Origin of the sequence: Pseudoxanthomonas composti, assembly GCF_004122095.1 — a bacterium.
Lineage (GTDB): Bacteria > Pseudomonadota > Gammaproteobacteria > Xanthomonadales > Xanthomonadaceae > Pseudoxanthomonas_A > Pseudoxanthomonas_A composti.
Genome location: NZ_SAWZ01000001.1, coordinates 345,783 through 401,928 on the forward strand (window position 1 = coordinate 345,783; position 56,146 = coordinate 401,928).

The window sequence follows — 56,146 nt, forward strand, 5'->3', positions numbered from 1 at the left end:
AAGCTGCCAAGGCCGGGGACCTCCAGCGTGTCCACCACCTTGCCGGTCGGAAACATCGCCGCGCCGCCGTCGCCTTCATCGGCCGGGTCCAGGAACTCCAGCGGCACTTCCGCTGCCGGAAAGGTCACCCCATCCAGCTCGAACGCGCCGGTTTCCTGCACCATGCCCTCGGCGATCGGCACGTGCGCGACGATGGTCTTGCCGATATTGGCCTGCCAGATGCGCACCACGCAGATCCCGTCGCGTGGCACGTCTGCCGGATCGATCAGACCCGAGGCGATGGCGAAGGGCCCCACCGCCGCCGACAGGTTGCCGCAGTTGCCCGACCAGTCGACGAAGGCGCTGTCGATCGCTACCTGGCCGAACAGGTAGTCCACGTCGTGGTCGGCACGCGTGCTCCTGGACAGGATCACCGCCTTGCTGGTGCTGGAGGTCGCCCCGCCCATGCCGTCGATCTGCTTGCCGTACGGGTCGGGGCTGCCGATCACCCGCAGCAGCAGCGCATCGCGCGCCGGGCCGGGCGCCTGCGCGCGCTCGGGCAGATCCTGCAGGCGAAAGAACACGCCCTTGGAGGTGCCACCGCGCATGTAAGTGGCAGGGATCCTGATCTGGGGGACGAAGGACATCTCAGGCCGCCTTGGACGATGCAAGGAAATCCTGCGCGAAGCGCTGCAGCACGCCACCGGCCTCGTAGATGGACACCTCCTCGTCCGAATCCAGGCGGCAGATCACCGGCGCCTGGTCGGTCTGGCCATCCTTGCGGTGGATCAGCAGCGTGAGCATGGCGCGCGGGCTGCGCGTGCCGACCACGTCGTAGGTCTCGGTGCCGTCCAGCAGCAGCGTGCGGCGGTCGGTGCCAGGCACGAACTCCAGCGGCAGCACGCCCATGCCGATCAGGTTGGTGCGGTGGATGCGCTCGAAGCCCTCGGCCACGATCGCCTCTACGCCGGCCAGGCGCACGCCCTTGGCTGCCCAGTCGCGCGAACTGCCCTGCCCGTAGTCCGCGCCGGCGATGATGATCAGCGGCTGACGACGCGCCATGTAGGTCTCGATCGCCTCCCACATGCGCACCACCTGCCCGTCCGGCTCGATGCGGGCCAGCGAACCCTGCTTGCTGGCACCATCGACGATGGCCATCTCGTTGAGCAGCTTGGGGTTGGCGAAGGTGGCGCGCTGGGCAGTGAGATGGTCGCCGCGGTGCGTGGCGTAGGAGTTGAAGTCCTCTTCCGGCACGCCCATGCGCGTCAGGTACTCGCCGGCGGCACTGTCGGCCAGGATCGCGTTGGAGGGCGAAAGATGGTCGGTGGTGATGTTGTCGCCCAGCAGCGCCAGCGGCCGCATGCCGCGCAGGGTGCGCTCGCCGGCCAGCGCGCCCTCCCAGTACGGCGGGCGACGGATGTAGGTGCTCTGCGGGCGCCAGTCGTACAGCGGGCTGATCTTCTCGCCATGCTCGACCCGCACGTCGAACATCGGCCCGTACACCTTGCGGAACTGCTCGGGCCTGACGCTGGCCTTGACCACGGCATCGACTTCCGCATCGCTGGGCCACAGGTCTTTCAGCGTGACCGGTCGCCCCTGCGGGTCGATGCCCAGCACGTCCTTCTCGATATCGAAGCGCACCGTGCCGGCGATGGCGTAGGCGATCACCAGCGCCGGTGAGGCCAGGAAGGCCTGCTTGGCATAGGGATGGATGCGACCGTCGAAGTTGCGGTTACCGCTGAGCACCGCGGTGGCATACAGGTCGCGGTCGATGATCTCCTGCTGGATCTTCGGGTCCAGCGCGCCGCTCATGCCGTTGCAGGTGGTGCACGCAAAGGCCACGATGCCGAAGCCCAGCTGCTCCAGCTCCGGCAGCAGGCCGGATTCGGCCAGGTACAGCTGCACGGCCTTGGAACCGGGCGCCAGCGAAGTCTTCACCCACGGCTTGCGGGTCAGACCACGCGCGTTGGCATTGCGCGCCAGCAGCGCGGCGGCGATGACGTTGCGCGGGTTGGAGGTGTTGGTGCAGCTGGTGATGGCCGCGATCACCACCGCGCCGTCTGGCATCAGGCCCTGCGCCTCCTCGGCCCGCGCCGTGTCCAGGTCCACCGCGATGCCGCGCTCGGCCAGCGCACGGGTGGGCAGGCGCCGATGCGGATTGGACGGCCCGGCCAGGGTGCGCTCGACCGTGGACAGGTCGAAATGCAGCACGCGCTCGTACTGCGCAGTGGCCAGGTCGTCGGCCCAGAAGCCGGCGGCCTTGGCATAGGTCTCCACCAGCTGCACCTGCGCCTCCTCGCGTCCCGTCAGGCGCAGGTAGTCCAGGGTTTGCTGGTCGATATGGAACAGCGCCGCGGTCGCGCCGTACTCGGGGCACATGTTGGAGATGGTCGCGCGGTCGCCGATGCTCAGGATGGCAGCGCCCGGGCCGTAGAACTCGAGATAGGCGCCTACCACCTTCTCCTTGCGCAGGAATTCGGTCAGCGCCAGCACGATATCGGTGCAGGTGATGCCCTCGCCCGGCTTGCCCGAAAGCTCGACGCCGACAATGTCCGGCAGGCGCATCCACGAGGCACGGCCGAGCATCACGTTCTCCGCTTCCAGCCCGCCCACACCCACTGCAATCACGCCCAGCGCGTCCACGTGCGGGGTGTGGCTGTCGGTGCCCACGCAGGTATCCGGAAAGGCCACGCCGTCGCGCGTGTAGACCACCGGAGACATCTTCTCCAGATTGATCTGATGCATGATCCCGTTGCCCGGCGGGATCACCTCGATGTTGCGAAAGGCCTTGGCCGTCCAGTCGATGAAGTCGAACCGGTCGGCGTTGCGTCGGTCCTCGATCGCGCGGTTCTTGGCGAAGGCATCCGGGTCGGTGCCGCCGCATTCCACCGCCAGCGAGTGATCCACGATCAGCTGCACCGGCACCACCGGATTGACCTGTGCCGGGTCGCCCCCCTGCTCGGCGATCGCATCGCGCAGGCCGGCCAGGTCCACCAGCGCGGTCTGGCCCAGGATGTCGTGGCAGACCACCCGCACCGGAAACCAGGGGAAATCCAGGTCGCGCCTCCGTTCGATCAGCTGCTCCAGGTAACTGGGCAGGCGCGCGCTTTCCGCGCAGCGCACCAGATTCTCCGCATGCACCCGGGCCGTGTAGGGCAGCCCGGCCCAGGCGCCGGGCTTGAGCGCCTCCACCGGGGCACGGGCGTCGAAATACTCCAGCGCGGTGCCGGGGAGCTTGATGCGGTAAGCGGAATTCATGGCGGGATCCTGCAATCAGGCCTGGCTGTGGACGGAGGCTGCAGGCGACCGACCCTGTGCCGGCCCGCCCGCGAACGGCTGCAATCTGGCACCGCGCAATGCATTGATCAATCTTGATTCGCAGAATCAACCCATCCATGCCCCGGGGCGCCGCCTGGACAGTCGCCGGCAGGCGTCTACGGCTTAAGGAGAAGACGAATTCAAACGACTGTTCGTCGGGCTTGGTTATGATGGCGCCCCTTTTGCCATGCCCGACGCGGAGCAAAGCCATGACCCCGGACGCGCTGCTCGCCCAATACGGTCCCCGCGAATCGATGGAGTACGACGTGGTGGTCGTCGGCGCCGGCCCGGGCGGACTGGCCACCGCCATCCGACTGATGCAACTTGCGGCCGAAGCCGGCCGCGAGGTCTCGGTCTGCGTGCTGGAAAAGGGCTCCGAGCCCGGCGCCCACATCCTCTCCGGCGCGATCATGGACCCGCGCGCGCTGACCGAACTGATCCCGGACTGGCAGGAGAAGGGGGCCCCGCTCAAGCAGGCGGTGACCCGCGACGAGTTCCTGTTCCTGGACCCGACCGGGGCCAAGGCGACCCCGGACTTCCTGCTGCCTGACTGCTTCAAGAACCACGGCAACTACATCATCCGCCTGGGCGCCTTCGTGCGCTGGCTGGCCCAGCAGGCCGAAGCCCTGGGCGTGGAGATCTTCCCGGGGTTCGCCGCTGCCGAGATCCTCTACACCGAAGCCGGCGCGGTGCGCGGCGTGGCCACGGGCAACATGGGCCTGGGCAAGGACGGGCAGCCGACGGCCGAGTTCCAGCTGGGTATGGAGCTGCACGCCAAGTACACGATCTTCGCCGAAGGCTCGCGTGGACAGCTTGGCCGCCAGCTGCTGAGCAGGTTCTCGCTGGAGGCCGGCAAGGATCCCCAGGCCTATGGTTTGGGGATCAAGGAACTGTGGCAGGTCGATCCGGCCAAGCATGAGCCGGGCCTGGTCGTGCACACCGCTGGCTGGCCGCTGAGCGATGACACCTACGGCGGCTCGTTCCTGTACCACGCTGAGGATGGCAAGGTGGCCATCGGGCTGGTGGTCGGACTGGACTACAAGAACCCTTGGCTGAGCCCGTTCGAGGAGTTCCAGCGTTTCAAGACCCACCCGGCCATCCGCAAATATCTGGAAGGCGGAAAGCGCATCGGCTACGGCGCCCGCTCCATCACCGCCGGTGGCCTGCTGTCGCTGCCCAAGCTGGTGTTCCCGGGTGGCGCGCTGGTTGGCTGCGAAGCCGGCACGCTCAACGCCAGCCGCATCAAGGGCAGCCATGCGGCCATCAAGACCGGCATGCTGGCCGCCGAAGCGGCCTTCGCCGCCCTGGGCCAGGGCCGCAGCGCCGATGAACTCAGCGACTACCCGGCCGCCTTCGAGGCGAGCTGGCTGCACGCCGAACTGCTGCAGTCCAAGAACTTCAAGCAGTGGTTCAAGAAGGGCCGTACCACGGCAACGCTGATGACGGGCGTGGAGCAGTGGCTGCTGCCCAAGCTGGGCGTGCGCAATCCGCCGTGGACGATCCACCGAACCGCGCCGGACCATGCCTGCCTGGAGCCTGCCGACCAGCACCAGAAGATCGCCTACCCCAAGCCCGACGGGCAGCTGACCTTCGACCGCCTGTCCTCGGTGTTCCTCTCCAGCACCAACCACGATGAGGACCAGCCGGCCCATCTGACCTTGAAGGACGCCTCGGTGCCGGTGAACATCAATCTGGCCACCTATGCCGGGCCGGAGGCGCGCTATTGCCCGGCCGGCGTCTATGAGTTCGTCGGCGAAGGTGAGCAGGTGCGCCTGCAGATCAATGCGCAGAACTGCGTGCACTGCAAGACCTGCGACATCAAGGATCCGACCCAGAACATCGTCTGGGTCGCCCCCCAGGGCGGCGGCGGGCCCAACTACGCGGGAATGTGAACACGGACAGCCTGATAGTCGGACAGCACAGCCTTTCCGACTTCCCCCCGACATTGAACGCCGGATAATGCGCGCATGCCCTTGCCTTCCCTGTCCGTGGTCGTGCCCGTCTTCAACGAGCGCGACAACATCGCGCCGCTCGTCCATGAAACCACCGCGGCGCTGCGCGGGCTGACCGCCTTCGAGATCGTCTATGTCGATGATCACTCGCGCGATGACAGCCTGGCCGTGCTGCAGGCCCTGAAGCTCCAGGTGCCGGAACTGCGCGTGTTGCAGCATGTGCAGCAGAGCGGCCAGAGCACCGCCATCCGCAATGGCGTCAAGGCCGCCCGTGGGGAGTGGATCGCCACCCTGGATGGAGACGGGCAGAACGATCCGGCCGATATCCCCAAACTCCTGAAGGCGCGTGCGAGCGCCGATTTGCGGGTGAAGCTCTTCGCGGGCTGGCGTGTCAATCGCCAGGACAGCGGCAGCAAGCGCTGGGCCTCCAAATGGGCCAACGCCATCCGCTCGAGCATGCTCAAGGACGCCACGCCCGATACCGGCTGCGGCATCAAGCTGTTCGAGCGAGAGGCCTTCCTCGACCTGCCGTACTTCGACCATATGCATCGCTACCTGCCCGCGCTGATGCAGCGCGCAGGCTGGCAGACCGTCAGCGTGCCGGTGAATCACCGCCACCGCACGGCGGGCGTCTCCAAGTACAACAACCTCAACCGCGCCCTGGTGGGCATCCGCGACCTGCGCGGCGTCGCCTGGCTGATCGCGCGCAGCAAGCGCAGCGCGATCCGGGAACTCTGATCGCATGGAAGTGCACTGGCTCAACCAACCGATCGAATGGCTGTACTGGACCGGCATCCACATCACCGGCTGGAAACTCATCGGCTACATCGGTGCCTTAATGTTCGGCGGGCGCTGGCTGGTGCAGTTCGTGGCCTCAAAGCGCGCCGGTAAGCCCGTCATCCCGCGCTTGTTCTGGTACATGAGCGTCGTCGGCAGCCTGATGACCCTGAGCTACTTCATGTTCTCGGCCAAGCAGGACTCCGTGGGCGTCCTGCAGAACCTGTTCCCTGCTTTCACCGCGGTCTACAGCCTGTGGCTGGACATCCGGCATCGCGGGTGGAAACGCGACAGGTCAGATCACTGACGCGCCCAACAAACCAACCTTCCCCAGAAGCGCCCAGGCGAGCGGCGATCAACCGCTGCCGTAATCGGGGACGCCATGCGAATGCGGGCAGATCATTTCGTAGGTTGGGATGTAGTGATAGTTCACGTACTGCGAGATCGGCATCCAGGTCCCCGCCGCCGGCGAGACCGCAATCCAGCCATGCGAGGGCATGCCAAGACTGCAGAACTTGAATGGATCGCCGCCGTAGGGGATATCACCAGGGTAGTAATACGCGCTATCGGCCTGAGCGGTCGCAGCTAGCGCCAACGCGGCTAGCATGCAGAGCATCGATCTCTTGATTTTCATTCAATGCCTCCTCCAATAATCGGCTAAAGACCGCTGCTTACTTGTAAGGGTGAAAGATTGGTTTGTTGCAAGCCGCCCAAATGACCTTGCATGAGCCGTCAGGGGCAGCGCACCGGGAGAGCGCGTGCTTACCCGCCTTGGCCGAATTTTTTCCGACACCTGTCCCTGTCATACCGCCTCGGCCGCCCACTGGCCAAGCAAGCGCCATGCATTGATTCGCTGACCAAGCCAACACGCTGCAGTTGCTTCCACCCTTCGAGTGGCAGCCAGCAATCGCGGCATCCTCCGCGTCAATCCTGCTGACTCGATTATCGCTTGCACCAATAACAGTCGCGTTTACGTCAACAGCTAGTGCACTGTAGCGCGACTCCCATTCACCAGATGGAACTGGCGGTGGTAAGGGTGCAGTCGAGCCGGCGTCTGGCATGGGGCCACAGGTGACCGCCCCAGGGGTTGCGCCGTACGGGCATGCGGTCTGCGCTTCAGCAGGAATCGAGGCGCTAAGAAGTGCCATGCAAAATAAAAATATTATCTTTAGCATCAGGTTTCCCCAGCCTACCTTGCTTGACCCAGGTCAGAGCCAACCTTGATCGAATTATCGTTCCCGCTTCCCATATTCCCAATTGGGGGGATGCCCGCCACTGAGCCAGGTTGCACCTGTGCGCGCTGACCGATATCGACAGGCTGACTCACTTGAGGTTGATAAGTCCTTTGCTGCTGATGCTGCGGGGGTGGCGAGTTAAGTTGCGCCCCCATCTGCGAATAAGCGCTGAAGCTGCCCAGCGTACCTTGGAAGAACATTGCCGCCATGGGTGGGGCGCCGATGATCAACGTCGTCAGGATCAAGCCGATGCCGCCCTGCTGCATGGCCATGCTACTGACGCCATCCACAGCGGAATCCGAACTATTCATGATAAGCAAGTTCTGTGTTGCAAAAGCTGCGGCGGACGCACCGACGATCTTGGTAGCGACGGACACCATGAAGCAAAGTACGGAAAACGAAAACATGGTGCCTATGCCGTAAAGCAGCCACTTACTGAACAGCGCCTTCGTTTGATCGAATATCAGGCACAAGACAAACAGCGGCCCAAGACCGATAAATAGCGCGAGGGCAATTTTGTAAAGCAACATCATCGAGCTAGCAACGACCGAGGGGCCGGCCACTCCCACCGTGGTCATCCACTTTGCCCTGTCGGCATTCTCCTTAATGGCCGACACGCCTCCGTTATCCAGCGCGTCCAAAGCAAGGAGGCTGGCCGACATAAAGCCTAGGTTCTTATCGATGTCATCTTGGGGCGGCTCGTCCTTGCCGGTGACGAGCTCGTTAACCTCGCGCGGCAGAGAATTACTGAACATGTCGTAGAGAGGCACTGCGCCCCAAGCCATGGTAGTGGCGACTGAAACAATCAAAGCTGCACGAAGCGACTGGATAGCCAAGCCCATCATGGACTCGCGTGACCTTCCACTCACCACGAGGAAGCCCTGCACAAGAATCCAAAGCGTGACAACCACCAGCGCGATCACCGTCGCCCATTCGAGGAACCCGCCCATTAGGTTGTAACGAAAGATTTCGATTTCCTCGTCGAGAAAATCAAAAATCAATTTAAAGAACGCCCAACGGCTGAATTCGGATACTGCCAGCATGATCTCGATCCTAGTGGTCACGCCCTGAACATCGATGCGTGGATATTGCGTGCGTGAATGGGCGCGTCAGCCCTTGCATCGATCAGATATTAATCACTTCTTCCATGGCGTCTTTTCGGTATGAAGCGTCTCAAGACTTCCAGCCAGTACACCTAGCGCTGCCACCTGACCCAGCGCACCGGTCATACTGAAGCTGCCAGGATTGCCATCGATTGCTTGCTTGCTAAGATGCTGGATCGACTTATTGATATAGGCAACTCTTGCCGCATAGGCTTGCTGGTAGCTATCGCTTTGCTGCTTGTCGATCTCCATCAACGTCATCAGAGCGACCAACTTGTTGGTGTTGTCAGCCAACTTGCCGGCATCGTTGCTGCCGATGTTTTCACGTTCCTTCTGGATCTTCTCAAACGCTTTGTAACGCTCTTGAGTGTTCTTGTAGACCTTCATTGCGTACGTGTATTGCGCGCGCTCGGTCTTCGCAAGTTCCTGGCACAGATTGTACTGCTGCGTCTGCACGCCTGTACCTGAAGCCGGTGCCTTGCAGAAATTGGCCACCGTCAAGTCCTGACTCTGGCTGGGAGCCTCGTCAGGAATTTTCTCATCGCCCTCGGGCTCTTTCAGCTTATCTCCGGCCTTCGAGTAATTACCGAGCTTCCGCATGGAGTCCAGGCGGTCGTTCATATCCTGCTTGATCTGGTCGCGCTGGCTGTTTTCCTTGTCCCACTGACTCGCGCTTCTGTTGATCAGCACTCGGTCATTGACTGCCCAGTCCGCTTTGGCTTGGCCGGTTGCGCCAAGCCCGAGGATCAATACCGTCATGGCGAGTGCCAGCGCGCCAGGACGGGCCGGCTGCGTCGAGAGACTCGGAGCACTGCGGAAAGTGAGCATATTCATGGTCGGTTCCTCGTGTTTGTCGCATTTGTCGCAAATTGAATCGTGACGCTGTAATAGGGTATCAACCAACCGCAGCGCGTTCGCGCCCGGCACGCGAGGGCTTGGCTGACTTGCCCGAGCCCTTGCGGTTGTCGTAAAAATCCTGGAGCCACTGCTCGGGGGTGAGCTGGTCGACCTTGATCTCCAGCTCGGCCGCGCGACGCGCCAAGACGTTGTGCATGATCTCAATATTGTCCGTCGACGCTGAGATCACCGCCAGCTCGTCGTCCATGCCGCGCAGATTGAGCTGGCAGACCGTCGAGGCATGGCCCTGTTTGACTAGGAAGCAACGCGAACGCTCGTCTAGGGCCACCACGACCTGATACTCGGCCTCGGTCAGCTTCAAGCCGTCCATGTAGTCCTCCTTGCTGGCATTGGGGTTGGGCAGCAGGATCATGGTGGCGGTCTGCTCGACGAGGGCGGCAGAGATATCACTCGCCAGGGCGTCCTCCGGGCTCTGGGTCGCGAAGATGCCCAGGCCGTTTTGCTTACGGATGGTCTTCTGCTTGTTCTTGGCGAATTCCTTCAGGCCACCCTCGCCGTCCAGGATTTTCCAGAACTCATCCATTACATAGATCAGCGGCCGGCCGTCGATCAGCGCTTCAAGCCGGTGCAGCAGGTAGTTGATCACCGGCACTCGCACTTCCGGGTTGTCGATGATGTCGGTGTAGTCGAACCCGATGATGTTGGCCTTCTCCAGATCGATCGTATCGACCGGATTGTCGAAGACCCAGCCCAGCGAGTTGCCCGCGGTCCAGCGGCGCATGCGGGCGTAAAGCCCGTCATCGCCCATGTTCGGCAGGCTTTTCTGGAAATTGGTCATGCTGCGCAGGTGCGGCGGCGTGTCCAGCAGGTTTTCGACTGCCCGGAAGATGTCCTCTTCCTCGCGCGCGGTATAGGCGCTCTTGCCGGCCAGCACCTTCACCAGGTCGGCCAGGAACTGCACGTTCGCTTCGGTGCGTTCACACTGGAAGGGGTTGAAACCCGTTGGCTGGCCGTTTTCCAGCGCCAGGTAGTTGCCGCCACAGGCACGCACGAAGATCTCGGCGCCTCGATCCTTGTCGAAGAAGAAGATCGTCGGCGAGGGTTTTAGTTTCTGCACCTGGCTGAGCAGGAAGTTGATCAACGCGGTCTTGCCGGTACCGGACTTGCCGATGACCATGGTGTTGGCGATCGCCTTTTCGCCCAGCGAGTTCTCGCCCGGGTTGGTGGCATGGAAATTGAAGTAATAGGGCTGGCCATTCGTGGTCTGCAGCGTGGTGACGCACTCGCCCCAGGGGTTGTTCTCTTTTTTGCCTCCGGCGAAGTTATGCAGCGGGGACATGCCCAGGAAGTTCAGCGAGCTGAGATTGGCCAGGCGGCTCCGATACTTCCAGTTGCCAGGCAGCTGCGAGTAGAAAGAGGCCACCACCGCGATGTCCTCCTTGGCCGACACGAAACCGGCGTTGGACAGCTCGGCGCGGGTCGTCGCGATCTGCTGGCCCAGTTTCTCCTGGCTATCGGCGTAGACGGCGATGAGGAAGTGATACTCGCCCAGTACGAAGTTGCCGGAGGCCACCTGGTCCATCGCCATGTCCAGCTCGGCGATCTGACTGACCGCCTTGTCGCCCGAGGACACCATCATGCCCTTGGTGCGGTCCAGCACCTTGAGCGCGTCCTGTCGGCCCATGGGGCTGAAAGAATGCGTCATCACGTACTCGAAGTCGAGATACTTCAATCCATTGAGAATGCCCGGATAGGTCCCGTCGGCGTACTCCTTGATGTTGAGGATGGCGCCATAGTGATTGACGCCATGCGGCGTGGTCACCGCGAAATCGCCTGTCTTGCTGGAGAACGTGTGCTTGCTCACCGGCAGGTAGTCGTAGACCGGGGCGTTGAGCACCGGCACCGGCTCTTCGATGCGATTGAGCAGGTAGCCGAAGAACTCCAGCGTCTCGGAGAACACCATCCCGTTGCTGGCCTCGTACATGCCCAACCGGTAGGGCGAATACTCCTTGAGCACGGCTTCGACATTGCCGGCCAGCTCCAGGACCTTGGAGACAGCCTGGTCCTGTGCGGCCTGCAGCCGTTCGAGGTCGGAGGTCTTCTCGACGAAGCGCTTGCCCTGCACGACCGGACGATAGATCAAGGTCAAGTACAAGTCGTTGTGCATCAGTTTCTGCGTCGACAACGACTGGTAGTAGGTGTCCGAGAGCTTCTGGTTGAATGCTTCACGAAAACGACTGCGCATATCGATGCGCTTGCGACGGCGCACGTCGTGCGCCCAGAAGGCCACATTGGTGAAATCAGGCGCGCGCAAGGTCTGCAGCAGGCGATTGAAGGTGTTGTGACGGTGTTCGAGATCCCATTCCTCGCGGCCCACGAACGGCAGGCCTTCCAAGTGCCACGTCAGCAGAAAATCTCCACCGGTGGTCTTCACCACCGAAGGTGCGACGTGACTGGACAGCGTGATGAACTCGCTGATCTCGGTGTCCGGATGGAACTGGGCCTTGGCCATGTTGCGTTCTTGCCGTGTTCTGAAGGAGGAATGCGCTTTGGAATGGAGGGAAGTGCCGGCCAACCTGACCGGCACCGTGATCACACCGGCGGAGGCTTCTGCCGGTACTTGTTCGGCGTCAGAACCCACATCCCGCCGTTGTCGCGCACGTTGCGCATGCGCAGGCGGACCTGCAAGTTGAGCCCGAGCAGACGGAAGATCATCTCGTCGCGGCGGGCGAGTTGCCGTAGAACGAAGATGACAACCGGGATCAGGAACAGGAAGAACAGATTCGTGTAAAGCGCCAGCAGCAGCGTCCCGCCCGCCCCAATGAAGAACGGGATGTAAGGCACACCCATGAACATGGGCGGGCGGGTGCAGCCGCGGAAGACGACGTTCTTAAGCAACGTATTGGACCATTGCACTGACCATGGCGGTGCACGAGTCACTATTTTCGTCGCCACCAATGATCATCGCAGCGATCTGGCCGGCGGCGCCGATCAAAAGGCCACCGATCAGGATCGGGGCCACATCACCGATGCGCTTGTGGGCAAAGGCGATCTGGTAGCCGGCAAAGATGACAGCAATGGTCACTACGAGGATGGATGCCATGCCCAGCAGCCCATTGAATTTCTCGAGGAAGCCACAGACCTTACCGTCAGTGCCGGCATAGTCATCGGGGCCTGCGAACGCGGGCAGGGCAACAAGCGCTGTAAGAAGCAGGGCCTTGAGCAAGGCCTTGCTGACATTGGCGGCGGACTGCGCCATTTCATTACGGGTCTTCTGGTCCATTGTGAATCTCCTGACTTTGGAAGGGGTGGAGCGGTTGCTGGGTGGAGGCGACGCCTCCGGAGGCTGACGCCGGTCGGGGGAGACCGGCGTCAAAACACGAAAGCGCGGTCGGGCCCAGGGGCTGGGGGCGCGGCCGATGCCTGCTGAGGCGCGGGCTGTGCTACGGGTGCGGACACTGGATGGCCGTGAACGCTGACGGTGGGAACCGCCGGCAGGGCATCTGCAGCAGGCATGCCCTCGGCAGCCATAGCCGGGGCGCTTGACATGGCCGATGGCATGCTGGCAGCCATCGCGCCACCTGTCGGCGCCGCGACCGCAGGCTGCGACGCCGTCGCAGGCTGCATCTGCGGACCAGTCGGTGATTCAGAACGCGACGGACCCGTCACCACCAATGCGCCATCCGACGCCTGGCTGCGCTGCGCGGCCGCTGACGAATCCACGATCCGATGCCCGACCACATCTTGGTCGCGCGCGCTACGCTCGCGCTGGACCGGCTTACGGCCCTCCTCGGCCACCACATCGATCGCGGCGGTTCGGCGATCGGCCGCTTCCACCGCACGGCTGATCGAGGCGTACACCTTCTGCACGTAGCCGTGCCGGAACCCAGTGGTGAAGTTGCCCGAGTAGTAGCAGCTAAAGGACTTGCCCCAGTCTCCGCTAGCCCGGCCGTAGCACTCGGCGAGGATCTTGGACGCCGCGCGCAGGTTGGCGCAGCTCCCGAAGGCCTTCTCGTAGGAGTCCAGCCCGTAGCGCGCCAGGTTGTAGCGGTTCACCTGCGCCAGCCCGACGGAGAAGTTATAGCCCTTGTCCTCGAGCATGCGGACAGTGGCCAATGCTTCGTCGAGATTGCGTGGCTGGCGAACCAGGCGGCCGCCCACCACCCCGATGGCGAAGGGATTGAACGACGATTCGACGTGCACCACGTGCCGCATCACGTCCATCGGCACGGCCATGTCGGTGCAGGCCAGCATTTCCAGACCGGGCAGCATCAGCGCAGACCTCCCGTCGCCAAGACTCCAAGTTGCATGCGGGACAAGTTCATTCGACGTAGCCCCTCTCAGGATTGAAGTCGATGCCGGTGATGTAACGGCGGCCAGCATGGGCCTTGATATGGACCAGGATGTCGATGGTCATCATCAGCAGGCGCTTGATCGTCGCAAACTCCAGGCCCGCGCCCTCGGTGGAGGCCTTGACCATCAGCGCCAACTGGTCCCAGGTCTGCGCCGTGCTGCCTGCATGGCAGCTGGTGATCGAGCCGGGATGACCGGAGGCGCAGTTGCGAATGAAGTAGAAGGATTCGTCGCCACGCAGCTCGGCCAGGATGATCCGGTCAGGCTTCATGCGCAGGCATGCTTCCATGCAGCTCTTGGCGGTGACGTTACTCGTGCTCTGCCCGCCCTTGGAATACAGCAGATGCACGGCATTGGGCTGCTGGATGAACAGCTCGCGCGCATCCTCGATGGTAACCAGGCGCTCATCGTGCGGAATGTGGTCCACCAGCGACTTCATGAAGGTGGTCTTGCCGCTGCCCGTGGCGCCGGACACCACGATGTTCTTCTTGTACAGCACGGCCTGGCGGAAGAACGCGGCGTAGTCGCGCTGGTGACGCAGCTCCAGCAATTCGCGGTCGTGGTCGGACAGGACCGAGTTGGTCTCCAGGATCTGATCGAAGAACCCGTCCTGCTGGTACTGGGCCAGGGTGCGGGTCTGCTTGGACGGCAGGCGGATGGTGATGGAAACCTTGCCGGCGTCGCAGGCAGGCGGAATCACGAACTGCGCGCGCTGACCGGTCGGGAAGGTCAGCGACACCACCGGGTCGGTGTCGGTGATGCGTTGGCCGGTATTGCTTTCGTTGACGACCGCCGTGCAGAACTGGCGCGCGCGCTCGAAGGTCAGGGACGGCACCTGCACATGGCGCCAACCCGAACGTGTTTCCAGGTACAGCTCGCCCGGCCGGTTGATGCAGATCTCCGTCACCTCCGGATCGGCCATGAACCCCAGGATGCCCAGCACATCGTACTGGTAATCCAGGAAGGCGCTGGAGACCTTTGCCAGGGGTTCATCCATGTCCATGGCGAGCGTCATCGTCGCATCCTCAGTACAGCGACACGACGCCGCTGAAGTCCACGTCCTTGGCGACGTAGACGTTGATGATGGTGCCCTGGTTGACGGTTACGGTCGGCGGGCGGCGCATGTTCTCGCTCAAGGCGTCGTTGGCCAGGCGCTCCATGGTGCGCGCGGTGGCGCTCTCGTAGGGGTTCTGCACGACCACGCCACTGCCTGCATAGCCATAACTGGGCGGGCCGTTCTCCGCGGCAGCGTACTTAAAGGCATCAGCCACCATGCTGATCAACAGCGCGGAGGTGATGCGCTGGGCCCAATGCGCGTCGTACTGGCCCGGGACACCGGAGCTGCCCAGATTGTCCACGCCCGGGCTGGACATGTTCACATCGATGCCGGTCGGCGTGGTGATGCGGTCCCAGATCACCTCGATGCGATCGCTGGTGCCCGAGGCGCCGCGCCGGTAGCTGCCCAGCACCTTGGAGCCCTTGGGCAAGAGCAAGTTGTAGCCGTTGATGGAGTACACCGGCTCGGTGACGATGCAGGAAGTAAAGCCGCCGAAGTCCGAAATGATGCGCGACTCCAGCACGCAGCGGATATAGGTCCCGCGGACCAGCAAGGCGTTGGGTTTCTGGATGAAACGTGCGCTGGTGGCACGCTCGCTGTCGGGTACCGCGCCGGCGATCGGGCCGGCCTGGTTCTGCCCGGGTGCACCCGGCTGGCCGGGGGCACCGCCCGCATCGACACCGCTATCGGCCTGACCACCGCCAGCGCTTGCCAGGATGCGGCGCTCCAATAGCGATGGCTCGCGCGGACGATCGACGCCACGCACGTTCGCTGGCAGCGGCGCCGGTTCCGGCGGTTCGGGCATGGGCGGGAGCGGCGGATTGGGCTCGACCGCGATCGGCTGGGCGGGCGCCTCGACCGGCGGCGGCAGCACCTTGGCGTCCGGCACAGCGACCACTTCCTCGCGCTTGGGACGCGGCTTGTCGTCCTTGCCCCGGCTGGTGAACACCAGCACCACAAAGATCAGCAGCACACCAACGATGGCAGCCAGGAAACCCAGCGCCTTGCGGTTCAGGCGCTGGTTCTCGGCACTGCGCAGCTCCGGCGCGCCCGCGTCCAGATCGGGCACTTCGCGTTCCTGATGGCGCGCGTAGTAGGGGTTTTCCGCAACGCCCTCGCGCTCGTCGCGCGGATCGGTTGGTGGAACCGGCGGCTGATTCTGACTCATTGCTTCACGCTCCTGCGAATGCCGACGACCTTGTTCCCATGGCGGATCACCAGGTAGGGGTATGTCCCGTGGACCACCAGCATCTGATCCTGCACCGTCGTGTTGACCACGAATTCGTCGCCACGCTCTTCGTTGCGCGCGAACACGGCCGGGAAGTTTCCGCTCGGGAAATTGGCGGGGTTGAGGCGGATGTAGGTGAACTTGCCGTCGTCGTAGACGTTGCTTGGAATCAGGAACGAGCGCTTGTCCTTCGAGGCGTAGTCATAGCCGAAGTAGTAAGCGCGATGCTTGTCGATCGACGTGTCCAGCTGCGACTCCGTCTTGACGCTCTTGCCCTCGCTATTGGCCTTGACGTTGGCGAACTGCACGTCGCCCGGGTAGGTGAAGCGGATCTTGTACTGGACACCCTTGGCCCGTGCCTGATCCAGGGTGCGCCAGTCCGTCGCCACCACCTTCAGCTCGAAGATGTAGGAGTTGGTGGCGGTGCGGATCATCATGTTGGTATCCACGTCCACGTTCCTCGGCTTGAGGTAGAAGACGTTGTCGCGCCGAGTGAGCTCCCAGCCGCTACTGAAGCCGGTGCTGTAGTCCAGCACCTCTTCGAACGGGCTGAGTTCGATCTGCGTGGTGATGCCCAGGCCGGTCCTGACCGTGTACAGCGTGTCGGGCTTGTAGACATATTCGTCCACCACCTGCGCCTGGGCCTGTCCCGCCATGCAACAGACGGCGGCCGTGGCCAGCAGCAAGGTGATGCAGTAACGCGTGAACAATTTCATCCCTGGCATGCTCCGTCAGCGTTGGGGCGAGGTGGTGGGGGGAGTCGCTTGCGTAGGTGGTACGCCCTGACGCGGAACCGGTGCAACGCCCTGGGTTGCCGGTGTGGGCGCGGCAGTGGGGACCTGCCCGGCTTGCGGCATCGGCGCAGGTTGGCCCTGCATCTCGGCAGGCAAATCCGGCGTGGGCATCAGGGATTGATTGGCGGCATCCGGGCCCGCCGGTGATGGTGCCGGAGCCGCGGCTGCGCCAGCGGCGGGCTGGGCGACGCGACTGAACGCCGCATCCGTGGCCAGGGCCGGCGTCTCGGCGAAGTCGCTGTCGACGCGATAGCCAGTCACGCGAAAGCCCAATGGATTGGCCACGCGATCGCTCTCGCTCATCTTCAGGTTCGGATCGTACTTGAAGGTCAAGGTCGCGATCTTGTTGTCTATGAAGCGCGAGCTGCCATTGGTTTTGTCATACAGGCTGCGCTGAAACCGCACGGTCGCGCCGCGCGGCGTCTTGCCCTTGCCATCGCTGTCGAACACGATGCTCAGAATCTTCACGCGGATGGCTTTGGTCGAACCAAATGTCGCGTAGGGGCTTTCGGGGTTGTTGCGCGAATGCAGGGCGGTGTAGCCCGAAGCCACTTCTGGCGTCGCCATGGTGTACACGGTCTTCCAGTAGTCCAGCTGCATCAACGCAACGTCATAGGACTCGCGTGCGGTGACGAAGTGGGTGACATTGCTTCGATTGAGCGCCTCGCTCGTGGTGATGCTGTTGTTGGCGAAATCCCCCTGCAGGCGCGCGACGGTCGCCGTCCCACTGAAGGGGTCGGCCATCACCAAAAACGGCACTTTCTCCTTGAGCGGCAGGACGAAGAAGTAGCCGCCGGCGAGGATGATCGACACCACCATCGAGCAACCCGCCACGATCCAGGCCCGCTTCTCACTGCGCTTGGCGAGATCGGCGATGCTGATCTCGTAGTTGACCGCCTTGGACACGGCGGCCTGCACGCCTGGCTGACTGTCGTCTTTTTTCTTACGTTGCATGGTGAACGGAACTTTCCTTGGATGCGACCTGAGCGGAATGCTGTTGCGGACTCATCGCTGCACGGTGGTGCAGCTCAGTTGCTCCGTCTCCCGGTGACAACGAGTTCCCGACCATCGCCACGGATGGCGACGCCACGTTCGGCGTAGGCCTGGTTCAGCACCTCCACCGCCTGGGTGAGATCGGTCGTGCTGATCTTGGCCACAGGCCCGTAAAGCGTGTAGTCGGAGGTCGCCGAGTAATCCAGCCGCATCTGATTGTCCGAGGCCCAACGCTCAAGCATGTGCTTCAGCGTCCCGTCGCTGGGAAGCGCCTGGAACACGTAGGACGAATAGAGCGGGATCTCCATGCTGGATTCGGAGAAGTGATTGACCGGCTTCCATCGCCCGCCGAAGTCGGGTGCCGGTTTCGTCGCGCAGCCGACGACCAGTGCGAGCATCGCCAATGCGGAAACGACACCTAGAGTCTTGCTTGCCTGCATGCAACCCACTTCCTTATTTTTCAATCAGATGAGAGCAGACGGCGCCCGCATCGCCAGATGCGGCCGAGCTGTGATCGGATGAAGATTCGTGAGGCGCCATAGCCGGGTCATCCGAGAAGCGGAGCGCAGCCTCCCCGCGCCTCCGTCGAACCGCACCGACCATGCCGCACCCCTGAATTCCCAACGCTTCCTTGCGCACCATGACAGGCAAATATTGCAGTCCTTGCGATGAGATGAAGATTCAACATCCCTCGCCGTCAGGTCAAGCCGTGAGAGTGATGTCCATCACGGAATTGAGAACCTCGTCACCCCTTAATCTTTTATTGTAAAAGCTGAACGGAAACAGGCGGCAACAGGCGCTTGGTGAAGTGCCGATCGGCGTAGTAGCGAATCTTTTTGCATTTCACGGGGTTGGCGATGCCCTCGTAGAGGAAGACTTCCTTGTCCTGCCCCATGGCCTTCAGCTCCTGGGGCAGCATCAGCGCCCGACGCTCCTCGCTGGTGCTACGGGTGACGTCACGGCCCTTGGTGATGTTGCGCTTGCGGATCGTGGTGTAGCCAAGCATCTCCGAATAGTCGTTGGCGTCCTGCTGCTCACGGGGGGCGTAGAGGATCTGCAAGGCGTGGTTGGTGATGATGGTGCGCGAGAGCTCCTTGCCGTAGGTGGCATCGAGCTGGGCCATGCTCTGGATGATCGGCAGCAGGCGCAGGTTGTAGCCGGCCATGTAGGCCACCGCCGACGCGATGATGTCCACGCGGCCGATCGAGGTGAACTCGTCCATCAGCAGCAGGCACTGATGCTTGAGCGCCGGGTTGTTCTTCGGCAGCTCCTTGGTGTTGAGGTTGATGACCTGGCTGAAGAACAGGTTGATGATCAGGCGGCTCTCGGCCAGCTTGTTGGGCTGGATGCCGATGTAGATCGACATCTTCTTCTTGCGCAGATCATTCAACGAGAAGTCGTTGGCCGATGTCGCGGCGTCCAGCACGGGGTTGATCCAGGCGTTCAACGGCTCCTTCAAGGTGCCCATGATGGAGGCGAAGGTTTCGTCGGCCTGGGACAGCAGGTTGGAGAAGGCCTTCTTGGCGTGGGCGCCCAGGAAGGGGCGCGAGGCCAGCGAGCGCAGGTAGGCCTTCATGTCGTTTCCATCGCCGGAGGAAAGGCGATAGACGGCCCCCAGCGTGGGCGCCCCCGCCCCTCCCGGGAACCCGAGGGCGCGCTCATCGTCCCAGTTGTCGAACAGGTACAGGGTGAAGGCCATGAACGCATTGCGCGCCTGACTGACCCAGAACTTCTGATCGTCCGAGCCGTCGGGATACAGCATGGCCGAAATGCTCATCAGGTCCGAGACGCGGAACGCCGGGTCGTCGGAAACGTAGCTGAGCGGATTCCAGCGATGGGTCCTGCGGTCCTCGGCAAACGGATTGAACAAGAAGACCTCGTGGCCCTGGCTTGCGCGCCAACCGCTGGTCAACTCGAAATTTTCCTGCTTGATGTCCAGGACCACCACCGATTCCTGGTAGTCGAGCAGATTCGGAATCACCACGCCGACGCCTTTGCCCGAGCGGGTCGGCGCGGCGAGGATCACGAACTGCTGGCCACTCAAGCGGACCAGACGTCCACCAAATTTGCCTACCACGATGCCGTTGCCCGAGTCCTTGAACAACCCGGCCCTAGAGAGGTCCGAGGCGCTCGCGAAGCGGGCATCGCCGTGCAGCGATTGCTTCTTCGGCTTGAGGATCAGGAACAGGCCGAGCAAGTAGACGATGGCCGCGACACCGAAACCGATGTAGCCGCCGATCTTGATCTTCTGGACGTAAGGCGCGAGCTGCGGCATGTCCAGGGCACGGACATAGCTGTAGTAGGTGCCCAGACCGAGCACGGATGTATCGATCCGTAGCAGCATCAAGGTCGCGTAGCCGGCCAGGTAGACGCCGGCCAACAGCGACAATACGGTGAGAACCAGAATGCCAACAGGCTTTGCGTAACTCATCCCTGAGAAACCTTCAGCGTCTCAATTTCAAGCCAGCGGGTTGATGGTCCACGGAGCGCGCATTCCCCTGATCGACCAGCAGATCCAGGTAAGCGCGTGCCTCTTCAAGGGACATATCCTGCCTGACCCGCGCGCCGGAGTCTGTGAGGACAGCGTAGTTGGCGCGGTCGCCGATCGAGTACTGCGCGTCGTCGGTCAGGGCGACGAGCTGGTAGCGCCCCCTGGAAATCACCAGATGCTGGTACGTCATCTTGCTTGCGCCCTTCCCGGTCACTGCGCCGAATACTAGCGGGTCGGTGCGGCTTGCGCCAAAGGGGGAGCATTGCGGGAAGCTTGTGCCTCGAGCGCATTCCGGGCTATGCGGGCACCTGGCAGTCCGCGACTCGTCTGTGGCTGGCCGCCATCGCCAACGCCCTGCACTGCCCTGCACCACTGGAAGCGCGGCGCCGGCTGCAGCCTCTTCAAACATGAACCATGCGGGTCGGTCGTGAGCTGCGAGCCCGCGACCCACCAAGTGCGTCCGGGTCCACATGTCCGGTCCGCGATGGTCGATCCGCAGTTCAGGGGGCGGGTCCGTCGCGCGCCCATGCTCCCGGCGACGGCCAAGCAAAGGGTGTCCAAGCAGCCGAAGGCGCTGGGTGGGTCACAACAGAATCTACGCTGGGACCCTTGGGGCCGAATCCACTGAAACGCTGATGCAAGCTTGGTTTCAAGTGGTGGGCGGTACAGGGTTCGAACCTGTGACCCCTACCATGTCAAGGTAGTGCTCTACCGCTGAGCTAACCGCCCGAATCCGCTGCGCCGTGGCAGCGGGGCCGCGCATCATAGCACCGTGCCAGGGAGAGTGGAATATCTACGCCGGATTGAGCCGGATTCCCGGGCTAGGGCAGCCTCTTGCGCCATAACACAGGCGCAGGGCCGGCATGCCTTGCCCAACCGTGCCCGCCGCCTCGGCGGTTCACACCGCCAGGCTGACCGCCTTGAGCTTCTGGATCTCGTCGCGCAGCCGTCCCGCGTCCTCGAACTCCAGATCCTTGGCGTGCTGGTACATGCGCTGCTCCAGTGCCTTGATCCTGGCCGCGATCTGGCTCTGGCTGAGCTGGCTGTAGTCGGCCTGCGGCTCGGCCACGCGCTTGGCCTTGCCGCGCTTGCCGGTCTCGGCCGCCCCGGTGTCCTCCCGCGCCCCCTCCAGGATGTCGACGATCGGGCGCGCCACCGACTTGGGGACGATCCCGTGCTCGGCGTTGTACTCGATCTGCTTCTCGCGGCGCCTGGCAGTCTCGTCCAGCGCCGCCTTCATCGAGCGGGTCACGGTGTCCGCGTACAGGATCGCCTTGCCGCGCAGGTTGCGAGCTGCGCGACCGATCGTCTGGATCAGGGACCCGGTCGAGCGCAGGAAGCCTTCCTTGTCCGCATCCAGGATCGCCACCAGCGACACCTCCGGCATGTCCAGGCCCTCGCGCAATAGATTGATGCCGACCAGGACATCGAATTTGCCCAGGCGCAGGTCGCGGATGATTTCCACGCGCTCGACCGTGTCCACGTCCGAATGCAGGTAACGCACCCTGATCCCGTGCTCGCTGAGGTACTCGGTCAGGTTCTCGGACATGCGCTTGGTCAGGGTGGTCACCAGGACGCGATCGCCCATGGCCACACGGTCGTTGATCTGCGTCAACAGGTCATCGACCTGGGTCGCCACGGGCCGGATTTCCACTTCGGGATCGATCAGACCCGTCGGACGGACCACCAATTCCACGATCTCTCCCGCCGATTCGCGCAGCTCGTACGGGCCCGGCGTGGCCGAAACGTAGATGCTGCGCGGGGACCGCTGCTCCCACTCCTCGAACCGTAACGGCCGGTTGTCCAGGGCAGACGGCAGCCGGAAGCCGAACTCCACCAGCGTTTCCTTGCGCGAGCGATCGCCCTTGTACATCGCTCCGACCTGCGGGATGGTCACGTGCGATTCGTCCACCACCAGCAGCGCATCGGCGGGCAGGTAGTCGAACAGCGTCGGCGGCGGCTGACCCGGTGCTTTGCCGGTCAGATGCCGCGAGTAGTTTTCGATGCCCGAGCAGAAGCCCACCTCGGCCATCATTTCCAGGTCGAACTGTGTCCGCTGCGCCAGGCGCTGGGCCTCGACCAGCTTGTTCTGCTGGTACAGCTGCTCCAGGCGCTCCTTGAGTTCGATCTTGATGCTGTCCACCGCACTGAGCGTGCGCTCGCGCGTGGTGGCGTAGTGGGTCTTGGGGTAGATCGTGTAGCGCGGAATGCGCTTGAGCGCCTCGCCGGTGAGCGGGTCGAAGACCGTGAGCTGCTCGATCTCGCCGTCGAACAACTCGATGCGCAGCGCCTCGGCGTCGCTTTCGGCCGGGTGGACATCGACGACCTCGCCGCGCACGCGGAAGGTACCGCGCTGCAATTCGTACTCGTTGCGGGTGTACTGCAGCTGGGTGAGGTGACGGATGAGCTCGCGCTGGTCGATCCGCTCGCCGCGGGAGAGGATCAGGCGCAGGGACAGATAGTCCTCGGGCGCACCCAGGCCGTAGATCGCCGAGACCGTGGCCACCACCAGCGCGTCACGGCGCGACAACAGGGTCTTGGTCGCCGCCAGGCGCATCTGCTCGATGTGATCGTTGATCGAACTGTCCTTCTCGATGAAGGTGTCCGATGAAGGTACATAGGCTTCCGGCTGGTAGTAGTCGTAGTAGCTGACGAAGTACTCCACCGCGTTGTTCGGGAAGAACGACTTGAACTCGCCGTACAGCTGCGCGGCCAGGGTCTTGTTCGGCGCCATCACCAGCGTCGGCTTCTGGATCGCCTGGACGACGTTGGCGATGGTGTAGGTCTTGCCCGACCCCGTCACGCCCAGCAGCGTCTGCTTGGCCAGGCCGGACTCGAAGCCCTCGACCAGACGCTCGATCGCCTTGGGCTGATCGCCGGACGGGGAGTAGGGGGAGATCAGCTGGAAGGTTTCGCTCATGAGGCCTCTGTCGTTTCGCCCGGATCATCGCACCACTTGCCTGACGGCCATGTCGGCAAATTCCTACATTCAGCAATGAAGGCGGCCGATGGGCGGCCTTTGCCGCGGATCGCACCATGTCCACACCGGAAGATGTCCGGCAGACATGGAGTCGTCGCAATGGAGATTCAACCGCCTGTGCCGTACCCGCAGTCCGCCCCACACCTGCGGGGCTTCAGCCTGATCGAGGCGATGGTGACGCTGGCCGTCATGTGCATCAGCCTGGCGATCGGGATTCCGTCCTTCAAGTCGCTGCAGTCGCGCCAACAGACCGCGGCGCTGACCAATCAGCTGCTCGGTCACATGGCCGGCGCGCGCAGCGCGGCGATCACCCGCCGCCAACCCACCCTCGTCTGCCCGACCCAGGGCGACGGCCGCTGCCGCAGCGACTCGGACTGGTCAGACGGCTGGATGATGTTCCACGACCCGGACCGCAATGGCCAACCCGACCTGCCCGAGGACGTGCTGCGGGTCGAAATGGCCCGGAAGCCAAACGGGTTCACCATCCGCTCCACCGGCGGCCGCCCGCTCCTGCGCTACAGCACCAGCGGCCACGCCGGCGGCAGCAACCTCACCCTGACCATCTGCCAGGACGGCAAACCCATGAGGTTGATCCGGGTCAACAACAGCGGACGCCCAAGGTCGGAGAAGCCCGACGCCCGGTCCAGCTGCCACTTGTGAGAGATGAAAGGGGAGTTGCACCCTTGGCAAGTCTTCCCTACAATTTGCAGCCCCGCCCGAATAGCTCAGCCGGTTAGAGCACTTGACTGTTAATCAGGGGGTCGTTGGTTCGAGTCCAACTTCGGGCGCCACATTCGAAAGCCTCGCCGCCTCGGCGAGGCTTTTTTCGTTTGAGTTGATACTGCGACTTTGAGTGCACGTGTCCCAACTCATGCGACAGCCAGCAGGCGCAGGACCAGCAGGTAACGCTGGTCAGGGCTCATGTCGAGCTCAAGGCGACGGGTGTTACCAGCAGTTGGCTACGGTGTCAGATCCAGTCACGCTCCGTACGCCCTGGGCGTTCAATCTGAGCGTTGCGCAGGCCGTGTCCTTACTGGCCTGGATGCCTTGCGGCACAGCCTGCAACTGGAATGTGCGGGCACCGACCGCGCCATTGAAGCTCACCGTGTAGAAGTTCGCGACATCGTCGCAAGCGGCGGGCGCCGGAGCGCCAACGTAGGTCATATTGGTCGTGTAATACCGCTCCATGAACTGCGCGCGTTGCTCAAGACACACGGCAGCAGTTGCACGACGCGATTTGATGACCTGATTCTGATAGCTCGCATAAGCGATCCCGGCGAGGACGGCGATGATGAGCACAACGATCATCACCTCCATCAAGGTAAAGCCCTGCTGCTTCAACGAATGATTGCCACCGACTTTCACGGGTCACCTCCTAGTTGGTTCTTACTTCGCGCCAAGACACGCGACCCGCCGTTCTCGGATCCTCTTTGGCGACGCAGGCCTTGTTTCCCATCGAACCACCGACGCAGACCTCACCCGTGCCGTTCCCACCGCCCAACAGCGATGGCTGACTTACCATTCCCACACCGAGATCGACTGAACCAATCGGGGTCTGGCTGGAGCCGGATCCAATGTTGTCGTTGGTGAAGTCGCCGTCGTTGTTTACATCGAAGTAGGACGTCAGCGTACTGGTCCCGGTAAACGCGTCCAGCGCATTGAGGAAACCGCGCCCATCCGACTCGCAGGCCGTGTTGGTGGGAATAACGCTGGAAACAACGAGCACGCTTCCATCCATGACAGGCGTTCCAACGACACGCTCGCCTTCGGCAGTCCCCGGCGGGTTTGGAGGCGTGAGTAGATCGATGAACCAACCCGGCGACGCGGGCGGCAATGCCGAGTTCGCCTCGAAACCGCGGGCGGGGAGGCCATTGCTTGCCGTGCCGATGATCTTGATTTTCCGTTCGGTCAGCGAAGCCCTTGAGACCGTGGCACCGGAATCCACGATTCCATAGAGGCTTTGCACGCTCTTGTCGATGATGTCGCCGACGGTGATGAATCGCCCCGTCCCGAAGAAGACCCATGTCTTGAACGTCGAAGGCTCCACGCCGACCATCAGCCCTCCGGTGATTGGCTGAACCACACCGCCCCGGGCCGCACTGAAGAGCTTCTTCATCTTCGAAGCGCCATCCCAGGAGCCAGCGCCCCCCGTCAGCGAGAACTTCCAGACGTTGCCCAGCATGTCGCCCGCATAGATCGTGTCAAGCGTCCCATTGCCATCCTCGTCTCGACCGATCGGCGCCATCAAGCCATTGGGGGCCGTCGCCGAGCCCACATTCGTGTTGATTTCCTTGATCAGGGTCCCCGTCGCGAGATCGTAGATCAGCAGAGCCGCCTTATCGTTGGAGCTGTTGAGACCGTTTCCGACAATGACCACGGTGTCGCCAGTATTGAGCCGGCCGATGATCGGCCGCCCAAGTATCAGCCCCATGTTGCGCCCCGGCGTTTCCGTTTTCTCCCACATGACCTTGTTGGAAGCGAAAGAACCAGGCGAGGTCACATCAAGGGCAAAAAGGCCTTTCCCGCCCCGTCCCAACGGACTGACGAGATAGCTCTTACCAGGCGTCTGTGTTTCCGAAGAGACCAGAATCGAGCCGTCGACGAAGTATCTGTGCTCGTAATCCGGACGACTTAGTGAAGCGAGCTCGGTGAAATTGAGGCCAGCCGGCACATAGGCGAATCGCTCCTGTCCATTGTTGGCATTGAAAGCGTGCAACATGCCGTCATTGGCACCCACATAGATCGTGTTGGTGCGCGGATCATAAACAGGGCTTGAGCTGACGATGTCTCCGAGGAGCGTCGTCCGGTTCCTCAGATTGCCGCCTTGATTTGCCTCAAGTGAACGATCGCCCTTGATGTATTGCGCATTATCAGCACCAGTGACCGGGAAATTCGAAGAGCCCGTCCTCTCCAGCGCGACCTGCTGGCTCGGCGTGGGAAACTCAGCACCTACGGTCCCATCCGAGGTGAACACCCTCCGTCCCGCGTATTGGATCAGACTGCCCGCCTCCCAGGATGCAGTCGTGTTGAACGAGGACGTCACCCCGCTCCAGGCATATGCGGACAGCTCTCCAGACCAGATGCCGGAGAGGTATCGCGACTGGTAGATATAAGTTCCTGCTTGGACACGCGCACCGTTGGCGCTCACGTTCGAGAATGAGCCGGTACGGTTCGCGATGGTCGCTAGCGAGTCCTGAAGACCTTGTTTGAATTGCTCTGGATCCGTTGCAACCAGGAACTTTCCGCGACCGTTGATCGTTGCATGCCACATGTCATCGATGTTCTCGATGACATTTTTACCTGGGCTTGGCCAAGCTGTGGTCCCAGCAACCAGACCCGGAAGCGCAGTAGTGGGATCGAGCCGGCCCCGGGAGCCAATGGAAATTCCAAAGGTCACCATGTGTTGCCAGAAAGCCGGGTCCTCGGCTGTAACCGGCACAACGTTCTCCAGATCCGAACGCAGGTCGCTCTTCCAGTAGCGCATCGCGACGTCAGCCATGGTATTGGAGTCCCCCGTCTTACCACTGTAAGGCGGACCCGGCGTGTACTCATATGCGGCGTTCTTGGGCCCGACAATCTTCGCGCCCGCGGCGCTGTCCTGCTCACCCACGCCACTGTAGGACTCATTGGAATAGCCATCGGAGGTCAGAATGGCGAAGTTCTGACGGCACGCATACTGGTCGCTCCCAGACTCGGGCCCCCAGGGCCCATTCGCTGAGGAGCTGCTGAAATAGGTTCCCGCGCGTTCTAGCGCTTTTCTTGAGGGCGTAGCATCACTGCCAGATGCGCTGTAAAGGCGATCAAACCAAAGCGTTCGATTATTATCAGAGCCAGCGGGACCATTTGGATCCTCGAAAAGACCATTATTGCGCTGAACCGGGATCGGATAATCTTCAGTGATCACATTCCCCGGAATAGAGCTTGCGTTGCGCTGATGAATAGTACGAAAGCCAACGCGGATATTACTGCCAAGCGCACTGAATGCGCGCCCAGAGCCGGCCTTTGCAACCTTCATCCGTGTCCGATGATAGGAGTACCAAGTTGCAAAGTTTGTAAATTCATCTGCCTCAGTACGTCCGGTAGGCGTAACCCGCGTGCAAAGCTTCCACCGGTAGCCGGCCCCGTTGGAACCACTGCAACCGCTGTTTCGCAAGCCTTCGTTCGCAGCTCCCTCGACCCATTCGCTGCGAATCACTCTGCCATCGGTACGCAACTGATACCGATAATAATTTGCACCATTCCGCAAATAATCTTCATCCTTACGCGACTCATCTTTCGGAACATAAAAGTCTCTGTCAGCATTCGAAAGGTTGGCGGAGCCAGTTAAAGAGCTTTCATTGGTGTAAACGGAGGTGTAGCTAGTCCCGCCTGTCATTACAGTTCCCGACGAATCGACCCAAGGCTCATAACTAACCGCAGGATTGTAATAAATCCAGTTTCGGACATAGGTCTGCGCACTGATGAGGTCACCCTCCTCATCTAGTTTCGGCTTTCGCGTCTCACCCATTTGGTCCGGCATCGTCGTAAACGACATCGAGCCCGAGTCATCGAGGATGAACAGCACATTCGGAGGGATCCGTGCGCTCGTGGTGAGTGGCTCGGTCGGCATCACGATCCCCGCGCTGGCCTGACCGGCCAACAACGCCAAGGCGACACCCATCAGTGTCGGGCGGAGGCGGTCCAGGCCGCCACCAGCACCACTACGGATTGAACGCTTCATCTGCCGCGCCCTCATTGGACCAGGTAGTTCGATTGGAGAATGACTTCTGCACGACTTCCATCATTACTTCTGCTGCGCGCGGTGACGCGATAGCGCGGCGCCATGCATAGCGGCGACCGGTTCGCTTCGTCGATCAGGTCGCATCCAGGCCAGGTCGGCGCCATCCCCATGAATTCCACGAAGTACTGGGGGGTCATGGCATTCGTACTGACTCCGCTGGACGCATTGACCCATCCCGTGAAAGACGCATCCTTCCACCGGTCGGTATCAGTCGCGACCGGCCGTGAGCACATTCCACCTGAGCATCCGCTGGCTGGAACGCTAGCCAAGGCAAATCCCTGGGCGAGCGTCTCTCCGTCACGCAACGCAGTCTCCGCCGCCTGGAATGCCAGATTGCGGTCGGTCAAATTGGCCGCCATGCGCTCCTGGAGAATCGAGCCGCGCATTGCGGCAAGACCGAGCAAGGTCATGATCAGCAGCAGGATCAAGACGACGAGAAGCGAAACGCCCTGCTGGAGCCGTGGACTGAGGGGTGCGATCTTCATTCGTTTCGGTTCCGAAGCATCACTACGTGGCTGACCTCGCGCGTGACCGGTTGACCGTCGGTTCCAATGGCATCGGGGGTGGCAACGACAAGCCGGACGCGAACAGCGGTGACAGCGTTCCAATCGGTGATGGCGGACGCATTGCGATACAGCGGATTACCAGTCGCCAGATAGGTGATCTGCATATCGTTAACGCCCTCAGCCACTTCGTTGGCGACGGGCACCGCGGATCCGGAAGGCGGCGCCAGCTGATAGAGGGATCGGCCGCCGCGTCCGTTGAAGCCGATGAACCAGGCTGTGGCATGCAACTTGGCGATGGTTGAGTTGGCGCCGAAAGCATAGTCGACGCCGCTCGCACAGTTGACAGGCAATCCAAGACTCTTGGTGCAGTTGCCGGGCGTCACTCCTCCCCCTGCATTGTGGATCAGGTTCGTATTGGTGCCTGGCGAAGCGTTGGTGACCTGGAAAACTGCCGCCTGCCGGTTATCGCAAATGATCGCCAGATCGCCGGAGCTCAAGCCATGGTTCGCAGTATTGAGTTCGATGCGAGCGGAAGAGGGATTAGCGCTTGCGACCGTCACGCCTTCAGAACCAGTACTCTTGATCTCGATGGCATCGGTGTTGCTCACCCGCCGAGCCGCGGCGGTGCCAAACGCCACCCCACTGAACGCGGCAGTATTGTCGAACCCCTGTATTGGACTGGACCAATCGCTGTACCAGTTGGCCGTTGCACTGTTCAGCACGTTCGCGGTTGGCAAGCCACGGCTGCACGCATTACCGCCGGCTTCGCGGATATCCAATGCCATCAACTCGAAGGCGGTGCGCACATTCTCCTGCAGGCGGCCCACGTTTTCGGCGGCCCGGTAGGCCTGCCGGTTGCTCGAAAAAATCGCGATCGCGGCACCAAGCACCATCAGCCCCAGCACCATGGCGATCATCATCTCGATCAGCGTCAACCCCGACATTCGAGAGCGCCCGACTCTGTAGCGAGTGCGAATCATAGGAGGACCACCGTTCTGACCTGCTGAGTCTCGCTCGCCGAGCCGGAGATATCACGGCCGCGCTGGTCGTCCCATTGCACGATGACCGTGCAGACTCCAGCGGCAGTGCAGTTGATGTTGCCGCACGTCGTGGTGTCTCCCGCCGCCCCGTTGCCCATGGAATTTTTGAGCGACGTCATCCAAGCATGCCTGTCCGCTGCGGATTGGCTTCCATCGTCTTCCGGCACGGCGCACGCCATTCCCGATGTGTTGTACCTGCCTGCCCGCGCCTGAACCCTGTTGACGCGCATCGCATCAATGATGGAATAGCTCTGGATGACCGCTTGGGAACGCTCCATCGAACTCTGGGTGTTACGCAGCGAGGTGGTCTGCATGGCAGCAATGCCAAGCATTCCCACTGCCATGATCAGCACGGAAATCATGACCTCCAGCAAGGTAACGCCGGCCTGATTGCGTGCGGACGATCTCAAGTTCACGGGCGAATGCATAGAAACCTCACGCGGGATTGGCAGGAGTCGCACAACTCGCGCCACCATTGGCGGCCGCGACTGCAACGCGACTACCGCTCACCAGTTGCACCAGACGAATGTTCTCCGCCGGCTGACTGGTGGCCTTGCATACGGAGAGCGCGCCACGCAGCAAGGTCCCGGCACCATCTCGCGCCAAGCCATCCGCGCCATACACGATGCGCTGGCTGTTCCCGGAGATGGCAGGACTGGCAAGCAAGGAGACGCCACTGCGGATCGTGCCCGTCCTTAATACTTCATTGGCGTTGGTCAGCAGGCCGTTCCCGTCGGTATCGACGTAGGTGACCCAGCGGCTCCACGCGCCGCCGGCCGTATCGCAGGACGTCCCATTCGTGGACTTGCAGACGATCACTCGCCTGTTGAAACGAATCGCGTCCATCCGTGCGGACTGCATTGCCACCACGAGCTCATTGGCCTGGGAGGTGAGCCGCTGCCCATTGATCAGCCCGACCATGTTCGGAAATGCAATCGCCATCAGGATCGCGGCGACGGCGACCGTCACCATCAGCTCCACGAGCGTGAACCCCGCCGCATGCGTGCCTGTCGGGCCCCTCATGGAGAGGCACCCTGTTCCCCTGCTCATAGCTCAACCCCTTATGACGCATCAGAATGCTAGTCGTATCATCCGCAGTTGCACTAGCATCCCTCGACGGACGGCAGAGATGGACCCACAGACGGACTCTCGCACCCCATCGCCCCCCGTCAACGGTGCCGCGATCGACATTCTCTGGACACCTGCACCTTTGATCTGGACGGTGTTGTGTGGCGAAGGCGTCGCCCTGCTGCTGGCGCTCAATCCGACCGGAGAACCTGGGACCTGGATCACATTTGCGATCGCTTCCATGGTGATTCAGTGGACCCTTCTGTCCGTGCTGGCCTCACTTCATCTATTACGCAGGTGGCTTCGGCGCGTGCGCCCGACCCGAGTGGCGCGCCTCGCCCTGGTCCTGTTGCTGCTCTACGCATGGGCCATCTCGGGATTTGCCCTCATGCTCACCGACCAATCCGACGGGGGAGCCGCTCCCTGGGCGAGACTAACCCGCGTCGGGCTGAGCGCACTACTTATCGGAATCGTCGCGCTTTCCGCATTCCAGAACCACTTACGCGCAACACGGCTCGTCGCTGCTACCAAGCAGGCGCAGCTTGATGCGCTGCAAGCGCGCGTCAAGCCGCATTTCCTTTTCAACGCGCTGAACGCCGCCGCATCACTGGTGCGACAGAACCCGTCAGCAGCGGAAGACGTTCTCCTCGATCTCTCCGATCTTTTCAGGGCCGCCATGAGAGCGCCTGGGATGGCGACACTGGGTGAGGAGCTCACTCTGGCACGCCGCTACCTGCAGATCGAAGCAATGCGTTTTGGCGACCGTCTCCAGGTGCAGTGGAGGATAGATCCAGCACTGGATCATGTCCCGGTGCCATCGCTAACGCTGCAACCGCTTGTGGAAAACGCGGTACTGCACGGCGTACAGGCCACGCTGGAACCATGCACCATCACGATCGCATGCCGGGCCGATGGCGACCAAGCGTGCCTCGAAGTCTCCAACACCCTTAGCGGCGCAGCTGCATCTGCTTCGCACCTCGGGCACAAGATTGGCTTGACCGCGGTACGAGAACGGCTGGCTACCGTCACGGGCCGGGACGATGCGCTGAGGGTCGACGCGACAGCGCAGCATTATCGCGTGATGATCACCCTGCCACTGAACAACGGCGGCCAACCACGCCCAAGGCTCAGCCCACCACGCGATAGCAGGGCTGGTAGTCCCCGCTGATCTTCATACGGCGCTGTTCGACGAAGGCCCGCAGCAGCGCGTCCAGGGCCTGCATCATTTCCGGGTCGCCCTTGATCTCGAACGGACCCAGTTCCTCGATGCGGGCCATCGCCTCCTCCTTCACGTTGCCGGCCACGATGCCCGAGAACGCACGCCGAAGGTCGGCCGCCAACGCAGAAGCCGGCCGCCCGCGGTGCAGGTCCAGCGCGGCCATGGCTTGGTGGGTCGGCACGAACGGCTGCTGGAATTCCAGCGGAATCTCGATGGCCCAATTGAAGAAATAGGAATCGCGCCGGGTCTTGCGGTGCTCGCGCACGTTGCGGATGCCCTCGGCCATGCGCGCGGCGACCTTGGGAGGATCGCCGACGATGATCTCGTAGCGCGAGGCGGCCTCGTCGCCCAGCGTCAGGCGAATGAACCGGTCGATCTGCTCGAAGTACGGCGCGGCGATGGCCGGACCGGTGAGGATCAGCGGGAACGGCAGTGCCGCGTTCTCCTCGCGCAACAGCAGGCCCAGCAGATAGAGGATCTCCTCGGCCGTGCCCACGCCGCCGGGGAACACCAGAATGCCGTGACCGATGCGAACGAAGGCCTCCAGGCGCTTCTCGATGTCCGGCATGATCACCAGGTGGTTGACGATGGGGTTGGGCGACTCGGCGGCGATGATGCCCGGCTCGGTCACGCCGATATAGCGCATGTCGTGGCGACGCTGCTTGGCGTGAGCGATGGTGGCGCCCTTCATCGGCCCCTTCATCGCGCCCGGGCCGCAGCCGGTGCAGATATCCAGGCCACGCAGGCCCAACTCGTAGCCGACCTGCTTGGTGTAAATGTATTCCTCGCGCGAGATCGAGTGTCCGCCCCAGCACACCACCAGGTTCGGTTCGGCGGGCTTGAGGATGTGGGCGTTGCGCAGCTGGCCGAACACCGCATCGGTGATGCCGGACGAGGTGCCCAGGTCGTCGACGCAGCCATCGCCCATCTCGATGGACATGTAGGCCAGGTCGCGCACGACGGCGAACAACAACTCGGCAACGCCGCTGATGATGGCCCCGTCGACGAAGGCCATGGCCGGTGCATTGGTCAGCTCGATCCGGATGCCGCGGTCGTATTGCCCGACCTGGATGTCAAAGTCCGGATAGAGGTCGCGCGCCGCGCGCGGATCGTCGGAGGCGCTGCCGCTGGTCAGGACCGCCAGCGCGCAGCGGCGCAGCAGTTCATGCATGCCGCCAGCCGAGGCATCGCGCAGGCGCGCGACCTCCACCCGCGACAGCATCGCCAACCCGCCCTTGGGGTAGACGTGGGTACTCACCACCGGCAACGCGCTCTTGGACCTGCCTTCCATCGATTCCTGACCTGGCTTCTTCGAAAACGTGCGGACTGTAGCGCAAAGCTGAACCGCGGACATGAAAAAACGGCCGGGTTTCCCCGGCCGTTCTCTCGACTCAAGCTACAACCGCATCAGAACTGGTAGCGGAAGCCCAGCTGGATCGACCACTGCGAGACACCCTGGTCGAAACCGTCGGCATCGGCATTGGCCACCACCGGCTCGTCGGCTGCGGTGAAGTTGTAGACATACTTGCCGTTGTTGATGCCCTGCAGGGTGGCAACGCGCGCATCGGCGAAGAAGCCGTAGTCGTAGATGTTGCCCCACTTCTTGTTGAGCAGGTTGCCAACGTTCTGGATGTCCACCCACAACTGCGACTTGTGGCCCTTGAACAGTCCCGGCAGTTCCTGGCTGATGCGCACGTCGAAGGTGTTGATCCAGCCGGTACGGAAGCCGTTGGCCGGTGCGTAACGACCTGCGTACTTGGCCAGCTGCGGGTTCGCCTGCAGCCACTCGAAGAAGCGCTGCTCCATGGCCGGATCGGCAACGAAGCTGTTCGCCGTGCCAGTCATGGTGCCGAACAGCACATCGCCCGGGCCCGTGGGCACGTAGAACAGGTCATTGGCGGTACGGGTGTCGCCGTTCGCGTCATTGGCGTAGACATAGCTGTACGGACGACCGCTGCGGCCTTCGTAGAACAAGCCGACGCTGGTCTTGTAGTCGCCGAAGAACTTGTGCTGCCAGTTGAGGTTGCCGGAAACGCGATCCTTGATCTCGTAGCGCGAGGTGGTCTCAACATCGCTGTTGGAATTGAATGCGTACTGGTAGCCCCAACCCGAGCTGGCCGTGGAGCTGGTCAGCGGGCCGACTTCCGTGGCCTGGGTGTAGGTGTAGTTCAGGCTCCAATCCCAGTCGCTGTTTTCGGACCACGGCTTGGAAAGGCCAACGGTGAACTGGTTGGTCTTGCCCTTGCTGGTGTTGTCGATCAGGAAGACGTTGTTGAAGGCGGCGTTGCGACCAAAGCGCGCATCGGCGTTCGCCCAGGCGCGGTTGACGGCGGTCGGCCTCCAGTACAGGTCGCGTCCATCGGGACCGATCGAATTAGGCACCGGACCTTCACCCGGCACCGGGGTCGGGCCAATGTTCAGCGACTGGTAGTACAGGCCATCCTTGACCTTGGTCGAGAGCCACTCAGCCGATGCCACGATGCCATACCACGGCAGCTCGTGATCGAATGCCAGGTTGGCCTTCCAGATCGAAGGCAGCTTGAAGTCCTTGCCCACCAGGTTGACGTTCTGCGTCGGCAGGGTGCCGGGGCCGGAGGGCACGGTCGGATTCTTACCGTCGGGTCCGAACGGAACGGTCGGGTCATAGGCCTGATAGTTGTAGGAGACGTAGTTCAGACCGGTGGTGTTGAAGCTGTTGCCCACCCAGACCTGCGGCGCGTCGCCCTGGAACAGGCCCACGCCACCACGCAGCTGCGTCGGACGGTCGCTGTCGAAGGTGTAGTTGAAGCCCAGGCGCGGCTGGATCAGGAAATCACCGCTGAAGAGCTTGCTGTTGTTGTAGCCAAACACCTGCTCGGCCTGCGCGTTGTACTGCGGGTCGCGATTGGTGTCGGGGCGATCGCCACGCACACCTGCCGTCAAGGTCAGGTTGTTGTTGACGTACCAGGTGTCCTGGATGAACAGGCCGAGATTGCTGTTCTTGTAGTCGGCCGCGATCGAGCCCGGCGAGGTCTCATAGCTCAGGTTATAGGAGCTGTAGCGACCCTGGGCGAAGTTGTTCAGCCCGGCGAAGGTATAGGTGCCGTACGAGTTGGCGCCGAAGAAGTTGTAGATGTCGTTGTCGGTGTACGCGAAGCCGAACTTCACGTCATGGTCGCCTACGTTCCACGTCGCCGCGCCGTAGTAGTCCCAGGTCTTGGTGAACAGCGAATTGCCGTGGGTGTTGGCTTCGGTACCGAGGTAGAGCGAGTCGCCGGTCGGCTGCGCCGCAGTGCCCGCGAAGTAGATGCGGATGCTCGGCGCGGTGCTGTCGGTCACGCGCACGGCGCTGTAGTCGCGATACGAGGCCTTGAACTCGGTCGAGAAGTTGTCGCTCCAGTCGCTGAAGAGCTGGCCGACGTAGCTCTCAACGGTCTTCTGGTGCGTGTACCAGTACGAGCTCAACGAAACGCTCGAAGTCGCCATGCCTTGGATGCGCAGCTGGTTCTGCTCCAGCTTGCTGTAGCGCAGGCTCGCACGGTGGTTGTCGTTGATGTTCCAGTCCAGCTTCAGCGCATACTCTTCCAGATCCGTGTTGGCATTGCTGCTCAGGCCGCCCGCGTTGATCCCGTAACCCTCAGCGATCTGCTGGGCGCGCTCGATATCGCCCATATCGATGAAGGTGTCGTTCGGATTGACCGTGGTCGCCTTGCCCAGCGCGGTGGTCGACAGGTCGAAGCCCGGCGCCTTGCGCTCCTGCTTTTCGTAGTTGGCGAAGAAGAACAGCTTGTCCTTGACGATCGGTCCGCCGATCGTGGCGCCGTAGGTGGTTTCCTTGTCGAAACCATTGAAGGGCTGGCCTTCCGGGTTGTCGCCGAACCAGTCGCCATCGCGCAGGTTGCCGTAGAACGAACCGTGGAACTCATTGGTACCGGACTTGGTGACCGCGTTGACGGTCGCGCCCGATGCGCTCGGCAGGCTGACATCGTAGTTGGACAGGTTGATGTCGATGGCTTCGATGGCTTCCATGGACACCGGCTGACGGCGGGTGGTCATGTTGTTGCCTTCCAGGCCGAACGTGTCGCTGGCGGAGACGCCATCGATGTTGATCTGGTTGTAGCGAGGATTCTGGCCGCCGGCCGAGATGGTGCCCGAGGCGCGGTCGATGAAGGCCACGCGCGGATCCAGGCGCATGAAGTCCTGGATGTTGCCGTTGATCGAGGGCAGCGCGTCGATGGTCTGCTCGGTGATGTTGGTGCCCGAGCCGGTCTTGGTGGCACTGAACACGCTGGAGCCGCCGCTGAAGCCGATCGCCGTCACGGTGCCCAGCTGAGTCACATCGCCCGTCAGCGCCGCATTGACCGTGTTGACCTGGTTGAGGCTCAGGAACACGCCGTCCTCGGTCTTGGTGCCTTCGCCCGGCTTGGTGACCGTCACCGTGTACGGACCGCCGACGCGCAGGCCGCGGGCAACGTAACGACCGGCTTCATCGGTGGAAGCGCGGCTGACCGTACCGGACTCAACGTGAGTGATGGTGACCTCGGCGCCAGCGACCGGGGTGCCGGAGGCGCTGGTGACGGTGCCGCCGACGCCTGCGGACGTGCTCTGGGCGAAGGTGGGAGCGGCTGCGAGGGCAGCCACGAGACCAAGCGCGAGCTTGGACGTCCGGATGCGACGGGATTGTTTCATTGCAAAAGCCTCGTAAGAGTTTTGGGCGAACGGCTGAAAACGTATGAGACGTCACGCCAGAGGCGCCCTTCCGCCCGTGCGGAGGAGGCTGGTCACACCTTTGCAGACCCCTGGCCTTGCCGGCCCATGTGCTGGGGCGCAACAAGTTAACGACAGGTTAACACGATAGGTGCCCAATGTGACCGTTTGGTGACGGTTTTGGGGCCACATTTTTGGCCCAGGCTGAACACGATGTCGTTGCCGTGACTCCACCGGCAACCCCCGCAGCCAGGCGATGACCGGATATGTTGGACACGCCATCCGGGCCGAGCCGGGTCGGCCGGAGCCGGACCCCATGTCGCTCCCACCACCCGCGCAGACAGCCTCTGGACGTGGTGCTGGCCCCTACGTTCGGCCCGGCAGCCTTCCCGGCCTGGCGCTCACCACCGGGTGGATCCATGACAGCCGGGACCGGGCACGCCACCTCTCGCACCGGGGTGCCGGGGTGCCTACACCCCGCGCTCAGATCGTCTTGGGCAGCCCCAGGTAGGTGCCGATGCCGTCGAGGAACATCTGCACCGAGATGGCGATCAGCAACATGCCCATCAGGCGCTCGATGGCGGTCAGCGCGCGCATGCCCAGGAATTTGTACAGCACCGTGGCCGAGAACAGGATCGCCGCGGTCAGGCCCCAGGCGATCATCAGTGCCAGGCTCCACTCGCCCAGGCGCTCGGGCTCGTTGCTGCCCATCAGCATTACCGCGGCCATGCCCGAGGGCCCGGCCACCAGCGGAATGGCCAGCGGCACGATGAAGGGCTCGCCGCCGGGGATCTCACCCATCAGGCCTTCCGGCCGCGGGAAGATCATGCGGATACCGATCAGGAACAGCACGATGCCCCCGGCGATCTGCACCGACTCCTGACGCAGGTGCATGGCCTCCAGGAAATGCTTGCCGGCCCACAGGAAGATCATCAGCACCGCCAGGGCGATGAGCAGCTCGCGCACCAGCACGATGCGCTGCCGGCGCGGCGGCAGCGGCCGCAGCACCGACAGGAAGATGGGGATGTTGCCCAGCGGATCCAGGATCAGGAACAGCAGCAGGGCCGCCGAGACGATGGTCATGCGGGAAGCTTCCAGATGTCGCCGCGATGGTCTGCGCCGGCCGCGGACAGGAGGTGGACGCAGGCCGGCACCACGCGGTCCACGGGAAGACCTTGGTGGTCATCGGCGTACGCCCGTCCACGCAAGGCTGTGCGCATCGGCGGTAGCTGCAGGCCGCTGACACGCACGTGGCTGGAGGCCAGTTCGGCATGCAGCATCGAGACCAGCCCGACCATGCCGTGGTGGGCGACGCCGTAGCCGCCCCAATAGGCCTCACCGACGCGCGCCGGATCGTCCATGGCGAACACCACGGCCGCATCCTCGGCGGCGCGCAGCAGCGGCAGGCAGGCCTGGGTCAGCCACCAGCGCGCGGTCAGGTTGACGTGGATGGCGCGGGCGAAGACGGCCGGGTCGGTCTGCTCCAGCGGCGTCAGGCCGCGGAACTCGGCCGCGCAGTGCAGCACGCCATGCAGCGCACCCAGCTCCGAGCCGATCCGTTCGGCGAGCGCAGCCAGGTCCTCGGGCGTGGCGCCTTCCAGATCCAGCGGATACAGGAACGGCTCGCTGCCCTGCCTGGCGCACGCGTCGTACACCGCACCAAGTTTGCGCGGCGAGCGCCCCAGCAGCACCAGGCTGGCACCTTGCGCGGCGCAGGCCACGGCGGCGGCCGCGCCCAGCCCGCCCTGCGCGCCGACGATCAGGATCACGCGCCCGGCCAGGGTGCCGGACGCGTGCGGCGTGGTCTGCATGCCGCTCACTCGGACAGGGCTTCGGCGACGATGCGGCCGAGCTCGCCGGACTCGAAGAGTTCCAGCGTGATGTCGCAGCCGCCGATCAGCTCGCCATGGATGAAGAGCTGCGGATAGGTCGGCCAATTGGAGAAACGCGGCAGGTTGGCGCGGATCTCCGGCTCTTCCAGCACGTTGATCGTATGCACGTGCGTTGCCCCGGCCGAACGCAGCGCCTCGATGGCGCGACTGGAGAAAGCACACATCGGATAATCCGGCGTGCCCTTCATGAAGAGCACCAGCGGATGGTTCTCCACCTCCGCCTGGATCCGTTCCAGCACCGGCATGATGATTTCTCCTGCATTGACGGTATGCCTACCCCCGTCGGGTAAACTTCGCCCCGGCTCCCGCCACGCGGGATGCGACATTGTAAGCGCTGCGTGCCCGCACCGGCGCCTGCCACCCACCGCCACAGCCCAGAGGTAGCCATGGCCATCGAATTGCCCCCCCTTCCGTATGACCGCACCGCGCTGGAGCCGCATATCTCCGGCGAGACGATCGATTTCCACTACGGCAAGCATCACAAGACCTACGTGGACAACCTCAACAAGATGATCGAGGGCACCGAGTTCGCTTCGCTGCCGCTGGAGGAGATCATCAAGAAGTCCCAGGGCGGCATGTTCAACAACGCCGCGCAGGTGTGGAACCACACCTTCTACTGGAACTGTCTCAAGCCCAATGGTGGCGGCGAGCCGACCGGCAAGCTGGCCGAGCTGATCAACCAGGCCTTCGGCGATTTCGCCAAGTTCAAGGAAGAGTTCACCAAGACCGCCATCGGCACCTTCGGCTCGGGCTGGGGCTGGCTGGTGCAGCGTCCGGATGGCTCGCTGGGCCTGGTGAGCACCTCCAATGCCGCCACCCCGCTGACCAGCGAGGACACCCCGCTGCTGACCATCGATGTGTGGGAGCACGCCTACTACATCGACTACCGCAATGCCCGTCCTAAGTACGTCGAGTCGTTCTGGGCGCTGGTCAACTGGGACTTCGTGTCCAGCAAGCTGGCCTGAGCGTTCCGACAGGTGCAAGGAAGAGCCGGGGAAACCCGGCTTTTCTGCTTTCCAGACTTGGCTGGTGTTGGGAGTGGGCGTTTTCGAGGAGTGCCGCCACACCGTGAGCGCACGGGCGATCAGACTACTGGACCGGGGTCGGGACAGGCGCGCTGCGGACCGATCGACCGGGGCGCCCTGTCAGCCAGTGCGAGGTAGACGCCCGATGGATGTCAGCGATCACCGATAAACGAGCCGGCCAGCGCCCTGGTGTCTTGATTGGCCCATGGGTGGGCGCATACGCGCGTCTTGTGCCGCGAAGGCGACGATGCCATCGGACATGCGCTGATGCGCGTGCCGATGACTTCGCCGGTGACGGACGTTGCAGGCGCCCGCGCGGCGCCCGCAGCACGCGCGGTCAGCCGCGCAGGCGCGCGATGACCGGTGCCACCTGAGCGTGGCGGTCCAGCTGCTCGCCGGCGGCATGCAGCGCATCGACCAGGCCCAGGGTGGTGTCGGCGCGGAAGGTGGCGTGGCCGACCTTGCGGCCTTCGCGCGGCTCCTTGCCGTAGTCGTGCCAGTGCCCGCCAGGCTGGCCCAGCACGCCACGCGCATCGGGCAGCGCACCCAACCAGTTGAGCATGCAGGCCTGGCCGCGGGCACGGGTGCTGCCCAGCGGCAGGCCGACCACGGCCCGGATGTGGTTCTCGAACTGCGAGGCCTCGGCGCCCTCGATGGTCCAATGACCCGAGTTGTGCACGCGCGGAGCCATCTCGTTGGCCAGCAGGCGGCCATCGCAGCAGAACAGCTCCAGCGCGAACACGCCCACGTAGTCCAGCCGCTCGGCGATCTTGTGCGCGGCCAGCCGCGCCTGCTCGGCCAGGGCGCCTTCCACCGCCACCGGCGAGAGGCTGGCCGAAAGCACGCCATCGACGTGCCAGTTCTCGGTCAGGGGCCAGGTCTGGAATTCGCCATCGCGGCCACGTACGGCGATCACCGAGATCTCGCGCTGGAACCGCACGAAGCCTTCCAGGATCAGGCCGGTCTTCTCCACACTGGGGCCAAGGGCCGTCCAGGCCGCCTCCAGGTCCTGCGGGGCATTGATGCGGAACTGGCCCTTGCCGTCGTATCCCAGCCTGCGCGTCTTGAGGATGCACGGCGTGCCCAGCGCGGCCACCGCCTGCTCCAGCTGCGCCCGGCTGGCGATGTCGGCGAACGGCGGCACCTCGATGCCCAGCTCGCGGAACAGCGTCTTCTCCAGCAGGCGGTCCTGCGCCAGCGCCAGGGCCTGCGGGTTGGGAAACACCGGCAGGCGCTGCGCCAGCCACTGTGCGCTGCGGGCCGGCACGTTCTCAAAGTCGAAGGTGACCACATCGACTTGCGAGGCGAACTCGGCCAGCGCCGACTCATCGCCGTACTCGCCCACCATCAACGGCGCAACCTGTCCTGCGCAGGCATCGGCCGACGGGTCCAGCACCATGAAGCGCAGGCCCATGGGGGCACCTGCCAGGGCCAACATGCGGGCCAGCTGCCCGCCCCCGAGAATACCGACGGTCATCATGTCCGGATCAGCTCCTATTGCGTGTCGCGTAAATCGATGCGGCATCGTCCGGCCCCGGCTCGCCCTTCCCCGCCAAAACCTCAGGGGAGAGGCGCGCGGCGCTTGCGCCCCGCGCCGATGCCTCGACACCGGCGGCCATCATTGCCGTGGATCGTCCGCGGCCATGACATCGGCCGTCTGCCTGCTACGGAAATCCTGCAGCGCCTGACCGATGCCGGCGTGCTCATGGGCCAGCATCGCCGCGGCGAACAGCGCCGCGTTGGCGGCACCGGCATTGCCGATGGCGAAGGTGGCCACGGGGATTCCCGCCGGCATCTGCACGATGGACAGCAGCGAATCCATGCCGTTAAGCGCCTTGGACTGCACCGGCACGCCCAGCACCGGCACGGCGGTCTTGGACGCCAGCATGCCCGGCAGATGCGCTGCGCCGCCCGCGCCGGCAATGATCGCGCGCAGGCCACGGCCCGCGGCCTGCTCGGCGTAGGAGAACAGCACGTCGGGCGTGCGATGGGCCGAAACGACCTTCACCTCATACGGCACGCCCAGCGCATCGAGCTTGCTGGCGGCGTGCTGCATGGTCTCCCAGTCCGAGCGGGATCCCATCACGATGCCGACGATGGCGGTGGTCTGGCTGGCGGTCACGGTTGGCCGTCCCCTGTCTTAAAGACGTATTCTAGCCGCCTTCAACGTAATCCGACTTCCCCCATGGACCGCAAATTGCTCGACATCCTGTGCTGCCCGGCCTCCCGCCAGCCCCTGCAGTTGCTGGAAAGCCGCGGACTGGACGTGATCAACGCGGCGGTCTCCAGCGGCACGCTCAAGCGCGTGGACGACGCCCCCCAGACCGCGCCGCTGCGCGAGGCGCTGGTCACCCGCGACCGCAAGACGGTGTACCGCATCGACGACGGCATCCCGGTGCTGCTGGTGGAAGAAGGCATCGCCACCGCCCAGCTCGCCGATTTCCCGACGCGCTGACCGCGCAGGGCTGACCGCGTCGATGGATCCGATCCCCTCACCGCCCGAGGCCGTCGTCCAGGCCAATGTCCTGGCCGCCCTGGGCGAGGACCTGGGCAGCGGCGATGTCACCGCCGCGCTGCTCGAGGACCAGCCGGCCAGCGCCTACCTGCTGTGCAAGGAAGGCGCCGTGGTGGCGGGCCGGCCCTGGTTCGACGCCACCCATCGCGCGCTGGACCCGCAGGTACGCATCGACTGGCAGGTGGTGGAAGGCCAGCGGGTCGACGCTGGCACGGTGCTGGCGCTGTTGCACGGCCATACCCGCGCCCTGGTCTCGGCCGAGCGCACCTCGCTCAACTTCATGCAGACCCTGTGCGCCACCGCCACGGTCACCGCCCAGTACGTGGCCGCCGTGGCCGGCACCGGCGCGCGCATCCTGGACACGCGCAAGACCGTGCCCGGCCTGCGCATGGCGCAGAAGTACGCGGTGCGCTGCGGCGGCGGCATGAATCACCGCATTGGGCTGTTCGATACCGTGATGCTGAAGGAGAACCACGTCCGCGCCGCCGGCTCGATCACCGCCGCCATCGCCATGGCGCGCGCCGCCCAGCCCACGCTGCCGCTGGTGGTGGAGGTGGAGACGCTGGAGGAGCTGCATGATGCGCTGGCCGCCGGCTGCGACCGCATCCTCATCGACGACTTCGATGCCCAGATGCGCCGCGAGGCGGTGCGCATGGCCGCAGGGCGCGTCCCGCTGGAGGTTTCCGGCAGCGTGGACATGGCCACCCTGGCCGGCATCGCTGCCGATGGCGTGGACTACATCTCCATCGGCGCGCTGACCAAGCATGTGCGCGCCATCGATCTGTCGCTCAAGCTCGGCCCGCCGCCGGCGCGCTGACCCTGCCGGCATCTTGAAGCGGTACACCCGCCCCGCCATCCTGCGCCCATGCCCGAACTCATCCTGATCATGATCGCCTGCGCCGCCGGCTATGCCTGGTGGAATGCCTCGCGTGCCGCCTCCGAGCGGGCGACCCAGGTCGGTCGCAATGCCTGCCGCAATGCCGGGGTGATCCTGCTGGACGAAAGCGTGCACGCCACCGGCCTGCGCCTGCGTCGCAACGAGGATGGCCGCCTGGGCGTGGAGCGCAACTTCCGCTTCGATTATTCCTACGACGGCGTGGAGCGACACACCGGGCGCATGGTGCTGCGCGGCGATGCGCTGGTGAGCTTCATCGGCCCGGTGGGCTCCACCGCGCAGGTGCGTCCGCTGGTGCGGGAGTAAGACGCTGCAGGCACCCACGCGCCGTCGGCCCGCGGTGACCGCGCTTACTTGACGATGCGCAGGTGCGGGCGCTTGCCCGCCGGCGGCGGCTCGTCCGGCGTGGTCGGCGAATCGCTGCTCTGCTCCACCAGTTCCAGCTCCGCCGCCGCAGGCGCCTCGTCGCGGGTGGCGCCCACGTCCTCGGGCAGCGCCATGCCCTGACCGGTCTCGCGCGAGTAGATCGCCAGCACCGCACTGATCGGCACCATGACCGGGTAGCTCACCCCGCCGAAGCGCGCGTTGAAGCTGACCGCCTCATTGCTGATCATCAGGTTGGCCACCGCCCGCTGGGCGATGTTCAACACCACACGGCCGTCCTTCACCGCGCTGGCAGGGACCTGCACGCCGGCCTGCGTGGCGTCCACCAGCAGGTGGGGCGTCATGTCGTTATCGGCGATCCACTCGGCCAGCGCCCGCAGCAGGTACGGGCGATGGCTGGTCATTGGGGGGAATTCCTGGGTCATGCCCGGAGTTTAAAGGAACGAGTGGAGAGGAACGAGAAACGAGGGCAACCCGAGACCCATGCCTTGTCCTCGCTCGTTCCTCGTTTCTCTAAACTCGTTTCTCGCCCTCAGGCCGGCAGCTCGCGCAGCTTGCGCTCCTGTTCGGTCAGGCTGCGGGCGAAGCCCGGGTTGCGGAAGATGCGGTTGCCGTAGTCCTCGATGACCTTGGCGCCCTCCTTGGGCAGCGGGATCTCCAGGGCCTCCAGGCGCCAGATGATGGGCGCCATCGCGCAATCGGCCAGGCTCATTTCCGGGTTGAGGAAGAACTTGCTCGCCTTGAACAGCGGCACCGAGGCAGTGAGCAGCTCCTTCAGGCGCTTGCGGCCGGCATCGGCCTGGGCCTTGTTGCCCAGCTGGATGGCCTGCACCTGCGGCACCCAGTCGTGCTCGATGCGCAGCATCGCCAGCCGCAGGCGCGCGCGGGAGAGCGGGTCGACCGGCATCAGCGGCGGGTGCGGGTAGCGCTCGTCCAGGTACTCGCTGACCACCGAGGCGGCGTAGAGCACCAGGTCGCGCTCCACCAGGGTGGGCACGGAGTGGTAGGGATTGAGGTCGATCAGGTCTTCGGGGGGGTTCTGCGGATCCACCGGGACCAGGTCGTAGGTCACGCCCTTGGCCGCCAGCACCAGCCGGACGCGATGGCACAGGACATCATCGGTGGAGGAAAACACAGTCAGGGTATTGCGCATGCGTGGGCTCACAGCCATTTGAGGCTCTCCGGGCGACCGGAATCCGCCGGTCGTACCGACGCCGCCGGCCCTGTGCCGACGGTCGTCACGGGCCCTGGGGCCGGCCCTCCACGGCCGCAGACTTCGGTGTCGGCGACCCCGGAGCTCCCTCCCGGGGCAGAACCGGCACGGGGGTACCGGTTCAGTGAACGTCCTTCCAATATTCCTTTTTGAGCAAATACGCCAGGAAGGTCAAGAGCACCAGGAACAACACCACCCAGACGCCCATGCTCTGGCGCTTCAGCGCGGCAGGCTCGCCGGCGTATTCCAGGAAGTTGGTGATGTCGCGCACGGTCTGGTCGAACTCGGCAGCGGTCTGCCGGCCCGGCACCTTGATCTCCAGGCCCTCCACCGGCTGTTCGCCCAGTTCGTTCTTCTTGCCCAGCTTGGCCTGCTGCAGGCCCTGTAGCTCCCACAGCGGATTGGGCATGGAGGCATTGGGGAACAGGCGGTTGTTCCAGCCCAGCGGACGACTCTGGTCCAGGTAGAACGACTTGAGGTAGGTATACAGCCAGTCGGTCCCGCGCACGCGGGCGATCAGGCTCAGGTCCGGCGGCGCCTTGCCGAACCACTGCTCCCCCGCCGCGGGCGGCATCGCCGAATGGATCTGCTCGCCGATGGCCGCGCCGTTGAAGTTGAGGTTGGTCATGACCTCTTCCTCGCTCAGGCCCAGGTCGCTGGCCATGCGCGAGTAACGCAGATACTTGAGCGAGTGGCAGCCGGAGCAGTTGTTCATGAACAACTGCGCGCCCCGCTGCAGCGAGGCCCTATCGCCCAGGTCGTTGCCCGCCTGCTGCAACGCCGCCCCACCCTCGGCCGCCTGCGCGCTACCAGCCAAGGCCAGCGCCAGCACCACCACGAGCTTCCTGCCCCAGCTCATCGGCATCCTCCAGCGCTTAGTCATGGGCGGCCACCCGATCCGGCACCGGCCGGGTCTTGTCGATCCGCGTCCATAGCGGCATGGTCAGGAAGAACAGGAAGTAGTACAGCGTCAGCACACGGCCGATGTAGGTCTCCATCACCTCGGTGCCCGGGCCGGCACCGATCTTGCCCAGCCAGATGAAGGCGATGGCGAAGCCGAACAGCAGTCCCTTGGACAGCCAGCCGCGATAGCGATAGGACTTGACCTTGGCCCGGTCCAGCCACGGCACGAAGAACAGGATGATGATCGCGCCGAACATCACCATCACCCCGCCCAGCTTGTCCGGCACCACGCGCAACATCGCGTAGTACGGCGTGTAGTACCACACCGGCTTGATGTGCTCGGGGGTGACCAGGCGGTTGGCCTCGGTGAAGTTGTCGTGTTCCAGGAACCAGCCGCCGAAGCCGGGGGCAAAGAAGATGATGAAGGCCGCGATGATCAGCAGGAAGCCGACGCCCACCAGATCCTTCACCGTGTAGTACGGATGGAAGGGAATGGTGTCCACCGGCGCGGACTTGCTCCAGGCATTGCCCTTGGGGCCATGCTTGGTATCGATGCCGTCGGGGTTGTTGGAACCCACCTCGTGCAGCGCGCCCAGGTGCAGCACCACCAGCAGCAACAGCACCAGCGGCAGGGCGATCACGTGCAGGGCGAAGAAGCGGTTGAGCGTGGCATCGCCGGGCAGGTAGTCGCCCATGATCCACTCGGTCAGGCCGTTGCCGATGACCGGGATGGCGCCGAACAGCGAGATGATCACCTTGGCGCCCCAGAAGGACATCTGGCCCCAGGGCAGCACGTAGCCCATGAAGGCTTCGGCCATCAGCACCAGGTAGATCAGCATGCCGAGAATCCACACCAGCTCGCGCGGACGCTGGTAGCTGCCGTAGAGCAGGCCGCGGAACATGTGCAGGTAGACGACGATGAAGAACAGCGAGGCGCCGGTGGAGTGCATGTACCGGATCAGCCAGCCCCACTCGACGTCGCGCATGATGTACTCGACCGAGGCGAAGGCCTCGGCCGCGCTGGTCTTGTAGTGCATCGTCAGGAAGATGCCGGTGACGATCTGGTTGACCAGGATCAGCAGCGCCAGCGAGCCGAAGTAGTACCAGAAGTTGAAGTTCTTCGGCGCGTAGTACTCGGTCATGTGCTTGCGGTACATGGGCATCAGCCCAGGCGCGCGCGCGTTGACCCAATCGGCCACGTTGCCCGCGGTCCGCATCAAGATGTTCGCCATCAGGCAGCCCCTTCCGGATCGACGCCGATCACGATGGTGTTGTCATCCTGATAGTGGTGAGGGGGCACCAGCAGGTTCAGTGGGGCCGGCACGCCCTCGAACACGCGCCCGGCCATGTCGAAGCGCGACTTGTGGCAGGGGCAGAAGTAGCCGCCCTTCCACTGTGGGTCGTAGGGCTCGGGGCGGATCTCGGCGACCATCTCCGGCGAGCAGCCCAGATGGGTGCACAGGCCGACCAGCACCGAGACGTCGGGCTTGATCGAGCGCAGCTCGGGATTCTTGTCCAGCACGTACTTGGGCTGCTGGTCCACGCTCTCGGACTTGGGATCGCGCAGGCGATCGTCCAGCGTGGGCAGCGCGTCCAGGATGGCCTTGGAACGCTTGACGATCCAGATGGGCTGGCCGCGCCATTCCAGGATCAGGCGCTGGCCTTCCTGCAGGGCGCTGATGTCGGCGGTGACCGGTGCGCCGGCCAGCTTGGCCCGGGTGCTCGGATTCCACGACTTGATGAAGGGAATTGCGGTGATGCCGGCGCCCACGGCGCCCACCACGGCGGTGGTAGCCGTGAGAAATCTACGTCGACCTGTATCCACAGGCCCGTTGAACCCATCTATGGCCATCCGGCCCCTCCGCGGTGTGACTGTGGGTAGCTGACAGGCTGCCGGGCAAACGTGTGGGGTACGAATGCCGCGAAGTTGCCGGAGTGTAAGGGAAGCTTTACGACGCCGACAAACTGGACTTTCGCATCAGAGAGCGATTTAGGCTTACTGCGCTGCAACAGCCGAGCGGTAGCGATCGGCCAGCAGACCGACCCGCTGCACGTAGCGCTGGGTCTCGCTGTAGGGCGGCACGCCGCCGTGCTTGTCCACCGCGCCCTCGCCCGCGTTGTAGCCGGCCGCGGCCAGGGTCAGGTTGCCGTTGAAGCGCTTGAGCAGCCAGGCCAGGTACTGCACGCCGCCGCGGATGTTCTGGCTGGCGTCGTAGGAATCGCTCACGCCGAAGCGGCGCGCGGTGGCCGGCATCAGCTGCATCAAGCCCTGGGCGCCGGCACGCGACAGGGCCAGCGGGTTGTACGCCGACTCGGCATGGATGATGGCGCGCACGATGGCCTCGTCCACGCCGTACTCGCGCGCCGCCGCGGCGATCTCGGCCTGGTAGCTGGCGGTGTTCAAGCGCACCTGGCCGAAGTTCACGCCCGGGTTGCCGCAGGCGTAGCAGCGCTCGATGAAGCTGTACTTGATGGTGCGGACATTGGCCAGGGCCACGCCGGCCGGGCGCACGCTGGTGTAGTGGCGCACGCCGTCCTTGACGTAGGAATAGACCTGGCCGCTGACCACGCGCTGGGGCGCGGCAGTGGGCCTGGGCAGTGCGTCCGGCTGGCTGCCGGCGGCGGCCGACAGCGCCGCCGGCACGGCCCTGGGCACTTGCTCGGCAGCCTTGGCCGCCGGCTCCAGCGCGGGGACTGGGCGCGGCGCGGCGACCACCGGCGCGGCGCGGCGCGGGCCGGGCGTATAGCGGCTGACGATCTCGCAGCGGGCCCCGGACGGGCGTTTGCTCACATAGCTGGTGATGCCATCGCCACCCACGCACTTGTACAGCGTGCCGGCACTGGCCGGCAGTGCGACCAGTGCAGCGGCGATCATCCCCAGTCGCAGCACCCCCTTCATCGGCGCGAGTCTCCCAGCTTCGTCGAAGGATTCCAAGCAAAAATCCGGCCAGATCAGCCAGATGCGTGCGTTTCGGGCTGCAGGTCCCGGCCCAGCCGTGCCTGCAGCGTGTCCAGGCTGGCCCGCATCTGCGCAAGCAACGTCGGGCTTGAGGCCCGGACCAGGTCGAAGTCGACCTCCAGGGTCAACATCAGGCTGGCCAGCAGGGCCGGCGAGTCGGCGCTGAGGGTCAGCAGGCAATGGCTGGCGCTTTCGGGCTCGGGCACGCCACACCAGCCGGGAATGCTGGCGCGCACCTGCGCCAGGGTGCCGGCCAGCCGCACCACCAGGCGATGCTCGAAGGGGGACTGGCTCACCGCGCGCCGCACCATCGCCTCTGGCGATTCCGGCGTGGGGCGGCGGATGCCCTGCCCCGGCTGCGGCCTCAGGCCCTGGATCCGGTCGACGCGGAAGGTGCGCCAGTCGGCGCGATCGAGATCGAAGGCCAGCAGGTACCAGCGGCGGCCATCGTTGACCAGGTGGTGGGCATCGACCCGGCGCTCGCTGCCGTGGCCGGCGAAGCTGCGATACGCGAACACGAGCCGGCCAGCCCCGCGGCAGGCCTGGGCCAGCTGCCCCAGCAGGCGGGCATCGGTCGGCGGCGGATCGGACAGCGAGGCGGTGGCCGCATGCACCTGACCGCTCTGGCGGCGCAACCGGGTCGGCACCAGCGGGTCGAGCTTGCCCAACAGGCGCTCGGCGGTGTCCTCGATTCCACCGACGCTGGCCGCTGCCGCGCGCAAGGCCACCGCCATGGTCACGGCCTCCTCCTCCTCGAACAACAGCGGAAGCGCCGGCGCGTTGGCCCCCATCCGGTAGCCGCCGCCGGTGCCGGAGGAGGACTGGATGGGATAGCCGAGCTGACGCAAGCGCTCGACATCGCGGCGGATGCTGCGCCGGTCCACGCCCATCCGCTCGGCCAGCTCGGCGCCCGGCCAGAACCGCCGGGCCTGCAACAGGGCGATCAGGCGCAGCAGGCGGGCGGCGGTATGGCGCACAGGCGTTCTCGCGGACAGTTTGCGTCCGCAATGATCCCTAGGATGGCGCCACTTTCCAAGGGAGCACGCCCATGTCCGACCGCCACATCACCCTGTTCCACGCCATCCCCTCGCGCGCTTCCGGGGTGCTCACCCTGCTGGAGGAACTGGGCGCGGACTACGAGGTGAAGCTGCTGGACCTGAAGGCCGGCGACAACCTCAAGCCCGACTACCTGGCGGTCAACCCGATGGGCAAGGTCCCGGCGATCCTGCACCAGGGCGCGCTGGTGACCGAGCAGGTGGCGATCTTCATCTACCTGGGCGATCTGTACGCCGATGCGGGCCTGGCCCCGGCGATCGGCGACCCGCTGCGCGGGCCCTACCTGCGCTGGCTGGCCTTCCACGGCTCGTGCTTCGAGCCGGCGCTGATCGACAAGGCGCTCAAGCGCGAGCCTGCCCCGCGCGGCATGTCGCCTTTCGTCGATGCCGACACGGTGATGCAGGTGGTGCAGGACCAGCTGGCTGCGGGCGACTACCTGCTGGGCGAGCGCTTCACCGTGGCCGACGTGCTGTGGGGCAGCGCACTGGGCTGGCTGGTCGGCTTCGGCCTGGTGCAGGCCACGCCGGAGATCGCCCGCTACCTGCAGCGGGTCACCACGCGGCCGGCGTTCGAACGCGCCCGCCAGCTCGACGCGGCCCGCGCCGGCGGCTAGGACCAGGGGAACACGGCGGAAGAAGCCGGTAAACTAGCCGGCTTTCCCGCCACCCGACTGGATTAAGCACCATGACCGGGACGCCAGACGTCACCACGCCCCTCGCGGGCGATTCCACCCTCGTGCCCCTGCCCGGCCTGGCCCACAAGCCGGCCCAGGTGCGCGGCAAGCTCTACATCAAGACCCACGGGTGCCAGATGAACGAGTACGACTCGGCCAAGATGGCCGACGTGCTTGCCCAGGCCGAGGGCCTGGAGCTGACCGACAAGCCCGAGGAGGCCGACGTCATCCTGGTCAACACCTGCTCCATTCGCGAGAAGGCGCAGGAGAAGGTCTTCAGCCAGCTCGGCCGCTGGAAGGAGTTCAAGACCGGCGGGCGCCAGGTATTGATCGGCGTGGGCGGCTGCGTGGCCTCGCAGGAGGGCGAAGCCATCGTCAAGCGCGCGCCCTACGTGGACCTGGTGTTCGGCCCGCAGACGCTGCACCGCCTGCCCGAGCTGATCCGCGCCCGCCGCGAGCAGAACAAGCCGCAGGTGGACATCAGCTTCCCGGAGATCGAGAAGTTCGACGCGCTGCCGCAGCCGCGCGCCGAAGGTCCCTCGGCTTTCGTCTCGATCATGGAAGGCTGCAGCAAGTACTGCAGTTTCTGCGTGGTGCCCTACACCCGCGGCACCGAAGTCAGCCGCCCGTTCGAGGATGTGCTAGTGGAAGTGGCGCAGCTGGCGTCCCAGGGCGTGCGCGAGATCAATCTGCTGGGCCAGAACGTCAATGCCTATCGCGGCCCGTACGGCGAGGAGGGCGAAGTCGCGGACCTGGGCATGCTGATCCGCACGATCGCGCAGATCGAGGGCGTGGGCCGCATCCGCTTCACCACCTCGCACCCGCTGGAGTTCTCCGACTCGCTGGTCGATGCCTATCGCGACGTGCCGCAGCTGGCGAACTTCCTGCACCTGCCGGTGCAGGCCGGCAGCGACCGCATCCTCAGCGCGATGAAGCGCGGCTACACCGCGCTGGAGTTCAAGTCCAAGATCCGCAAGCTGCGCGCGGTGCGGCCGGACATCTCGATCAGCTCGGACTTCATCGTCGGCTTTCCCGGCGAGACTGAGGCGGACTTCGAGAAGACCATGAAGCTGATCGAGGACGTGGGCTTCGATCAGAGTTTTTCCTTCATCTACTCGCGCCGCCCAGGCACGCCGGCGGCCGACCTGGAGGACACCACCAGCGAGGCGGACAAGCACGCGCGCCTGTCGCGCCTGCAGGCGCGTATCAACCAGTTCGCCGCGGAGATCTCGCAGAAGATGGTCGGCACCACCCAGACGGTGCTGGTGGAAGGGCCCTCGCGCAAGAACCCCAACGAGCTGACCGGCAAGACCGAGAACATGCGCTCGGTGAACTTCCCCGGCCATCCGCGCCTGATCGGCCAGTTCGTGGATGTGGTGATCACCGAGGCGATGACCAACTCGCTGCGCGCACGCGTGGCGCTGCAGGACGACGCCGCGGCCTGAGCGACCGCGGTCTGGCGCGGCGCTTCCCGCTCGACGGGCCGCCGCGCGGCGGTCGACGGCACGCACAGGCCGGAGTTCGTGAGCGTGGGCGCCCGAGACGCTGCGACACGCCCGCCCCCGCAATCCATGACGCCGGCTTGCGTGGCTTCGCGCTACGCTTGCGCCCCTATGAACATGCCCTACCGCGACTTCACCCTGGACCCCTACGACACCGAGCAGCTGGCCAACCTGGCCGGGCCGTTCGACGCCCACCTGCGCCAGATCGAGCTCAAGCTGGGCGTGCAGATTTCCAACCGCGGCAACGTCTTCCGCGTGGAAGGCACGGACAAGGCCATGGCGGCGGCCGAGCAATTGTTGCGCGCCCTGTACGCGGAGGCAGCCACGGAGGTGTTCGATGCCGACGCCATCCACCTGCGGCTTAACGAAGCCAACGTGGATCACATCGCCGCAGGCGGCTACGAGGCGCAGGAAGTCACGGTGCGGGTCAAGCGCGGCACCCTGCGCGGGCGCGGCCCGAACCAGGCCGCCTACCTGCATGCCATCGCCACCCATGACATCAACTTCGGCATCGGCCCGGCCGGCACCGGCAAGACCTACCTGGCCGTGGCCATGGCGGTGGACGCGCTGAACGAGTCGCGCGTGCAGCGGCTGATCCTGGTACGCCCGGCGGTGGAAGCCGGCGAGAAGCTCGGCTTCCTGCCGGGCGACCTGACCCAGAAGGTCGACCCCTACCTGCGTCCCCTGTACGACGCGCTGTACGAAATGATGGGCGTGGAAAAGGTGGTCAAGCTGCTGGAGAAGAACGTCATCGAGATCGCCCCGCTGGCCTATATGCGTGGCCGCACGCTCAATGACGCTTTCGTGATCCTGGACGAGGCGCAGAACACCAGCATCGAGCAGATGAAGATGTTCCTGACCCGTATCGGCTACGGCAGCACCGCGGTGGTGACTGGCGACATGACGCAGATCGACCTGCCCAAGCACCAGAAGTCCGGGTTGAAGGACGCCATCGAGGTGCTGGGCGACGTGGAGGGCGTGTCTTTCACCTTCTTCAACAGCCGCGACGTGGTGCGCCACCCGCTGGTGGCGCGCATCGTGCGGGCCTACGACGCGCGCGACGAGCGCAACGAGGCCAGCGGCCCTTCGAACTGAATCGCCTCCCGGGGCGCGTGTCGATGGACCGACCCGCCCGGATGCTCGCGCAGCGCGCGATGCGTGAGCGCCGTGGGCGCCCGTCACTGAGGCGAATGGGTTCGTCGCCGCCTTCGGCAGGCGGGCGCATAATGCGCCCAGCCCACGTCACGCCCGCATCGCCATGACCCAAGGTCCTGTCCATCTCGAAGTCGCCGTCAGCTACGCGCTGCCGCGCACTGGCCTGCCTGCGGCGGTGAGCTTCCGCAAGTGGGTCGCCGCGGCGCTGAAAGGGCGCATCCGCGAAGCCGACCTGGCCATCCGCATCGTCGATGCCAAGGAAGGGCAGTCGTTGAACCGGCACTATCGTGGCAAGGACTACGCGACCAATGTGCTGTCCTTTCCCGGCGAGTTGGACGAGGACATCAAGCTGCCGCCGGGGGTCACCATGCCCCTGCTGGGCGATCTGGTGATCTGCGCGCCGGTCGTGGCCCGGGAGGCCAAGGAACAGGGCAAGCCGCTGGCCGCCCACTACGCGCACCTGACCGTGCACGGCACCTTGCACCTGCTGGGCTGGGACCACGAGGACGACAAGGATGCCGAGGCGATGGAGCAGCTCGAACGCGAGATCCTGGCCGAGCTGGGCATCGCCGACCCCTACGCGGGAGAGCGCTGATGCGTATCGCGCGCCGATCCCTGCTGCTGACCGCGGCCCTGGCCGCCCCGCTGGCGGCGGCCGCGCCGCCTGCGGCCGGCCCCGACCTGGCCGCGCTGATCGAATGCCGGGCGGAGATCTCCGACTTCCTGTCGGCCGAGCCGATGGCCAAGGACCCGGCGCAGGCCGCCGCCCTGGGCTGGCAGCCGCTGCCGCAGAAGAACATGTTCATGCGCGAGTTCAAGCTGGCCAGCCCGATCCGCGTGTTCGGCCACGCCACCGACCAGATCGCCTTCTACAGCGACAACATCATGGCCATCGTCGACGTTCCCGACCCGCGCCCGCTGGCCCGGGAACTGCAGCTGGAGACCGGGATCGACACGCCGGACAAGGCGATCTTCGGCAAGGAAGTGCGCAGCACCCAGACCTTCGATGAGAAAACCGGCGCCACGCTGATCCAGTCCATCATCCTCAACGTGTCCAACGTCGGGTCGCACCCGGGCAAGACCCTGGTCGGCTGCACCTACAACCTGGATACCGAGGGTCCGGAACCGCCGACCCCCACCGCCCCGACCGTGGACGCCCGCTAGCCCCGCCGCCGCCCTGGCTGGCGCCGCCGGGGCTTCTGCTAGACTGCCAGGGCTCGTCCCTCCTCCCAGGGGCGTGAAGACATTGATGTCCGAAGATGACAGTCGCTCCTCGCCGGAGCTTCCCGAAAAACGACGCGGTTGGCTCGAACGCCTGAGCCACGCATTCTCCGGCGAGCCCGAATCCCGCGAGGACCTCGTCGCGCTGCTGCGCGACGCCCAGAGCAACGGCGTGCTGGCCGCCGACACCTTGAAGATGATGGAAGGGGCCATGTCGGTGGCCGAGCTGACCGTGGGCGATGTGATGATCTCGCGCTCGCAGATGGTCTCCCTGCCTGTCGAAGGCGAGCTGGGCGCCCTGCTCGACCAGGTGGTCGAGTCCGGGCACTCCCGCTTCCCGGTCCATGGCGAGAACCGCGACGAGATCCTGGGCATCCTGCTGGCCAAGGACCTGCTGCGCGGGGTGGTCTCCGACCGCGGCGGCACCACCGTGCGCGAGCTGCTGCGCCCGGCCGTGCTGATCCCCGAATCCAAGAAGCTCAACGTGCTGCTGAAGGAGTTCCGGCTCTCTCGCAATCACATGGCGCTGGTGGTGGACGAGTACGGCGGCGTGGCCGGGCTGGTCACCATCGAGGACGTGCTGGAGCAGATCGTCGGCGACATCGACGATGAGCACGACGACGCCGAGGACGAGGCGCTGCTGATCTCGGCCCAGGCCGATGGCCAGTACGTGGTCGATGCGCTGACGCCGATCGGGGATTTCAACGAGCGCTTCGGCGCGGACTTCCCAGACGACGAGTACGACACCGTTGGCGGTCTGGTGACTTCGGCCATCGGCCATCTGCCCGAGACCGGCGAGGAGCTGACGCTGGGCCGTTTCGCTTTCCGCGTGGCCAAGGCCGATGGACGTCGCGTGCACGCCTTCCACGTCGGCATCCTGCCCGAAGCCTGAGGGCGACCCATGTCCGTGCGATCGATCGCGCTGAGCCTGCTGGGGCTATGCCTGCTGTCCGTGGGGATGGTGCTGGGCATTCCCGGCGCTAGCGCCGCCCCGCGCATCGGCGTGGCAACGATGCAGCCGGGCGAGGTGTTCTTCGAACGCTTCGGGCATGACGCCATCGTCGTGCAGGACCCGCTCAGCGGGCGCGCCACCTCGTACAACTTCGGCTTCTTCGACCCGACCGAGCCGGACTTCAACGCCAACTTCGCCCGTGGCGTGATGATGTATTACCTGGTGGCGCTGCCGCTGGAGCGGGACCTGGCCAACTACCAGGCCGAAGGCCGCGGGGTGAGCATCCAGTGGCTCAACTTGCCGCCTGCACAGGCACAGGCGCTGGCCGAGACGCTGGCTCGCCGGGCGCAGCCGGACCAGGCGCGCTACCGCTACGAATACTTCACCAACAACTGCGCCACCCAGGTGCGCGACACCCTGGATGCGGCCATGGGCGGTGCGCTCAAGCGCCAGTTCGCCGGGCGCTCGCGCGGGAACACCTATCGCACCGAGTCGGTGCGCCTTGCCTCGCCGGCGCTGTGGATGTGGGTCGGCTTCGACCTCGGGCTCGGGCCCTATGCCGACAGGCCGCTGTCGCGCTGGGACGAGGGCTTCGTGCCGATGCGGCTGGCGGCGATGCTGGCCGAGGCCAAGCTGCCCGATGGCACGCCGCTGGTCAGCCGCACCGAGCAGGTGCTGCCACATCGCATCGCACCGGAGCCGCCGGAGGCCGCGCGCCCCTGGTGGCCGTGGCTGCTGGCGGGCGTGGGCGTGGCCCTGGCGCTGGTGCTGCTGGCGCGCAAGACCCCGCGCGCGGTGCTCGCGCTGGCCCTGCCGCTGTGGCTGCTGTGCGGGCTGGGCGGACTGACGCTGCTGTATCTGTGGGGCATCACCGAGCACCAGGCCGCCTGGGCCAATCGCAACCTGTTGCTGCTCAATCCGCTGTGCCTTGCCCTGCTGGTGGGCGCCATCGCACCGCTGCGCGGCCGGGCTGCGGCCGGCTGGTGGCGGGCCACGCTTGGCATCGTCGCCCTGAGTGGGTTGATCGCCTGGGTGCTGCACTGGTTTCCGTTCGGCTTCCAGGACAACCGCGCCTGGGTCGCGCTGCTGCTGCCGATCCACCTGGCCTTGGCCTATGTCTTCGGGCGAGGCAAGGCGCGGGTCGGCGCGAGTTAAGACCGGCTCTCCTGCCGGCAGGGATGGAGAAACGCGAGGCGCGTGCGTATCGCAATCGTGCGATGGCGATGGTCGGGCTGGCGTTGACCGCGTCGAAGCATGCTGTGGGAGCGGCTCGATTCTGACGAAGACAATTTGCTCCACGCACTGTTGCGCCCGCGGCGTCCTGCCTGACCTCCCGTGACCACCGCCCGCCAGCCAGCCGGCCGGCCGTTGCACGCACCAGGGT

The 56,146-nt window shown here is 64.5% G+C and carries 54 protein-coding genes and 2 tRNA genes (1 of these 56 running past the window's edge); 17 read left to right on the forward strand and 39 right to left on the reverse strand.

The features are described from left to right. Positions 1–626, reverse strand: partial view of a 2-methylaconitate cis-trans isomerase PrpF gene (gene prpF / locus EPA99_RS01395; RefSeq protein ID WP_129469396.1) — the 5' portion only. 562 nt of this gene lie to the left of the window's left edge; 626 of the gene's 1,188 nt are visible here — the first part of the coding sequence; its start codon is at positions 624–626; the stop codon falls past the left edge of the window. 1 nt (position 627) lies between these two features. Next, entirely contained in the window at positions 628–3,237 is a 2,610-nt protein-coding gene (gene acnD, locus EPA99_RS01400; RefSeq protein WP_129469397.1) for a Fe/S-dependent 2-methylisocitrate dehydratase AcnD, read from the reverse strand. A gap of 269 nt (positions 3,238–3,506) precedes the next feature. On the opposite strand from acnD, the gene EPA99_RS01405 reads away from it, so the two are divergent. From EPA99_RS01405 to EPA99_RS01415, 3 genes are all read left to right on the forward strand, one after another. Beyond that, positions 3,507–5,189, forward strand: a complete 1,683-nt coding sequence (locus EPA99_RS01405) for an electron transfer flavoprotein-ubiquinone oxidoreductase (protein WP_129469398.1) — start codon at positions 3,507–3,509, stop codon at positions 5,187–5,189. Between the two features lie 75 nt (positions 5,190–5,264). Next, a complete protein-coding gene (locus EPA99_RS01410) occupies positions 5,265–5,987 on the forward strand; it encodes a glycosyltransferase family 2 protein (protein ID WP_129469399.1) in 723 nt (240 codons plus the stop codon). A gap of 4 nt (positions 5,988–5,991) precedes the next feature. Continuing rightward, complete coding sequence (locus tag EPA99_RS01415; RefSeq protein WP_129469400.1) at positions 5,992–6,333, forward strand: lipid-A-disaccharide synthase N-terminal domain-containing protein; 342 nt, start codon at positions 5,992–5,994, stop codon at positions 6,331–6,333. Positions 6,334–6,381: 48 nt separating this feature from the next. On the opposite strand, the gene EPA99_RS01420 is transcribed toward EPA99_RS01415, so the two are convergent. The 17 genes from EPA99_RS01420 to uvrB all read right to left on the reverse strand — a co-directional run bounded on the left by EPA99_RS01420 (position 6,382) and on the right by uvrB (position 23,058). Beyond that, positions 6,382–6,660 carry a hypothetical protein gene (locus EPA99_RS01420; RefSeq protein ID WP_129469401.1) on the reverse strand — a complete coding sequence of 93 codons (279 nt, stop codon included), beginning with the start codon at positions 6,658–6,660 and terminating at the stop codon, positions 6,382–6,384. A 37-nt stretch (positions 6,661–6,697) separates the two neighbouring features. After that, a complete protein-coding gene (locus EPA99_RS19135) occupies positions 6,698–7,201 on the reverse strand; it encodes a DUF4189 domain-containing protein (RefSeq protein ID WP_129469402.1) in 504 nt (167 codons plus the stop codon). A 14-nt stretch (positions 7,202–7,215) separates the two neighbouring features. Beyond that, a complete protein-coding gene (locus EPA99_RS01430) occupies positions 7,216–8,304 on the reverse strand; it encodes a TrbL/VirB6 family protein (protein WP_129469403.1) in 1,089 nt (362 codons plus the stop codon). A 93-nt stretch (positions 8,305–8,397) separates the two neighbouring features. Then, positions 8,398–9,198 (reverse strand): hypothetical protein, encoded by an 801-nt coding sequence (locus tag EPA99_RS01435; protein WP_129469404.1) that lies wholly within the window; start codon positions 9,196–9,198, stop codon positions 8,398–8,400. A 61-nt stretch (positions 9,199–9,259) separates the two neighbouring features. Then, complete coding sequence (locus EPA99_RS01440) at positions 9,260–11,734, reverse strand: VirB4 family type IV secretion/conjugal transfer ATPase (RefSeq protein ID WP_129469405.1); 2,475 nt, start codon at positions 11,732–11,734, stop codon at positions 9,260–9,262. Positions 11,735–11,814: 80 nt separating this feature from the next. Beyond that, positions 11,815–12,120, reverse strand: a complete 306-nt coding sequence (locus tag EPA99_RS01445) for a VirB3 family type IV secretion system protein (protein WP_129469406.1) — start codon at positions 12,118–12,120, stop codon at positions 11,815–11,817. Beyond that, positions 12,113–12,505, reverse strand: a complete 393-nt coding sequence (locus EPA99_RS01450) for a TrbC/VirB2 family protein (RefSeq protein ID WP_241688216.1) — start codon at positions 12,503–12,505, stop codon at positions 12,113–12,115. The genes EPA99_RS01445 and EPA99_RS01450 overlap by 8 nt, the downstream gene beginning before the upstream one ends. A gap of 89 nt (positions 12,506–12,594) precedes the next feature. Next, positions 12,595–13,494 (reverse strand): lytic transglycosylase domain-containing protein, encoded by a 900-nt coding sequence (locus EPA99_RS01455; protein ID WP_129469407.1) that lies wholly within the window; start codon positions 13,492–13,494, stop codon positions 12,595–12,597. 49 nt (positions 13,495–13,543) lie between these two features. Further along, a complete protein-coding gene (virB11, locus tag EPA99_RS01460; protein ID WP_425479145.1) occupies positions 13,544–14,590 on the reverse strand; it encodes a P-type DNA transfer ATPase VirB11 in 1,047 nt (348 codons plus the stop codon). A gap of 10 nt (positions 14,591–14,600) precedes the next feature. After that, positions 14,601–15,800 carry a TrbI/VirB10 family protein gene (locus tag EPA99_RS01465; RefSeq protein ID WP_129469408.1) on the reverse strand — a complete coding sequence of 400 codons (1,200 nt, stop codon included), beginning with the start codon at positions 15,798–15,800 and terminating at the stop codon, positions 14,601–14,603. Beyond that, positions 15,797–16,576: a TrbG/VirB9 family P-type conjugative transfer protein gene (locus EPA99_RS01470; protein WP_129469409.1), complete on the reverse strand. Its 780-nt coding sequence runs from the start codon at positions 16,574–16,576 to the stop codon at positions 15,797–15,799. Before EPA99_RS01470 ends, EPA99_RS01465 begins: the two co-directional genes overlap by 4 nt. Positions 16,577–16,591: 15 nt before the next feature. Then, the gene (locus EPA99_RS01475; RefSeq protein WP_129469410.1) at positions 16,592–17,608 is read right to left on the reverse strand and encodes a VirB8 family type IV secretion system protein; all 1,017 of its coding nucleotides are present in this window, start codon (positions 17,606–17,608) and stop codon (positions 16,592–16,594) included. A gap of 74 nt (positions 17,609–17,682) precedes the next feature. Beyond that, the gene (locus EPA99_RS01480; protein ID WP_129469411.1) at positions 17,683–18,087 is read right to left on the reverse strand and encodes a hypothetical protein; all 405 of its coding nucleotides are present in this window, start codon (positions 18,085–18,087) and stop codon (positions 17,683–17,685) included. Positions 18,088–18,407: 320 nt separating this feature from the next. Then, positions 18,408–20,078 carry a type IV secretory system conjugative DNA transfer family protein gene (locus tag EPA99_RS01485; protein ID WP_129469412.1) on the reverse strand — a complete coding sequence of 557 codons (1,671 nt, stop codon included), beginning with the start codon at positions 20,076–20,078 and terminating at the stop codon, positions 18,408–18,410. A gap of 13 nt (positions 20,079–20,091) precedes the next feature. Then, positions 20,092–20,328, reverse strand: a complete 237-nt coding sequence (locus EPA99_RS01490; protein ID WP_129469413.1) for a hypothetical protein — start codon at positions 20,326–20,328, stop codon at positions 20,092–20,094. Between the two features lie 464 nt (positions 20,329–20,792). Continuing rightward, positions 20,793–20,867 (reverse strand) — tRNA-Val (locus EPA99_RS01495). Positions 20,868–21,036: 169 nt separating this feature from the next. Then, the gene (gene uvrB, locus EPA99_RS01500; RefSeq protein ID WP_129469414.1) at positions 21,037–23,058 is read right to left on the reverse strand and encodes an excinuclease ABC subunit UvrB; all 2,022 of its coding nucleotides are present in this window, start codon (positions 23,056–23,058) and stop codon (positions 21,037–21,039) included. A gap of 159 nt (positions 23,059–23,217) precedes the next feature. Here uvrB and EPA99_RS01505 point away from each other — a divergent pair, with 159 nt between their 5' ends. Then, complete coding sequence (locus tag EPA99_RS01505) at positions 23,218–23,778, forward strand: GspH/FimT family pseudopilin (RefSeq protein ID WP_164978542.1); 561 nt, start codon at positions 23,218–23,220, stop codon at positions 23,776–23,778. A gap of 54 nt (positions 23,779–23,832) precedes the next feature. Continuing rightward, a tRNA-Asn gene (locus tag EPA99_RS01510) sits at positions 23,833–23,909 on the forward strand. A 154-nt stretch (positions 23,910–24,063) separates the two neighbouring features. Here EPA99_RS01510 and EPA99_RS01515 read toward each other — a convergent pair. The 6 genes from EPA99_RS01515 to EPA99_RS01540 form a co-directional block, all read right to left on the reverse strand. After that, positions 24,064–24,483 (reverse strand): type IV pilin protein, encoded by a 420-nt coding sequence (locus EPA99_RS01515; protein ID WP_241688217.1) that lies wholly within the window; start codon positions 24,481–24,483, stop codon positions 24,064–24,066. Positions 24,484–24,493: 10 nt separating this feature from the next. Continuing rightward, positions 24,494–27,778, reverse strand: coding sequence for a pilus assembly protein (locus EPA99_RS01520; protein ID WP_241688218.1), 3,285 nt, complete (start codon positions 27,776–27,778; stop codon positions 24,494–24,496). Between the two features lie 71 nt (positions 27,779–27,849). Then, a complete protein-coding gene (locus EPA99_RS01525; RefSeq protein ID WP_129469416.1) occupies positions 27,850–28,383 on the reverse strand; it encodes a pilus assembly PilX family protein in 534 nt (177 codons plus the stop codon). Beyond that, positions 28,380–29,384: a PilW family protein gene (locus tag EPA99_RS01530; RefSeq protein ID WP_129469417.1), complete on the reverse strand. Its 1,005-nt coding sequence runs from the start codon at positions 29,382–29,384 to the stop codon at positions 28,380–28,382. Before EPA99_RS01530 ends, EPA99_RS01525 begins: the two co-directional genes overlap by 4 nt. Beyond that, positions 29,381–29,872: a type IV pilus modification protein PilV gene (pilV, locus tag EPA99_RS01535; RefSeq protein ID WP_129469418.1), complete on the reverse strand. Its 492-nt coding sequence runs from the start codon at positions 29,870–29,872 to the stop codon at positions 29,381–29,383. The genes EPA99_RS01530 and pilV overlap by 4 nt, the downstream gene beginning before the upstream one ends. Positions 29,873–29,879: 7 nt before the next feature. Then, positions 29,880–30,494: a GspH/FimT family pseudopilin gene (locus EPA99_RS01540; protein WP_338325368.1), complete on the reverse strand. Its 615-nt coding sequence runs from the start codon at positions 30,492–30,494 to the stop codon at positions 29,880–29,882. Positions 30,495–30,573: 79 nt separating this feature from the next. On the opposite strand from EPA99_RS01540, the gene EPA99_RS01545 reads away from it, so the two are divergent. Beyond that, positions 30,574–31,680, forward strand: a complete 1,107-nt coding sequence (locus tag EPA99_RS01545) for a sensor histidine kinase (protein WP_164978524.1) — start codon at positions 30,574–30,576, stop codon at positions 31,678–31,680. Here EPA99_RS01545 and ppnN read toward each other — a convergent pair. The 5 genes from ppnN to grxD form a co-directional block, all read right to left on the reverse strand. Beyond that, a complete protein-coding gene (gene ppnN, locus EPA99_RS01550) occupies positions 31,640–33,022 on the reverse strand; it encodes a nucleotide 5'-monophosphate nucleosidase PpnN (RefSeq protein WP_129469421.1) in 1,383 nt (460 codons plus the stop codon). The two genes, EPA99_RS01545 and ppnN, sit on opposite strands and share 41 nt — an antisense overlap. A 116-nt stretch (positions 33,023–33,138) precedes the next feature. Beyond that, the gene (locus EPA99_RS01555) at positions 33,139–36,399 is read right to left on the reverse strand and encodes a TonB-dependent receptor (protein WP_129469422.1); all 3,261 of its coding nucleotides are present in this window, start codon (positions 36,397–36,399) and stop codon (positions 33,139–33,141) included. Positions 36,400–36,900: 501 nt separating this feature from the next. Beyond that, the gene (locus EPA99_RS01560; protein ID WP_129469423.1) at positions 36,901–37,500 is read right to left on the reverse strand and encodes a YhgN family NAAT transporter; all 600 of its coding nucleotides are present in this window, start codon (positions 37,498–37,500) and stop codon (positions 36,901–36,903) included. Further along, positions 37,497–38,237, reverse strand: a complete 741-nt coding sequence (locus EPA99_RS01565; RefSeq protein WP_425479146.1) for an SDR family NAD(P)-dependent oxidoreductase — start codon at positions 38,235–38,237, stop codon at positions 37,497–37,499. Before EPA99_RS01565 ends, EPA99_RS01560 begins: the two co-directional genes overlap by 4 nt. After that, entirely contained in the window at positions 38,234–38,554 is a 321-nt protein-coding gene (grxD, locus tag EPA99_RS01570) for a Grx4 family monothiol glutaredoxin (RefSeq protein WP_129469425.1), read from the reverse strand. Before grxD ends, EPA99_RS01565 begins: the two co-directional genes overlap by 4 nt. A 141-nt stretch (positions 38,555–38,695) precedes the next feature. Here grxD and EPA99_RS01575 point away from each other — a divergent pair, with 141 nt between their 5' ends. Then, positions 38,696–39,274 carry a superoxide dismutase gene (locus EPA99_RS01575; RefSeq protein ID WP_129469426.1) on the forward strand — a complete coding sequence of 193 codons (579 nt, stop codon included), beginning with the start codon at positions 38,696–38,698 and terminating at the stop codon, positions 39,272–39,274. Positions 39,275–39,671: 397 nt separating this feature from the next. On the opposite strand, the gene EPA99_RS01580 is transcribed toward EPA99_RS01575, so the two are convergent. Together EPA99_RS01580 and purE are read right to left on the reverse strand one after the other, a co-directional pair. After that, entirely contained in the window at positions 39,672–40,814 is a 1,143-nt protein-coding gene (locus tag EPA99_RS01580; RefSeq protein ID WP_129469427.1) for a 5-(carboxyamino)imidazole ribonucleotide synthase, read from the reverse strand. 138 nt (positions 40,815–40,952) lie between these two features. Next, positions 40,953–41,456: a 5-(carboxyamino)imidazole ribonucleotide mutase gene (gene purE, locus EPA99_RS01585; RefSeq protein ID WP_129469428.1), complete on the reverse strand. Its 504-nt coding sequence runs from the start codon at positions 41,454–41,456 to the stop codon at positions 40,953–40,955. Between the two features lie 63 nt (positions 41,457–41,519). Here purE and EPA99_RS01590 point away from each other — a divergent pair, with 63 nt between their 5' ends. The 3 genes from EPA99_RS01590 to EPA99_RS01600 are packed head-to-tail and all read left to right on the forward strand — an operon-like array spanning position 41,520 to position 43,050. Next, a complete protein-coding gene (locus tag EPA99_RS01590; protein ID WP_129469429.1) occupies positions 41,520–41,789 on the forward strand; it encodes a Trm112 family protein in 270 nt (89 codons plus the stop codon). 22 nt (positions 41,790–41,811) lie between these two features. Beyond that, entirely contained in the window at positions 41,812–42,666 is an 855-nt protein-coding gene (gene nadC / locus EPA99_RS01595; protein WP_129469430.1) for a carboxylating nicotinate-nucleotide diphosphorylase, read from the forward strand. 48 nt (positions 42,667–42,714) lie between these two features. Further along, a complete protein-coding gene (locus EPA99_RS01600) occupies positions 42,715–43,050 on the forward strand; it encodes a DUF3301 domain-containing protein (protein ID WP_129469431.1) in 336 nt (111 codons plus the stop codon). A 44-nt stretch (positions 43,051–43,094) separates the two neighbouring features. Here the strand turns inward: EPA99_RS01600 and EPA99_RS01605 are convergent, their stop codons facing one another. The 7 genes from EPA99_RS01605 to EPA99_RS01635 form a co-directional block, all read right to left on the reverse strand. Further along, positions 43,095–43,553, reverse strand: a complete 459-nt coding sequence (locus EPA99_RS01605) for a ClpXP protease specificity-enhancing factor (RefSeq protein ID WP_129469432.1) — start codon at positions 43,551–43,553, stop codon at positions 43,095–43,097. Positions 43,554–43,660: 107 nt separating this feature from the next. Continuing rightward, the gene (locus EPA99_RS01610; RefSeq protein ID WP_129469433.1) at positions 43,661–44,299 is read right to left on the reverse strand and encodes a glutathione S-transferase N-terminal domain-containing protein; all 639 of its coding nucleotides are present in this window, start codon (positions 44,297–44,299) and stop codon (positions 43,661–43,663) included. Positions 44,300–44,462: 163 nt separating this feature from the next. Continuing rightward, on the reverse strand, positions 44,463–45,200 hold the full coding sequence (locus EPA99_RS01615; protein ID WP_241688221.1) for a cytochrome c1: 738 nt from the start codon (positions 45,198–45,200) through the stop codon (positions 44,463–44,465). Between the two features lie 16 nt (positions 45,201–45,216). Next, positions 45,217–46,476, reverse strand: a complete 1,260-nt coding sequence (locus EPA99_RS01620; protein ID WP_129469434.1) for a cytochrome b — start codon at positions 46,474–46,476, stop codon at positions 45,217–45,219. Further along, positions 46,476–47,096 carry a ubiquinol-cytochrome c reductase iron-sulfur subunit gene (petA, locus tag EPA99_RS01625; protein WP_129469435.1) on the reverse strand — a complete coding sequence of 207 codons (621 nt, stop codon included), beginning with the start codon at positions 47,094–47,096 and terminating at the stop codon, positions 46,476–46,478. Before petA ends, EPA99_RS01620 begins: the two co-directional genes overlap by 1 nt. Positions 47,097–47,240: 144 nt before the next feature. Next, positions 47,241–48,143 (reverse strand): lytic transglycosylase domain-containing protein, encoded by a 903-nt coding sequence (locus tag EPA99_RS01630; protein ID WP_129469436.1) that lies wholly within the window; start codon positions 48,141–48,143, stop codon positions 47,241–47,243. Between the two features lie 53 nt (positions 48,144–48,196). Continuing rightward, positions 48,197–49,180 (reverse strand): helix-turn-helix transcriptional regulator, encoded by a 984-nt coding sequence (locus EPA99_RS01635; protein WP_129469437.1) that lies wholly within the window; start codon positions 49,178–49,180, stop codon positions 48,197–48,199. 71 nt (positions 49,181–49,251) lie between these two features. On the opposite strand from EPA99_RS01635, the gene EPA99_RS01640 reads away from it, so the two are divergent. The 7 genes from EPA99_RS01640 to EPA99_RS01670 all read left to right on the forward strand — a co-directional run bounded on the left by EPA99_RS01640 (position 49,252) and on the right by EPA99_RS01670 (position 55,917). After that, positions 49,252–49,872, forward strand: coding sequence for a glutathione S-transferase family protein (locus EPA99_RS01640; protein ID WP_129469438.1), 621 nt, complete (start codon positions 49,252–49,254; stop codon positions 49,870–49,872). Between the two features lie 71 nt (positions 49,873–49,943). Next, positions 49,944–51,377 (forward strand): tRNA (N6-isopentenyl adenosine(37)-C2)-methylthiotransferase MiaB, encoded by a 1,434-nt coding sequence (miaB, locus tag EPA99_RS01645; RefSeq protein WP_129469439.1) that lies wholly within the window; start codon positions 49,944–49,946, stop codon positions 51,375–51,377. Positions 51,378–51,545: 168 nt separating this feature from the next. Beyond that, the gene (locus EPA99_RS01650) at positions 51,546–52,529 is read left to right on the forward strand and encodes a PhoH family protein (RefSeq protein ID WP_129469440.1); all 984 of its coding nucleotides are present in this window, start codon (positions 51,546–51,548) and stop codon (positions 52,527–52,529) included. Between the two features lie 163 nt (positions 52,530–52,692). Next, complete coding sequence (ybeY, locus tag EPA99_RS01655) at positions 52,693–53,184, forward strand: rRNA maturation RNase YbeY (RefSeq protein ID WP_129469441.1); 492 nt, start codon at positions 52,693–52,695, stop codon at positions 53,182–53,184. After that, complete coding sequence (locus tag EPA99_RS01660) at positions 53,184–53,753, forward strand: hypothetical protein (RefSeq protein WP_129469442.1); 570 nt, start codon at positions 53,184–53,186, stop codon at positions 53,751–53,753. Before ybeY ends, EPA99_RS01660 begins: the two co-directional genes overlap by 1 nt. A gap of 85 nt (positions 53,754–53,838) precedes the next feature. After that, entirely contained in the window at positions 53,839–54,702 is an 864-nt protein-coding gene (locus EPA99_RS01665) for a CorC family transporter (protein ID WP_129469443.1), read from the forward strand. Between the two features lie 9 nt (positions 54,703–54,711). Then, a complete protein-coding gene (locus tag EPA99_RS01670; protein ID WP_129469444.1) occupies positions 54,712–55,917 on the forward strand; it encodes a lipoprotein N-acyltransferase Lnb domain-containing protein in 1,206 nt (401 codons plus the stop codon). Positions 55,918–56,146: the final 229 nt, after the last annotated feature.

Coding starts and splice junctions, on each gene's coding strand:
- acnD (WP_129469397.1), bottom strand. CDS start 3,237: ATGAATTCCGCTTACCGCATCAAGCTCCCCGGCACCGCGCTGGAGTAT.
- EPA99_RS01405 (WP_129469398.1), top strand. CDS start 3,507: ATGACCCCGGACGCGCTGCTCGCCCAATACGGTCCCCGCGAATCGATG.
- EPA99_RS01410 (WP_129469399.1), top strand. CDS start 5,265: ATGCCCTTGCCTTCCCTGTCCGTGGTCGTGCCCGTCTTCAACGAGCGC.
- EPA99_RS01415 (WP_129469400.1), top strand. CDS start 5,992: ATGGAAGTGCACTGGCTCAACCAACCGATCGAATGGCTGTACTGGACC.
- EPA99_RS01420 (WP_129469401.1), bottom strand. CDS start 6,660: ATGAAAATCAAGAGATCGATGCTCTGCATGCTAGCCGCGTTGGCGCTA.
- EPA99_RS19135 (WP_129469402.1), bottom strand. CDS start 7,201: ATGCTAAAGATAATATTTTTATTTTGCATGGCACTTCTTAGCGCCTCG.
- EPA99_RS01430 (WP_129469403.1), bottom strand. CDS start 8,304: ATGCTGGCAGTATCCGAATTCAGCCGTTGGGCGTTCTTTAAATTGATT.
- EPA99_RS01435 (WP_129469404.1), bottom strand. CDS start 9,198: ATGAATATGCTCACTTTCCGCAGTGCTCCGAGTCTCTCGACGCAGCCG.
- EPA99_RS01440 (WP_129469405.1), bottom strand. CDS start 11,734: ATGGCCAAGGCCCAGTTCCATCCGGACACCGAGATCAGCGAGTTCATC.
- EPA99_RS01450 (WP_241688216.1), bottom strand. CDS start 12,505: ATGGACCAGAAGACCCGTAATGAAATGGCGCAGTCCGCCGCCAATGTC.
- EPA99_RS01455 (WP_129469407.1), bottom strand. CDS start 13,494: ATGCTGCCCGGTCTGGAAATGCTGGCCTGCACCGACATGGCCGTGCCG.
- virB11 (WP_425479145.1), bottom strand. CDS start 14,590: ATGACGCTCGCCATGGACATGGATGAACCCCTGGCAAAGGTCTCCAGC.
- EPA99_RS01465 (WP_129469408.1), bottom strand. CDS start 15,800: ATGAGTCAGAATCAGCCGCCGGTTCCACCAACCGATCCGCGCGACGAG.
- EPA99_RS01470 (WP_129469409.1), bottom strand. CDS start 16,576: ATGAAATTGTTCACGCGTTACTGCATCACCTTGCTGCTGGCCACGGCC.
- EPA99_RS01475 (WP_129469410.1), bottom strand. CDS start 17,608: ATGCAACGTAAGAAAAAAGACGACAGTCAGCCAGGCGTGCAGGCCGCC.
- EPA99_RS01480 (WP_129469411.1), bottom strand. CDS start 18,087: ATGCAGGCAAGCAAGACTCTAGGTGTCGTTTCCGCATTGGCGATGCTC.
- EPA99_RS01485 (WP_129469412.1), bottom strand. CDS start 20,078: ATGAGTTACGCAAAGCCTGTTGGCATTCTGGTTCTCACCGTATTGTCG.
- EPA99_RS01490 (WP_129469413.1), bottom strand. CDS start 20,328: ATGACGTACCAGCATCTGGTGATTTCCAGGGGGCGCTACCAGCTCGTC.
- uvrB (WP_129469414.1), bottom strand. CDS start 23,058: ATGAGCGAAACCTTCCAGCTGATCTCCCCCTACTCCCCGTCCGGCGAT.
- EPA99_RS01505 (WP_164978542.1), top strand. CDS start 23,218: ATGGAGATTCAACCGCCTGTGCCGTACCCGCAGTCCGCCCCACACCTG.
- EPA99_RS01520 (WP_241688218.1), bottom strand. CDS start 27,778: ATGGGTGTCGCCTTGGCGTTGTTGGCCGGTCAGGCCAGCGCGGGGATC.
- EPA99_RS01525 (WP_129469416.1), bottom strand. CDS start 28,383: ATGAAGATCGCACCCCTCAGTCCACGGCTCCAGCAGGGCGTTTCGCTT.
- EPA99_RS01530 (WP_129469417.1), bottom strand. CDS start 29,384: ATGATTCGCACTCGCTACAGAGTCGGGCGCTCTCGAATGTCGGGGTTG.
- pilV (WP_129469418.1), bottom strand. CDS start 29,872: ATGCATTCGCCCGTGAACTTGAGATCGTCCGCACGCAATCAGGCCGGC.
- EPA99_RS01540 (WP_338325368.1), bottom strand. CDS start 30,494: ATGAGCAGGGGAACAGGGTGCCTCTCCATGAGGGGCCCGACAGGCACG.
- EPA99_RS01545 (WP_164978524.1), top strand. CDS start 30,574: ATGGACCCACAGACGGACTCTCGCACCCCATCGCCCCCCGTCAACGGT.
- ppnN (WP_129469421.1), bottom strand. CDS start 33,022: ATGGAAGGCAGGTCCAAGAGCGCGTTGCCGGTGGTGAGTACCCACGTC.
- EPA99_RS01555 (WP_129469422.1), bottom strand. CDS start 36,399: ATGAAACAATCCCGTCGCATCCGGACGTCCAAGCTCGCGCTTGGTCTC.
- EPA99_RS01560 (WP_129469423.1), bottom strand. CDS start 37,500: ATGACCATCGTCTCGGCGGCCCTGCTGCTGTTCCTGATCCTGGATCCG.
- grxD (WP_129469425.1), bottom strand. CDS start 38,554: ATGCCGGTGCTGGAACGGATCCAGGCGGAGGTGGAGAACCATCCGCTG.
- EPA99_RS01575 (WP_129469426.1), top strand. CDS start 38,696: ATGGCCATCGAATTGCCCCCCCTTCCGTATGACCGCACCGCGCTGGAG.
- EPA99_RS01580 (WP_129469427.1), bottom strand. CDS start 40,814: ATGATGACCGTCGGTATTCTCGGGGGCGGGCAGCTGGCCCGCATGTTG.
- EPA99_RS01590 (WP_129469429.1), top strand. CDS start 41,520: ATGGACCGCAAATTGCTCGACATCCTGTGCTGCCCGGCCTCCCGCCAG.
- nadC (WP_129469430.1), top strand. CDS start 41,812: ATGGATCCGATCCCCTCACCGCCCGAGGCCGTCGTCCAGGCCAATGTC.
- EPA99_RS01600 (WP_129469431.1), top strand. CDS start 42,715: ATGCCCGAACTCATCCTGATCATGATCGCCTGCGCCGCCGGCTATGCC.
- EPA99_RS01605 (WP_129469432.1), bottom strand. CDS start 43,553: ATGACCCAGGAATTCCCCCCAATGACCAGCCATCGCCCGTACCTGCTG.
- EPA99_RS01610 (WP_129469433.1), bottom strand. CDS start 44,299: ATGGCTGTGAGCCCACGCATGCGCAATACCCTGACTGTGTTTTCCTCC.
- EPA99_RS01615 (WP_241688221.1), bottom strand. CDS start 45,200: ATGAGCTGGGGCAGGAAGCTCGTGGTGGTGCTGGCGCTGGCCTTGGCT.
- EPA99_RS01620 (WP_129469434.1), bottom strand. CDS start 46,476: ATGGCGAACATCTTGATGCGGACCGCGGGCAACGTGGCCGATTGGGTC.
- petA (WP_129469435.1), bottom strand. CDS start 47,096: ATGGCCATAGATGGGTTCAACGGGCCTGTGGATACAGGTCGACGTAGA.
- EPA99_RS01630 (WP_129469436.1), bottom strand. CDS start 48,143: ATGAAGGGGGTGCTGCGACTGGGGATGATCGCCGCTGCACTGGTCGCA.
- EPA99_RS01640 (WP_129469438.1), top strand. CDS start 49,252: ATGTCCGACCGCCACATCACCCTGTTCCACGCCATCCCCTCGCGCGCT.
- miaB (WP_129469439.1), top strand. CDS start 49,944: ATGACCGGGACGCCAGACGTCACCACGCCCCTCGCGGGCGATTCCACC.
- EPA99_RS01650 (WP_129469440.1), top strand. CDS start 51,546: ATGAACATGCCCTACCGCGACTTCACCCTGGACCCCTACGACACCGAG.
- ybeY (WP_129469441.1), top strand. CDS start 52,693: ATGACCCAAGGTCCTGTCCATCTCGAAGTCGCCGTCAGCTACGCGCTG.
- EPA99_RS01660 (WP_129469442.1), top strand. CDS start 53,184: ATGCGTATCGCGCGCCGATCCCTGCTGCTGACCGCGGCCCTGGCCGCC.
- EPA99_RS01665 (WP_129469443.1), top strand. CDS start 53,839: ATGTCCGAAGATGACAGTCGCTCCTCGCCGGAGCTTCCCGAAAAACGA.
- EPA99_RS01670 (WP_129469444.1), top strand. CDS start 54,712: ATGTCCGTGCGATCGATCGCGCTGAGCCTGCTGGGGCTATGCCTGCTG.